Origin of the sequence: Fibrobacter sp. HC4, from assembly GCF_023373925.1 — a bacterium.
GTDB lineage: Bacteria > Fibrobacterota > Fibrobacteria > Fibrobacterales > Fibrobacteraceae > Fibrobacter.
Genome location: NZ_JALCZV010000022.1, coordinates 1 through 57,671 on the forward strand (window position 1 = coordinate 1; position 57,671 = coordinate 57,671).

The window sequence follows — 57,671 nt, forward strand, 5'->3', positions numbered from 1 at the left end:
TTCCAGAGTATTGGACAAAGGCTTGGCTTTGTGAGCGCCGGAGACGAATACCGCGCCCTTGAACGCAAGGTTCGCAGGATGGAGTCGGCAAGCAAGGCAAAAGATGCGAAACTGGCTGCGAGTGAAGCTAAACTGGCCGACCAAGCCAATGCTCTTGCTGAGAAGGACAATGCTCTCGCTGAGAAGGATGCACTGATTGCTGCTCTTCAGGCGAAGCTGGCCGAAAAAAGCAAATAGCTGCTGCGATCATTTCGCATAACGTTAGGACCCCTCGCGGGTCCTTTTTTTGTTTGCGTCTCCCCCGCGCCCCTCCGGTGTCATCCCCGACTTGTTCGGGAATCTCCTTTTTCTCCAAACGAAGCTACTGCGGCTTACAAAGGCTTTTTCGCACACTCAAAAGTCCTGCAAAGCCTTCCCAAAAGATTGGCTCAGCCCTCGAACTCCTTGCTGCGTTCACGAACCATTCACGATGCTCCGATTTCGCTGATTTTGTAGCCTTGCGATAACATTATTAAGTGTCTTTAGTAAATTTTTTATAATATGTAATAGGCTTTAATCGTAATTTTTTGACTTCTATTTTTGGCTGCGGTTGTATAGGGACTTCCTAAGACTGGGGTTCAATATGAAGAAGTTTGCAATAGCTGTAGCTGCTATTTTACTCTGCGCTGTAGGCGCCACTGCCGTGAATACTTGCACGCCGGGGACTCCGAAGGTGTACGGCTCCCTTACCATAGACACCATGACCGTTGATTTTGGTAATGACGTTGGCAAGTATGTTCGGTGTGTTGCCTATTTTGACGATAAGAGCCCGAATCGTGATTCTACGATTAGTGTTCCTGATACGGAATATGTGGAACATATTATCTATCATCGTGATTTCAGTGGCAATACATATGGAACGGTAATGTTCCCCTTTGAATCCACTCTTTTTGGTGGTGATGGACTTCAGCTTTTTGGCGCGAACGTTTACAAGTTTGTAATGCTGAAACGTTATTGTCCACAATGCGTTGTGCAGGCTGTTGTCGATGAAGTAAAAAGAGCTGATACCTTGGAAGCCAATACCCCCTACATTGTAAAGGTTGGTGGTGTTGATGGGGCTAGTCAAATTGAATTTCGACAGACCTATGAAAATTTCCTGAAGGTTCCAAGCTATCCGTTGAGCACCAAGGGTGGAAATAACGGGGTCGTCGTGTCCGAAGACGAAGATTCCAAGGGCTGGAAATTCGTTGGCACTTACAGCTACAAAAAATGGGTGGCTGGCGATAAGGATCTCGGCCGCGTGTATGGCTATGCCGCCGAAAAGCGTGAAGCCACGGATGGCAAGAAAAAAGTTTCTGTTGGCGACTTTGTGAAGGGCTCTGCCGGCGCATTTATCCGCCCCATGCGAGCTTACTTCTGCAACAACTGCGCAACTGGCAAGTTCGTCGGTATGAAGGCTGCTGCAAAGCCGGAGGAAACAGCCTCCCTGGATGAGGAACTTCCCGAAAAGATTGAAATTGTCATTCGCGGAAGCGATGGCGACTTGACCCCCATTGGCGTGATGAATACCCGCACTGGAGAAATCTCGACGGATGATAATCTCTGGTTCGACATGAAGGGCCGCAAGCTGAACAAGAAGCCTACCGCCAAGGGAACTTACTACAACAAAGGCCAGAAGGTCGTCATCAAGTAGGGGAGAACCATGAAGAAAGAATATGTAGCCCCGAAGATGGATGTTCTGGAAGTTTGCGTAAATGCCGCACTGCTGCAAGGCTCCGGTACCGAAGGCGGCCCCGACGCTACCGAATACGATGGCGAATTCGGTTTTGACTACAATCCCGAAATGAACAAGAAAGCCTAATTGTTAAAATTTGCAGTAGAAATGCTCGGCCAGGTGGCCGGGCATTTTTCGTCCTGTAAAGTGGTTTCTTTTTTCCGAAATTTTTATTTATCTTCAAGGGTATGACATTCCTGCTTGTGGTCATATATGTCGCCTTTATCGGCTTGGGTCTCCCGGATACGATTCTGGGGGCGGCATGGCCCTTGATGCAGACTGATCTGGCGGCCCCTCTTTCTGCGGCGGGAATCCTTTCGATTATCGTGAGTGTCGGGACGATAATTTCCAGCCTGATTACGCCTACGTTGATGCGCAGGCTTGGTACGGGCAAGCTGGTGGCGATTAGCATTTGCTGTACTGCAGTGGCTACGGCTGGATACGGCCTTGCGACCGCTTTCTGGATGATGTGCGTCTGTGCCATACCCATGGGCCTTGGCGCCGGAGCCATCGACGTTGCCCTCAATAACTTTGCGGCAATCTATTTGGAATCAAAGCACACCAACTGGCTGCACGCCAGCTGGGGCGTCGGGGCCTGCCTGGGGCCTGCAATCCTGTCGGCTTCCGTTTTTGTGGGGGCGGGGTGGCGAGGTGCCTATGAACTGAATGCAGTCTTGCTCGGAGCCATCGTGGTGATGATGCTGGGGGCTCTCCCGTTGTGGAAACGTGTCGAAAAACCGAGGCCAAGTAGCGAGAGTGGGCGAGGCAACGGTTCCGAAAATCGTGGTGGCAAGACCTCCGCTCCGGTGGAAAATGACATATCCTTGCGGGCGGCACTTCTTGTGCCTGGAATGAAACTCTCTTTCTTGACTTTCTTTTTCTATTCTGCCCTGGAAATTTCCACTAGCCTTTGGTGTGGAACTTATTTGGTTGCCCGCGGCTTTGCTCCGGAGATTGGTGCTTTGGCGGTTTCTCTGATGTTTGCTAGCGTCATGGTTGGGCGTGTCGCCAGCGGATTCTTTGCCATCAAGTTTACGGATATGCGCCTGGTGCATGCGGGTATAGCCATTGTGATTGTTGGCTGTTTTACTTTGATCCTTCCGTTGCCGTTATGGTTCACGCCTCTTTGCATTTGTTTGCTTGGTTTGGGCTGTGCCCCTGTTTATCCATCCTTAATTCACGCGACTCCGGCCCGTTTTGGGGAAAATCTTTCGGGGCGAGCCATTAGTATACAAATGGCGGGCTCTTATGTGGGGTCCATTATAATGCCTCCTACTTTTGGATTGATTGCGGCTCATTTTTCTGTGATTCTCTGGCCTGTTGCATTGGCGATATTTGTGGCGTGCCTTTTGGTTTGCGTCTGTCTCTTGGATTACGTGACCCGCAAAAAACTGAATAATGCATTCGCTGCCGAACGCATCATGGACGTACTGCATCAGGTGTCTGCAATGAATGCTGCCCGCAACAGGATACGCCGCCGCCGTCGCAAGGATCGCCGAAAGGCTAGACAAATTCAGCTGCGTAAAGCCAGAAAAAATCAGTGACTTTGATGATTGATAACTAGGTTAAGGGAATCTTAGTTGTTAGATTTAAGGGTGGAGGCTATGATGAATAAAATTTTATCTCTCGCTGTCTTAGGTTTCGTCGGAATTGCAAGTGCTTTTAACTGCATCGATGCCGTAAGATTGGTGAATATTACAGAACAGATGTTGTTCTCTCTAGATGAATCCGTTCGTCTCGATAGTAATAAATCCGTGAATCGAGATGGTGTTTCAGGAACGACCTATATTTTTTTGTGGAACGGACCTTACCTTGAATCTTACAGTGGAATAAGAATTCTTTCTGATGGATCGTCTGCAATGGGTTCGGTTGTTCCTTTTTATGTAGAAAAAGAAAGTGAGCTGAAGAAAACAGGCTTTGAAATCCTTTTGTCAAAGGAGCTGAATGACGATACCACGGTTGTTAATCATACTCGATATACCGATGGAAAAAGTTTCGTAAATAGCAGAGGCTTGTTTTTCGGTGAAAATCTTGTCATTGAATTTTTACCGGATGAATCTGCGAGTTCTCTTTTCGATCGTGAGGAATTGATTACAAGGAACGATACCTTGTTCACCAGGAAATGGACAAAAAATAGTTCTGGAGATTTGTACGTTCAGACAGAGTTTATTCTTGCTGTCGATAAAAATGATTCTACCTTGTGTAATCAATGGGTTGTTTTGGCTACGGGAGATACCGTACAGGATCGTAAAGGCGAATTTAAAAAAATAGAAAATGGCTATTCTCTTTTTTTGACTGACGTTGACGAAAATAGCAAGGCCCTTCAACAGTATTTCTTTACTGTGTTGAAGGATGATAGTTCTGTAGAAAATCCAGATACTTCTGCAGCCGAAATCCCCGATACCACAGAGGTTGAACTGCCTAAGGATTCCGTTGTTACGCCTGTGGATTCAGTAGAAACTTCGAAGGATACAACGCTGGCGCTTGCGAAGCGGATGAAAGCTGAGCCTGTGTTTAAATCTCGAGACCACTACATCGACCTGAAGGGTCGTCGTTTCTCAAAGCAAAAGAAAGAACTGCCTTACCGCGTTTTATTCTAGTTTTCTAAATTTTTAATCATGGCAAAGAAGAAAAAGTTTTTTAAGTCCCCGGCGCTGGCTCAGGCCAACCGCAGCAAAGAAGATCGCCTTCGCGATACCTTGACTCAGATCGTTAGCGGTGAAAGCCGCCTGTTGAACCGCCCCGATGACTTGTACGAAACCATCGGCAAGGGTATTGACGATATCGAGGATTGCAAGGATCCCAAGGTTCAGCTGGAACTTTTGGCTTGGACCTTGCGTACCGATTTCGTCTCCTTCAAGGTAGATGACGAAGAAAAGGAATATTGGGACAGCCTGTTCTACGACGCAGGTACGTTCTTTGTGGAAATTGCCAAGCAGTACGAAGACAAGGATTACGTGGCCGACCTGATTCACGACCTGGCCGTGCGGCATGTGGGCGGTGAAGGCCGTTCCGTGGTGTTCCTGAGCCTTGAAGAGGTGATGCCGCTGGAAAGGGCAAGCAAGCTTTTGAATGAACTTGTGGCGGAAGAAGCTCAGTTCGCCGACGAAAACCGCGAAGACGTTCTGGACGCCATTTGCGATATGGCAGACGCTATCAACGATTCTGCAAACTATGCCAAGGCCGCCCTGCTGAAGGATCCGGACAAGAGCAACGCTACCATCATCGACATTGCAAACGCCTACTTCATGGCTGGCGACCTGGTGCTTGCCAAGCAGTGGATGAACGATGTGAAGAATCCCGGCAACGAAGACGAAGAAGCTTACCTTGATTTGCAGGCAGCCATCGCCGACAAGGAAGGCCGCAAGTCGGATTGCCTGAAGATTGCCCGCCAGCTTTACGAAACCTATCCGAGAATCATGAACCTGGGTCGCCTGGCCGCATTGCTTTCGGATTCCGAAGCGGATCAGCTGTTTACCGAACACGAAAAGTTCCGTTGCGGTTCTTCAGCCAATATGGAATTCATGCAGCTTCTGGCAGGCATGAAGCGTTATAAGCAGTTGGCCGGTTATGTAGACAAGTTTGAAGAAGACTTGGCTGGCATGGATGCCGAAGAGCTGAACGAAATAGCCGATGCCGCCGAAAAGGATGGCGAAAAGGATCTGGCCAAGCACATCCGTGACTGGATCGTAGAAGAGCCCGAAGAAGCCGAAGCCTTCGACGACAAGGACTAGGTTCGACTCCGCTCACCTACCGAGGTTTGATTCCGCTAGTCATTGAGCGAAGCCGAAATGTCATCCCGGGCTTGTCCCGGGATCTCCTTTACTCCAACAGCATTTCCTGTGGAATTGCGCCTTCTATTACCAGGAGGCGTCTTTTCATATCTAGGCCCAGCCCGAAACCTACCAAGGCTCCGCCTTTCCCGATAACGCGATGGCAGGGGAGGATCAGCGGAATCGGATTCTGGTGCAGCGCCTGCCCGACGGCTCGCATGGCCTTTGGACTCCCCACGATTTCTGCGATTTCCTTGTAGGTGCGGGATTCACCGTAGGGGATTTCCTTGAGGGCGTTCCAGACTTTTGTCTGAAATTCCGTGCCGTATAATTTATATGGTATGCTGAACTCTTTCCGCTTACCCGCCAAGAATTCGTTGAGCTGCTGAACCGCCTTGCGATAGGCTCTGCTCACCACTGGCGACAGGTTCGCTTCGATGTCTGCAACGGCGTAAGTGCAGGCCTGAACCTGGCTTGGCTTTGCGTTGTCAGAATTGTAGCGCAGGCTGCAAAGTTTAGACTTCTCGAATACAAAAGTCCATTCGCCCCATAAGTTTCGGTGGCGTATGGTTGTGTATTTTTCGTCTGAAAAGTCCATATCCTGAATATACAAGATTATTTTTTATGTGGATGAAAAAAGGCAGTGCTTTTTCCTTTAAAAAGGATTTTTAACCGCCTTTTTGTTATGTTGTATGTGAATTTTCCTGCAAAACGCACTTGATGTTGAAGAAAATCTCCTTCTTTTTGAAAAAATAGAAGCGAAAATCCTCTTTTTTATGCCTTTTACACGGATAAACTAAAAGAAAGGCGGTGGATTGACCCTAAAAAAGGTATTTCCACCGCCTTTTTTGCTGCGAACTCAGCGAACCACTATCTCAACGGGTATTCCTTGAATTCCTTTACGCCGAATTCCTGACGCAGGTAGTCCCAGCGGACCAGGCGGTTCTTCCAGTAGTACTTGCGGTACAGACGGCGAGCCACGCGGCTTGTCAGTTCGTAGGGAATGGTGTGATGGTCGTCGGCCACACTTTCCATGGAAATGCGGAAATCCAGTTCGCCGTTCACCACGTCTACGGTTTCACCGACTTGCACGTCGGGAATGTGGCTCACGTCCACCATGGTGGCATCCATGCAGACTCGACCCAGGATGGGGCAGAGCTGTCCGCGGATAAAGACGAATCCCTTGTTGTATTCACCGCGAAGGTAGCCGTCGCCGTAACCGATGGCGATGGTGGCGATGCGGGTGGGCTGCTGTGCCATCCAGTATCCGCCGTAGCTTACGGTTTCGCCGGGCTTCACATCGTGAATGTGACGGATAGTAGACTTGATCTTCATGACAGGCTTGATGGGCCAGGGGGAAGGGGCGGCTCCCATGGGATTGTAACCGTACAGGGCGAGGCCGGGACGGACCATGTCGAAATGACTTTCGGGATGGGTCAGTGTGCCTGCAGAACTGGAGCAGTGACAAATTTCGGGACGGAGGCCTTCGGCTTCCAGCACATCTACCAAGCGGGCAAATCTCTGGATCTGGATTTCGGTCTTGGGGTTGCCCGGCATGTCGGCGGTGGCCAGATGAGTGAACATGCCTTCGAACTTGAGGTTCTTGAGGCTGAGGGCGGCACGTACGTTGTTGAAGTCTTCGGCGTCGAAACCGTAGCGGTTCATGCCGGTGTCAATTTTCAGGTGGGCCTTGCAGGTGCAATCGTTTTCGCGGAGGAACTGGTCGAAGGCCATGGCGGTACGGATGTCCGTAATGACGGCGGTCAGCTGGAATTCTACGAAGTAGGCGAAGTCTGCGGGGGTGCAGGGGCCAAGAACCAGGATGGGCAAGTCCATGCCGTACTGGCGCAGGACCATACCTTCGCTGATGTGGGCTACGCCGAGGTAGTCTGCTCCGCCGAACTTGGCGGCAAAGGAACAGGCCAGGCTGCCGTGACCGTAGGAGTCTGCCTTGACGGGCAGGAGAATCTTGGTGTTGGCAGGAATCTGGCTACGGATAAACTGAATATTGTTACAAAGGGCGTCGAGGTTGATTTCAATCCAATTGGGGCGCGCGATTCTATTAAGATCGGGAGAATTCTGTAAAAGCTTCATGATGCAAAAAAATATAAGAAAACTCTAATTTGGAATAGAACAGGTTGCCGTATTTTTTGTAAAAATGGACCGCTAAAATGATGGGGTGAATCCGCCTCTAGCCCTTATGCCATATGGCATTGGCGGTTCGACTGATTTTTTACAGAAAATCCCATAAAGATTTGTTTACCGATGCCGACGTTCCCGCCTGATTTTTTCTTTGTACATTCAAGATGTTCGAGATGAATTTCGTTCATTCCCCGAAGTAAGGAGCGGTGGTAGAACGGAGTTGAGAACAAGCTAACTTAACGTTTTCGTATTCCCGTTTCATATAAAGTTTGAGTGTTGGACATTGCCTTGCAATGTCGTTCTCTGCTTTACCCCCTCATAAAAAAGACTCTCCCCAAAAGAGCCGTTTCTAAGGTATTTCTCCCATAAATCACCAAACTCTTTCCGAAAGGAAAGGAGGATAAAATCATGAAAAACGTAAACGAAAAGAAGAAAGTAAAATTGGATCCGCTGGTAGCTGCGCTGATGCCGGATTCCGACAAGAAGATGGGTGCCATTGCAAGTGGTTCTCTTCTGGTGGCGCTTGCCCTTTGCTTTTGGGCGGCGGCATTCGAACAGCTTGTTCCCGAAGTGGCCTTTGTGGATTCGGTGAACGAGAACATCAGGGCTACCATGCAGATCCTAGACCGAAAAGAAGAAAAGAAGGAGGAACGTCCCAAAAGAAAGATGGAACAGGTCTATCGCAGGAGAGCGGGTGGCGGCGGCCCCCGTCGTGGTACGGGTAGACCTAATGCGGTCCAGGAACGTAGTGTTCTAAAAATGCTAACGGCGCAGACCCATAGCGCAAGCGCCGGGGCCTACGATCTGATGACGCAGAAGTTCGCCAAGGATATCGACAAGGTGCTTAAGCACAGCAGCGGCCTTCAGCTCTCCGGAAAACATCGAATCGGTGAACGTGCCGGTAAGGTGGACGGGGGCTTTAATCAGGGCTATGCTGCTGGCGGTAGCGGTGGCGTGGGAGATGCTCTCAGCAGTCTTATTGGAGGCTCTGCCGGAGCGCTTTCCTCAAGGGCTAGGGGACCTATGAAAATTCCGTCGCCTACGGATATTGAGTGGGGTTCCGATCATTCGGTCCGTTCGTCTTCTGATGTGATGAAGGTGATTAGGACTCGAACGCCTGGGCTTCGCCATATCTACAACAAGTACCTCAAGAAAAAACCGGGATTCCAGGGCAAGGTGACTTTGCGGTTTACCATTGCTCCGGGCGGTGAAGTCATTAGCAACGCCATTGTCGGGTCGACAACCGGCTACGCGGAATTCGATAGTGAAATCAGGAATGCCGTGAGCCGTTGGACCTTCAGTAAGATCAAGGCGGGCAATACCACCGTGACAATCCCCTTCACGTTCTCTGAATAGTATAACACCCTAAACCCCGATAGCCCCCAAGGCTGTCGGACATTTTTATATTTAGGTATGAGTTTTGAGTCATGAGCTATGAGTTAATAAGTTAGGCGCCTTCGGCGCGATTATAAAGACTCGTATCTCACGGCTCATCACTCACTACTCACCGCTCATCTCTCACGGCTCATCACTCACTGCTCATTATGAAAGATCCTCGCATTACCAAGCTTGCTGAAAATTTGATTAATAACGCCATTGCTCTTAAGGCTGGCGAAAACATTCTCATCGAAACCACCGACACTCCCGATGAACTGACGACGGAGTTGATCAAGGCTGTTTCCAAGGCTGGTGGCAATGCCTTTGTGCATAACTACAATGGCCGTGTCCGTCGCGAAATGATCAAGTCCGCTTCTGTGGAGCAGATGAAGCTGGCGGCGGATCTGGCCATGGAAGAAATGCAGAAGATGCAGTGCTACATTTCTATCCGTGCTGCAGAAAACGCCATGGAAAACTGCGACGTTCCTGGCCCGCAGATGAGGAACTATCGAATCATCAACCAGGCTGTTCTGGACTATCGTGTGAACAAGACCCGCTGGTGCGTACTTCGTTGGCCCAACCCCTCTATGGCACAGGCCGCCAAGATGAGCACCGAAGCTTTCGAGGACTTCTACTTTGAAGCTTGCCTGGCCGATTACCCCCGCATGGCCAAGGCCGCCCAGAATCTGGTGGACCTGATGAACCGTACCGACAAGGTGCGCCTGGTTTCCAAGGGAACGGATTTGACCTTCAGCATCAAGGGAATTCCTGCCGTTCCTTGCTGCGGCAACATGAACATCCCCGATGGCGAAGTCTATACCGCCCCGGTCCGCAACAGCGTCAATGGCGTAATCCAGTACAATACTCCGTCCCTCTATGACGGCAAGCAGTTCGGCAATGTGCGCCTGGAATTCAAGGACGGTGCCATTGTGGCAGCTTCTTGCGAAACCGGCGATAACAATGCTCTGGTGGCCCTGTTCAATACCGATGAAGGCGCCCGCTATGTGGGTGAATTTGCCATCGGCTTTAACCCCTACGTGAACAGCGCCATGTGCGATATTCTCTTTGACGAAAAGATTGCAGGCTCCATTCACTTTACCCCGGGCCGTTGCTACGAAGACGCTCCCAACGGTAACGTTTCTGCCATCCACTGGGACCTGGTCCTTATCATGCGCCCGGAATACGGCGGTGGCGAAATCTGGTTCGACGACGTTCTGATCCGCAAGGACGGCAAGTTCGTCATCGACGAACTGAAATGCCTGAATCCCGAAGAACTCGCTTAATTTTGTCCATAACCTGCGCATTACTGCGTTGCTCGCCCCCTTACGACGAAAAAGTCCCCGCATCTGTTGATGGGCGGGGATTTTTTTTGTTGCTTTAGAACGGCTTTTGAGTCCTGTATATTATTTGTTTTGCTGTTGGACGACTATTTTTCCTTCGACCAAGAATGTCAAAATTTTTTTGAGATATGGTGAAATCTATATCAAAGGTTTCTTCGGTGGTGATGTCTTGGCTCTGGCCGTAGGGAGCTTGTTTTTGCAATGATGTGTAGCAGTCGATTTCTACATACCACCAGCCAATGTTGCCATAGCTGAAGGAGCCGCTCCACAGCCAGGAATTCCCGCAATCGCCACCACGAGTGGGGTTGCATTTATAACAGGTGCCGTTGTACGCGAAACAGGCGGATGTCGGGTTGCTTGGAATTTCATCCAACGGGAAACCGGGGCATGCTCCGATTCTATTTTTATCAATTCGGTCTCCCGTATTGCAATCAACTTCACGCCACCACCATGAATCCGATGCATTGTCGTTTACCCAGCCATTGAACTCGTTTGCTCGGGCGGGATTCAGGGAATAGCAAGAGCCCTCTTCCATGTTTTGTAGACCCGAATTGAAAATTTGATCGGGGTTGCTGACGATACCGTCAAAAACGTTTGTGGCCAAGGATGAAGAAGATTCTGTCTTGCTGGAACTAGACTGCTGATCCTCTATGCTTGAACTTGAAGCTGTTACCGATGAACTTGTTGGATTTATGCTAGGAGAGATTTTTCTCTGATGTTCTTCGATGATATACTCGCAGAAATCGTATGCGTTTGAAAGTGTCCTCGGACTTAAAGTTGAAAGATGGCCTCTGCCGATGTAATCGTAGTCGTAGTATACATACATTGTCGGGAATGTCTTAATCGATTCATCCCCGAGTTCAATAGCCATTTTTCGTGTGAAATTAGCTGGGATTCGACGTAATGTTTTTTCTGTAAATTCCAGATCCTTGTCGAAATAAATTACGTCAGAAGTGTGTTCTGTACAGCCGCTTTCATCCAAGGCTCCTCTGAAACATGTATAGTATGGCTGTTCAAGGTAGGCTCCATTCTGACCGCAACTTTCTTTATCGTTGTAGCATCGGTAAAAAATATGGTCGTAATTGTCGTAATACTGTACTGCTGCAAATTTAGCCCTTATGCCCAAGGATGTTTCATTGTTTTCGTGCCAACAATAAATTTCAACTGCTCCGCCGTCTAAGTCCAGGGTAGGAATGCCATTCATTTCGGGTCTTGTTGTGCTGACGTAGCGAGACACTTCGCCTCCCTCAGAAAAACATTCGTTTGCGTAGTGGTCGTGCATTAGCGTTTCAATAAGCGATATCGCATTTTCCTTGCTAAGTCCACCTTCTTCTATATAAGGTGACAATTTTTCACAATATTCTACGGCAGAAGAAATCGACAAAAAATAGTTAGATAAAGTAAAATTTTATTCATTTAATTGCACATTCCCTTCTTTAAACACTCTTTCATCATCTTTCTAAACAATATTTCTGGGTCGGGTTTATGTGGTGACTGGTTTCCTTTTATTTGGTCAAGAGAATCATTGTATTTTTTTACTTCTGTGACGTACAATCTAAAGGAATCTTTTTCCATCTTTTTTTTCACTTTTAATTCGACCAGAGAATCCAATTTTTTTTCGTCCGTTTCAATAAGGAATTCTTCCGTTAATAGTTTCGCTTCATCAACTTTTGCTTTTTCAATCAGACGTTTTTCCTGTTGTTGCTTCTGCGATTTTTCTCCATTCTCCGTACATCCGGCCATCGTTGTGGTCGCTACGGCAAATACCAAAATTATTTTTGCAAGTTTACTTGCCATATTTAAACCTCTTTTACCTAATATAACCAATCAGGAATTTTATCGGATAGGGTTGTTTAGATAAAGTAATTCTTTTTAACGGTAAAAAAAACGGCCCGGCTTGAACCGGGTCGTTTTTCAATTGCATTTTGTCGCGGAACCTGACCGCGCACTCGCCTTTACAGGAGTTCTGCAATCTGGACAGCGTTCAGTGCAGCACCCTTACGGATCTGGTCGCCGGTGAGCCACAGAGTGTTGCCGCAATCGTCAGCGAGATCCTTACGGATACGGCCGACATAAACGTCGTCGTGACCGGCGCTTTCCAGCGGCATGGGGTAGACGTAGTTCTGCGGATCGTCCTTCAGGAATACGCCCGGAGCGTTCTTGAGGGCTGCGCGGATTTCTTCGACGGAAACCGGCTTTTCGGTTTCGAACCACACGGATTCGGAATGAGAACGGAGAGAGCTAACGCGTACGCAAGTTGCACTGGTGCGAACATCGGAGTGCATGATCTTACGGGTTTCGTTGAACATCTTCATTTCTTCCTTGGTGTAGTCATTTTCGGTCATCTTGTCGATCTGCGGAATGACGTTGTAAGCCAGCTGGAAGGGGAACTTCTTGATGTGGGTGGTAGAACCGGTTTCAATGATGTCCTTGTACTGCTGCTGGAGTTCTTCCATAGCAACTGCACCTGCACCGCTTGCGCTCTGGTAAGAGGAAACGCGGATCTTCTTGATGTGGGAAATCTTTTCGATGGGGTTCAGAACCACAACCATCATGATGGTGGTGCAGTTGGGGTTTGCGATAATGCCGCAGCCACCGTTTTCGGCCTTGTGCAGCGGAATGTCGCAAGCGTTCACTTCGGGAACGACCAGAGGAACGTTGTCCATCATACGGAAGTAGCTGGTGTTGTCGACGACGACTGCGCCATTTTCTACAGCAATGGGTGCAAATTCCTTAGAAACTGCAGCGCCTGCGGAAGAGAGAACCAGGTCGACACCCTTGAATGCATCGGCGCAGGTCAGTTCGACCTTCAGCTTTTCACCCTTGAAGGTGAATTCCTTACCGACGCTACGTTCGGAAGCGAGAAGCTTGAGGTTCTGGAGAGGGAAGTTGCGCTGTTCCAAGATGGAAAGCAGTTCCTGGCCAACGGCACCGGTGGCGCCCATAATAGCTACGTTACGAATCATTGTTGATCCTGTTGTTCTATTGGTTGTGGTTTATTGTTTGATTTCAAATTTTCGATATCGTTCCGGAAGCGGTCCAGATAGACGTTCATCTGGGCAATCTGGCTTCGAGTCTGCCTGTATTGCACAAGCTGTTCCTCGGGGTTATCCTGGAGCGTATAGTTGTAAAGGGAATAAGCGGCCAGACGGGCGCTTTCACTTGCCTGAATCAGTTCGGAGTGAGCTTCGCTGGACTCGTGGGGGTGGAACAGTCCCAGAACCTTCTTGTTCAGGGCAACGGCATTGTTGTTGATGGCCAATGCCTGTTGGCTACGAATCTCGCGTTCGCTTTCGCTGATGTTGGCAGGGATAGGTTCAAAGACGTCGATGGAGTTCGAGATGTCCAGCATGCGTCGAATGACGGATTCTGCCTCGTCTACATAGCTCTCGAGACGGCTGTTGGCGAATTCCCTGTCAGAAGAAGCGGGGGCGCCGTTTTTAGATGCGGCGTTCTGCTTTGCCTTGTACTGAACAGCCTTGCCTCCGTCGCCATTTTCGAAGGAGGCGATGTAGTCCTGGTAGCGGGCGTTCTGTTCGGCCAGTTCCCTCGGGTTGTAGTCCGAAGTGGGAATGAACGTGGGGCGGTCCCAATAGGCGATTCCCAGGAAGCCGGCCAGCATAAATACGGCAAGGAAGATGTTTCCGCTCATGGTGGCTCGGTCTTCGCTACGGATGGCGTAGATGATAGACAGGATTACCATGCTGGCGAAAGTCAACAGCAGGCCGCCGTCGCAGTTGTAGGTGATGTAGGTGTTCTTGGCGAAGTAGAACACGCAGTCCATGGCTACAATCAAAATAGACAGAAGGACTCCCAGAATCTTCTGACTGCGGGTATAGGCTGCTGCTGACTGGAGAATCGCCGTAAAGGTGATTCCCAGCGGAAGCACGAGCATTAATGCAATGTCTGCGACTTGATGGTTCATCTAGTTAGAACGGCAGGTCTTCGTCTGCGCCTTCGGCCATGGGAGCGTCGTAGGCGGGAGCGGAACTCTGCTGGTTGAAACTGTTACCCTGATTGAAACTACTGCCCTGGTTGAAGGAGCCGCCGCCGAAATTGCCGCCGTTCTGGTTGCGGGGAGTCAGGAGCTGGAAGGTATCCAGGCTGACTTCGGTGGCGTAGCGCTTCTGGCCGGAAGTCTGGTCGGTCCAGCTGCGGTTGGTGAGAGAACCTTCGACATAGAGGGTCATGCCCTTGTGGACGCCCAGCTGTTCCATGGTTTCGGCAACTTTGCCCCAGCCGACGATGTTGTGCCAGTCGGTCTGTTCCTTCTGTTCGCCGTTGTTGTCGCGGTAGCGGCGGGAAGTTGCCAGGGAGAAAGACACGCGCTTACGGCCAGTGGGACCTGCGCTAATGACGGGATCCTTGCCGATGTTACCAATGAGCATCACTTTATTGAGATAAGCCATAATTAATCCTATTTTTATTTTTTTGTTTCTACGGGAGCAAAGATAAAAAAAACGAATGTCATTAAACTGTCAATTTGAAAAACCAGAGCATTTTGCAAACAATATGCGACATTTTTTGCTCAAATAACTATCTTAAAGCAGCAAGTTTAAAGGCTAAAGGTACGAGGCTGGATATTAGATATGAGTTGTCAGATACGAAATCTTATAATCGCGCCGAAGGCACCAAAGTTAGGTATGAGGTATCAGGTATGAGGGCGGAGCCTGTGGCTCCTTTCAGCTAAATAATCGCGCCGAAGGCGCCATATTTTAACTCATAACTCTTCACTCTTCACTCTTCACTCTTCACTCTTCACTATTAACTATTAACTACTAACTACTAACTAACCATGGTTACTCTCGCTCTTTCCAATTTCGAAAAGTCTTTCCCTGCCGCCCTCCGTGGCAAGCGCCTTGGCGCAGTCCTCCATCCCGCATCTGTTTGCGCTGATCTGAGCTACACTCTGGATCTTTTGAAGTCCTATGATGGCAAGCTGTTTAAGTTGTCTGCGTTGTTCGGCCCCCAGCATGGTATCAAGGGCCACACCCAGGACAACATGATTGAATGGGAAGGCTACACCGACCCGGAACTTGGAATTCCTGTTTACAGCCTTTATGGCGAACATCGCGAACCCACCCCGGAAATGCTTTCTCACGTGGACGCCCTCCTGGTAGACTTGCAGGATGTGGGCGCCCGTTACTACACCTTCATCTGGACTCTTTACCTGTGCATGAAGGCTTGCGAAAAGCTGGGTATTCCCGTTGTGGTCGTGGATCGCCCGAACCCCATTAATTGCGTAGATGAAGAAGGTCCGGTTCTAGACCTGAACTACACCAGCTTTGTGGGCCTCCACAGCATCCGTACCCGCCACGCCAAGACTATCGGCGAATTGGCTGAACAGTTCAAGGCTGAATGTTTCCCCAAGTGCGAACTTTACGTGATGCACATGGAAGGTTACGATAAGAAGATGTGGTACGACCAGACTGGTCTCCCGTGGATTCTTCCCAGCCCCAACATGCCGACCCTGGATACCGCAATCGTCTATCCGGGTATGTGCCTCTTTGAAGCCACCAACGTGAGCGAAGGCCGCGGAACTACTCGCCCCTTCGAAATCTTTGGCGCGCCCTTCATCGATGCGGTTAAACTTTGCAAGTACATGAACGGTCTGAAGCTGCCGGGTGTGTACTTCCGCGAAAACTACTTCCAGCCTACCTTCCACAAGGGCGCTGGCCAGATTTGCGGTGGTGCCCAGATTCACGTTCTGGATCGCGACAAGTTCCGCAGTTTCGACATGGCAATTAAACTTCTGCAGTACATCTTCAACGAATATCCCAAGGATTTCGCCTGGAAGCAGCCGCCTTACGAATACGAATTCCACAAGCTGCCCATCGACATCTTGCTGGGCAATGGAACCTTCCGTAAGGAATTTATCGAGTCTTCTATCTAATTATTAAAGTTAGACTTGTGCGAAAGCGTCCGCTGTGGCGGGCGCTTTTGCTTTATGCTTATTACCCATAAAAAATGGTGATTCTTGTTGAAATTCTTATAATACAATTTTATATTATGAACTTCGTTGGGTATGGTATTGAAGGAGAGGTGTCATGTTTCAGGAACGTCTGGACGAATTCCTGCGTAAGCAGGATACATTGGAAAATGTATTCTTTTGGGTGACTTTGGGCCTTGTAGGCCTGGCGTCGTTCATGTCTGCAGTTTCCTCTGTTGTTGAAAAGCTGCCGGGATCGACAGTTACTTTTTGCTTTTTCTGCTTCTTGTGTGTTGTCCTCCTGGGGGTTCTCGCCAAGATAACTCAGAAAATCTCGTTTTGCTATGTGGCGCTGTGCCTTTTGATGTGCGGCATTATCCTGCCTCTTCAGTTTTTCATGTATGGCGCTCTGAACAGCAGTATCATCATCTATTTCTTTGGCTCGGTGTTCCTCTGTGCGCTTCACGAAAAGAGGGCGACCCGTTATATGTTAATCGCCTTTGCCATTGTGTCGGGCGAAGCTTCTTTTGTGGTGTCCTGGCTGCATCCGGAGTGGGTGACCAACATCGATGCCGAAACCACGTTTATCGATTATTGCGCCACTTATCTGGTGCTGTCCATTTGCCTTGGTGCGACGACTTCGTATTTGCTGAAACTTTATGCCTTGAACCAGAAAGACAAGGACGAACTTCTGGAGAAACTGCGGTATCTGGCCGAAAAGGATCCGCTGACCGATTTGTACAACCGTCGCCATTTTATTGACTACCTGTCGAAAACGGTATGGCATGATCGCAAGGATGGCTATTACGTGTTCATGTACGACATCGATAACTTCAAGGAGATTAACGATACTTACGGCCATCCTTTTGGTGATATGGTGTTGCGCGGTGTTGCGACTATTGGGCGCAGCGTCGAGGATGCCAGCAAGGGGGAATGCGCTGTTCGTTATGGTGGCGAGGAGTTTATCCAGCTGATCCGCGCCAGTTCCATGGAAATGGCCTTTGCCAAGGCGGAATATATCCGCACCCAGGTCCGTGGAATTGCCTATGCCGACAAGCCCGAGATGGTAATATCCATCAGCGGCGGTTTGGTCTGTTGCGGCGATGGAGCCTTTGAAAGTCAGAATAAGATTTTGAGTGGGGTAGACGCCTTGTTGTACAAGGCTAAAGCTAACGGAAAAAATCAGATCTGCAAGGAATAAAAGTCTTGCTTTAAATATGAAAAAAGTCCGAGTCTAGAGACCCGGACTTTTTGTATTGTTCTTTGCGAATTGACCCGATTGATGAAAAGAATACCACTGGTTATAACTATCATCGTAAAGCTTTGCCGCAGGCAGAGACTCCTATTACCTTGAATGTTCCGTGGAGTGAATTCAAACAAGCTAAGGATGGTGATGGCAATATTTGGGGTGTTGAAAAGTCCATTGACTATGTCGTGAAACAGTCTGCGTCGATTCAGGTGTTTTTCGGTGGTGATGCTGGCCAAACTGCTGATTTTAACATCATGCAGCTTGGTGCCTACGGCAATTGCCAGTAACTATTTCTGTGTTACTGAAATCGAGAATGCGTAATTCTCTATGATATAGCAAAGGGGCATGGCTTTGGCCATGCCCTTTCTTGTATTGTGAAATTCGTTTTGTTTGTATTGTTCTGTTTGATTTTGCGGCTTTTGCTTTTAAAATTGGGCTGATGAATGAAAAACGTTATTTTTGTGAATTTTGCCTTGATGGTGGCGTTGTGGAAGATGAAGGGGTAAAACCTAAAACGTTCTGTGTACAGCCTTGATCTGCTTGATATATTCCGCTCTAACTTCGTTTGTTTTTGCAAACTTACTCCATTGGCTGACTGCGCTTTGCACGTCGGCCAATATTTTTTTGTAGCGGCCTTGCTTAAGGCCAGCAAACTTTGCCACGGCCTTGAAATCGTCAGTGGTGAAATAGTCACGCTTGCCGTTGAAGGTGAGCTGATGGGTACCGGTCCAGAGACCGCCCGGATTGTAGGCGTAAGTCATGTCGAATGCGGGGGCCAGGCTCCATTCGCCCCGCTTGTTCATCAGAAATCCGATGTTCTTTGCGTGATCGTCCTGGTTGCGGGCACAAATGTTAAAAACTGCCCTGCGGAAAAATTCTTCGAGGGCATCGTAACCGAGGCCTAGCTGCTTGATTACGGTAATTGCCTGCTCGTAGCTGTAGGCACCTGCAGCATTGAAGTCGTAGTGGGCGAGTGCGCAGAGGGACTGGTAATGCAACTTCTTGCCACCGGCGAGGCGGTCAAAGCGTCTTGTCATAAAGTGCCTGTGTCCTGCTTTTTCCAATAGACGACATTCCGACATCTGGATGCCTGCTGCCAGCGCCATCTGGTAGTAGGTGTATTCGATAGGGCCGTAGCCTTGGAAATCAGCCTTTTCCTTGTCGCTGTTGTTCTGCACATCGTCCAGCTTCAGAAGCCAATAGGAAAAGTTTTCGCCATTGGCGACTTGCCCGGAACGGATTTCGCCGGTGGTTTCGTCCAGGGCGATAAGCACCTTTGCCCTTGCGCCGCCTGCGGATGTGCCTACGCGAAGAATCTGCTCGAAGGTCTGCTGCTGCTTTTTTGTTCTGATGGTGGGCGTTTTGCTTGCGGCTCCTTTGCCGATGCTAGCCCTGAAATTCTTTCGGCTGTCTAAAATGCTTGCGGCGAAGTTTCGGAGGTTTTCTACATCCAGAATGTCGTTCTCGCTTGCGGCGGGACCTTCGACTGGATAAAATTCCAGGGCGCCCATGCCGCGGTTGCCTGTATAGCAGAGACGCTCCAGGGCTGTAAAAGACTCGGGATTCCTCCCTTGCTTTATAAGCCAGGAATCGATGAGCCTGTTGCCGAACTTGTCGGGAATGGAGTCGGCGAAAAGTCCTGGCAGACCTTTAAACGTGTTAGATAAAAGCGGAAATGTGTAAATTTGACGGTTTACGGGCATAGTAATGGGCGAGGGCTCGACGCCGGCCCCGACAAATGCGGGTGCGTATTCAAAATGCGCCACAGATTCGCCTTCCTGCATGGAAAGCGCCCCGATGGTTGTTCCCCAAAGCTTGACTTCGACGGCGATCATGAATCCTCCCAAATGGACTTACTTGTCTTCGTCCCAAACCCATTTGGACTTAGGTTCGGCGGCGATACTTGTTTCAGAAAAATCATTTGGACTGTCGAAAGAACTTGCCTGCCCCTGTGTATTGTTTCTTGGTTTGGAGGCACGCTTGCGCTTGTTCTTTTGCTGGTTCTTGGACTGCATCAGAAGTTCCATGGGGCTTGGGCCAAGCTCAGGAACAATGCTGATAAACTGGTTCAAAAGCCCCAGTGCGCGCAGAATTTTTACCATGTTCAGAAGTTGGGTGGATTGCCCTTTTTCGATGTGCTCCACGGTGCTTTTGCTGACGCCCGCCCTGTTAGCGAGCTCCGCCTGTGTCCAGTTGTTGTTGAGCCTGTAGCCTGCAATGCGTTTGCCAAATTCAACAAGGACTGCTTCGTCAGAAAAGGGTGTGTACTTGACCATGGTTTATTCCTCCATGGGGTAATATACAAATTTTATTTCGAAATGATGTATTTTTATTTAAAATTTACGAATAAATACTAAATATTTATTATAAATCAGTAAAAATAAAGAATTAAATTTTGTGATACTAAATCACGATTTTTGTGTAACTACAAAAAAAACGCCCGAGTCTAGTGACCCGAGCATTTTTAATTCGCTCTTTTGCCTTTAAGGCACGGAGTGCCGACCTCTAAGCGAAGCGACCTCTTGCCTCAAAGCACCTATACGATACTTGGAACTTTAGTTCCGTAGTAGAGTTATCCACCTTGTGGAGCAGGTGCGCCCTACTACTTGAGAAAGTTCATGTACGGAAGCTTGGAAGCCAGTTCCTGCACCTTGTCGGCGTTAGCCTGGAGGGCGGAGCGAGCGTTCCAGGAACCGTCCAGGAACTGACCGCGAGGACCATCAGCCAGAGTGAGGGCGATGGTTTCGTCACCCAGCTTCAGGGTGCGAGCGTCGGTGCTGGTTTCCAGTTCCTTGGAAGGATTAGCTTCGATCCATGCGAGAATCTTGTCTGCTGTAGCGTGGTCAACCTTGAAGCAGGGAACGCCAAGAGCAACGCAGTTGCCGAAGAAGATTTCGGAATAGCTTTCAGCGATGATGGCCTTGATGCCCCAGCGCTTCAGAGCCTGAGGAGCGTGTTCACGGCTGGAACCGCAACCGAAGTTCTGGTTGGAAACCAGGATGGTGCCGTTCTTGTAGGCCGGGTCACGGAAGGGGTGAACCTTGCCCTGGGCTTCCAGGCCGGCGATATCGTCAGCGAAAGCGTTTGCGCCGAGACCTTCGAAAGTCACGCACTTGAGGAAGCGAGCCGGAATGATACGGTCGGTATCGATGTCGTTACCGCGAACAGGAACGCCGGAACCTTTAACGATGTCAATAGAATTCATTTTTAAATCTCCTTGTTCCAATTACTTGATGTACTTGCGGACGTCGGTGACCTTGCCTTCGATAGCGGCAGCGGCGACCATGGCGGGGCTCATCAAAATGGTACGGCCGGTGGGAGAACCCTGGCGGCCCTTGAAGTTACGGTTGCTGGAAGAAGCGCTAACCTGACGGCCCTTTAGCTTATCCGGATTCATAGCGAGGCAGAGAGAGCAGCCAGCTTCGCGCCATTCTGCACCTGCTTCCTTAAAGATCTTGTCGAGGCCGAGAGCTTCTGCTTCAACCTTGATCTTCATGGAGCCCGGAACAACCCACATCTTGACGGTGTCGGCAACCTTGTGGCCCTTGATGATTTCAGCAGCAGCCTGAAGGTCGGACAAACGACCGTTGGTGCAGGAACCCACGAATGCGATGTCGATGGGGGTGCCGATCATCTTGCCACCTTCTTCCCAGCCCATGTATTCATAAGCTTCGGAGATGACCTTCTTTTCGGAGCCTTCGAATTCTGCGATCTTCGGCATGTTGTCGTTGAGCTGGATTGCCTGTGCCGGAGTGATACCCCAGGTCACCATGGATTCCAGGTTGTCGCAGTTGATTTCGATTTCGTCGTCGAACTGAGCGTCGGCGTCGGTAGCCACGGACTTCCAGTAGGCAACAGCTTCATCCCACTTGTCTGCCTTGGGAGCGTAGGGCTTGCCCTTCAGGAATTCAAAAGTTTTTTCGTCGGGGTTGCAGTAGCCAACGCGTGCGCCGCCTTCGATAGCCATGTTACAGATGGTCATACGGCCTTCCATGCTCATAGCTTCGATAACCGGGCCTGCAAATTCGTAAGCGTAGCCAACGCCACCGTTCACGCCAAGCTTTGCGATGTAGGCGAGGGCAACATCCTTAGCGGTAACGCCCGGCTTCAGCTTACCAGTGAAGTTGATGCGACGGGTCTTGAGGGGGCTCATGGCCAAAGTCTGGGTAGCGAGAACGTCGGCAACCTGGCTGGTGCCGATACCGAATGCGATAGCACCGAAAGCACCGTGGGTGGCAGTATGGGAGTCACCGCAAGCGACGGTCATACCCGGCTGGGTCACGCCTTCTTCCGGGCCAACGATGTGGATCACGCCCTGTTCGCAGGTCTTGGGGCCAAAGAACTTGATGCCGTTGGATTCGGTGTTCTTTTCAATATGGGAGAACATTTCTTCGGAAATGCCGTCCTGGAGGGGACGGTTACGTTCCGGGAAAGTGGTGGGAATAATGTGGTCAACGGTAGCGAAGGTGCGTTCCGGGAACAGGACCTTGGTACCTTCTTCACGAAGGGAAGCGAAAGCCTGGGGGCTGGTCACTTCGTGGCAGAGGTGGAGACCGATGAAAAGCTGGCACTGGCCGCTCTCGAGCTTAGCAACAGTGTGGCTTTCGAAAATTTTCTGGTATAATGATTTTCCCATAGTGTGTCTCGTTTGTTTGCGGGTCCGTACATAACGGACTCAATAAAATTTGCGGTGTAAATCTAGAAAAAATGCCCCGGTTTTTAAACCAGGGCGTTTGAATCAAACCTTATTTATTGATTGGCCAAGGGGCGATTAGTACTGTTCCAGCTGAGTTTCAAACTGATACTTGCCCTTGTAGTAGGCCAGCATTTCGCTGGTGCTGGTGAAAGCGCCTGCGCGGATGGCGTTACGGACTTCGGGATCGTTACGGGACATTTCTACGATCTTTGCATCCACATCCTTGAAGAACAGGACGTTTGCGGCCATGGCCACGTGGTTCTGGTTGAAGTTCAAATTGTAGCGGCGTTCCAGAGTCTGGAACAGTTCAGACTGGCAGGCGTTTTCTGGAGGATTGCGCTTGGCGACGGGCATGTAGCACTTGTTGATGTATTCCTGCTTCAGGGATACGATCATGTTGTCAATAGCGGGAATGCTGTGGTCAGAGTCGTGGGAAGCCAGTTCTGCCTTGGGGGTGACGATGCCGGAGCATGCGGTGAGTAGGGCGGCGGTAATGGTCAAGAAAGCCAAAACACTAAACTTCATTTTTATTTCCTTTTTTACCCGTTGTTTTTTACCAATCCCTAATTCCGCGTGCAAAGTTATTTATTTGTGGATATCTTGGCGAGATGGCAAATGTAATTTTTAGATTACACAATGCCTAAAAAGCATAAGAAAAAGTTTTTTTGAGCATATTTTCGTTTCGCTTGTGTTAAAAATCACACAGAAAAAAACGATGTAGAGTGTTGTGTTTTTTACAACGGCTGGCGGGCTGGATTCCGCTAAAATAAAGGGCTAGGGACTGTTTGGCTTAAAGAGATAGAACCACTTGATAGGGTCGATTACCTTGTAGCGGACGTTGCCGATGCGCTTGTCTCCGTTCCTGTCGATAAGGCCTGTGACAACATGGGCGTGAGGGCCTGTAGTGTGTCCCGTGATACCTACGGTTGCGATGGGATCGCCTGCCATAACTTCCTGGCCGTCTAGGTAAAGGAGCTTGTCGCAGTGCATGAACAGGATGACGTCCTTTTCGCGTACAAGGCCGATGATGACGCCGCCTCTTTCGTCTTTGCTGGTCCAGGCCTTTGCTGCGAACGGTGCCAGGATTCGGGCGCCCTGGCGGCTGGCCAGGTCAATGCCGTTGTGCTGGCGCTGGTTGGCGCTCGGCTTTGCGTGGTAAAATTCAGTAAGGTAGCTGATGCTGTCAGAGACGATGGAGGTCCAGTACTTCCAGGCGGCACCGATGGAGTCTGTGGCTGTTTGGCCCAGGTAGTCGGGGCGGGAATACTTGATTGTTGTTCCGGCGGGAGGGATGTGGAACCCGTTCTTTTCCCAGGATTTGCCGTCGTAACCGTTTTCGTCTAGGGTGACGTTGACGTATTGACGGATCATGCGTTCGTTTGTAATGGTGGCGTTGAATCGTCCGATGGCGTAACGGGCGATTCGTTGCATGGTTTCCTTGCCGTCGAAAACGTATTCGAAGGACGGTGCCACAGACAGGTGGTCTCGCTCCTGGGTCCTGTTGCGGATGTTCGAAACTCCGGGTTCCAGGTGGCTGAAGAAGAAGAACGGAATTGTAATTGCCAGTAGCAGGAACAGCGGGAAGAATCGCTTGAAGACTTTGGAAATACCGTCTAGGGGATTCTTTCTGAGAATCTCCAGCTTGTGCAGGTTCTCGATGATCTTGACGAAGCCGGCTGGATTTGTCTGCCAGTTGCTTTTACGGACTTCGCCGAACAGGGATACGCTGCGCTTTACTGCCTTTGCTGCACCGGGGAAACGACGGCGGCTTGGAACAAACTTGTGTAACCAGAGCAGAGGTATTTTCTGCAGGCTAGGTGCGTCTTCCAGATAAATTGCCGCCGCGTCGCTGTTGGGTTCGTCGTTGTCGGCGATGATGAGACCGCGGGCGATAAGCGCCAGGTAGCGGGCCTGTACCTCGGTAACTTCTTGCGGAAGGATGCCGATGACCTGGGGCGTTGTTTTCTTGATTTCTTGCAGCAGGTGGTAAAGTTCGCGGAACTGGTCGTCGTTTTCGGGAAGGCTCCTTTTGAGTACGGTGTCGTTAAAAGGATGTTTGCCCGAAAAATCCATAAGCACAAAAGAAGCCCCGGCGTTGAGCGCCAGAGCCAGATTTTGTAGGCTTTCCAGAGGAATAGCCGACTTTTGGGTGTCGGCTTGTTCACAAGGGAAGGCGAAAAGGGTCAGACCGCCTTGACGGTACAGGTTGTCTAGAACCTTACGCTGCATAAAAGCTTTTGATTAAGCCTTTGCGGTGCCGCGGGGGTAGGTGAAACCTGCAGGAGGAGCTGCAACGAACTTGTCCACCTGGAGGAAGAGTTCTTCGGCGGTGGAGGAGGGGTTGAAGTAGATTTCCTGGTTGCGGTTCTGGGTACGGCCCTTGAGGGGCTCGCTACGGCGAGAACGGCTAACGACGCCCAGGGGAAGGACTTCCAGCAGGGGCAACAGACCGAAGTAGCGGAACAGGCTGAAATTCTTCTGCCAGGTGGTACGTTCGGCGAGAACTGCGAAAGTGCCGTCAAAGATGGACTTGGTCTGGAGCAGTTCGTCGGAAGTCATGGTGACCAGTTCGTGATTGGTGGGGAAGTTGTTCACGAAGTTGACCATGTCACCCTTGAGGTAATTTGCGTCGCAGAGGAATACGAATTTCATTATATACACCTTTTTATTATTGTTAATTCTGTATGCAAGATAATTTTTTGTTGGAAACTTGTCATAGAAAAAGGGCCTCAAAAAGGGGGTCCTGGGCAACTCGGACGTAAAAAAGTTTCAATTTTACGAAAAATTTACAATTAGACGTTCTGACTGGGTGAACCCATTACAGGAAAGACTATCCCGTCTCTCTTATTTTATGAAAAAAACTTTTTTTTTAATTACTTTGGTATCTTGTTGATTATCAACGACTTACGAAAGATTGTCTTTTTTGTCAAGTGTTAAAAGTTCCATTTTGGGCTTAAAAACGTCAGTTTTTTGTAAAAATGTGTTTGAAAACACTATATTTGGGCGGTATAACTCGCTTTACCGCTAGCGTGTTTATGGTTTTTGTGAAAACAAAAGTGAACGAATGCATAGTGGATGGAATTTATGGGAGATCATAAATGAAACGAAAAAACTGGTCTGTAGCAGCTCTGCTTGCTTCAACCGGACTACTGGCCTCGGTCGGCGTAATTGCTCAAGAAGCTGGTTCTGGTAATGCAGCCGCTGTCGAAAATAACGCTCCTTCCGTGATGGGTATTCCTGGTGAATCCATTAACGAAGGTGGCAAATTTGCACCGATTAAGTTGGATAGCTACGTATCCGACGATATGGATAAGCCGAACCAGCTGAAGTGGTCCGTCTCCGGCAACAAGAAGCTGAAGGTGTCCATTTCTCCGGAACGCGTGGCAACCATCGAAACACCCGATCAGTACTGGAACGGCAACGAAGACATTACCTTCGCCGCTACCGATACTAAGGGCGCAATCGGTTCTGAAACTGTAAACTTCAATGTTGAATCCGTGAACAATCCTCCGGTGGTGGCTCAGATTCCTGACCAGACCATCGACGAAGGTAAGCAGTTCACCAAGATCAAGCTTGATGACTTCGTTACTGACCCCGACCATCCGAAGAATCAGATGCTTTGGGAATTCGATATCCAGCCCAATGGCAAGGATCAGGCCGATGGCGACCTGAACGTGGAAATCGACCCGAACCGCGTTGCCACTGTGGTGATCCCGGACCCCAACTGGTATGGTTCCGCAAAGATCAAGTTCACTGCAACTGATGGTGAATACGCCAGCGATTCCAAGACCGCTGTGTTCACTGTGAAGCCCATTAACGATGCTCCGGTCATGCAGAAGATTCCTGACCAGACCATCGATGAAAAGAATGAATTCGAATCCATCAGCCTCACTGATTTCGTGAGCGACGTTGATGACGATGTCGCCAAGCTGAAGTGGACTGTCGAAGGTGGTAAGGACCTGAAGGTCGAAATCGACAAGTACGGTACCGCCAACGTCAAGATCCCGAATGAATTCTGGAACGGCTCTGAAACCTTTATCTTCAAGGCAACCGACGCTGCCGGTGCTTCCGCTAGCGCTAAGGTAACCTTCACCGTTAAGTCCATTAACGATGCTCCTGAATTTGTTCAAGATGTTCCTGAACAGACCATCGATGAAAAGCAGGAATTCAAGCCCATCGAACTGGACAAGCTGATCAAGGATCCGGACCACTCTTTCGAACAACTTAAGTGGACCATTTCTGGTACTAAGGACCTGAAGGTTGTTCTGAATGGCAAGACCGCTACTATCAAGATTCCGAACAAACTCTGGAACGGTAGCGAATCCATCAAGTTCAAGGCTTGCGACCCCGAAGGCGCATGCGCTGAATCCGAAAATACCTTCACCGTTAACTCTGTGAACGACGTTCCTGTTCTGGTCAAGGCTATCCCCAACCAGACCATCGACGAAAAGAAGCTGTTCGCCAAGATCAAACTTGACGAATTCGTGAAGGATGCCGACCACAAGAATTCCGAACTGTCCTGGGAAGCTGATGTTAAGCATCAGGGCAAGGAACCGGAATCTGGTACCCTCAGCGTGAACATCGATGATTCTCGCGTGGCTTCCATCGAAATCCCGGATACCTACTGGAACGGTACTGCAGTGGTGACCTTCACCTGCACCGACCCGGATGGCGCTTCTGTCAAGCAGGATGTGACTTTGTCTGTGAAGTCCATCAACGACCTGCCTGTATTCAAGAAGATTCCTGACCAGACTATCGAAGAAAAGAACGAATTCTCTTCTATCGTTCTGGACGAATATCTGTCTGACGCTGACCACGATATTTCCAAGCTCAAGGTTGAAATTACCGGCAACAAGGATATCAAGGTCAACCTGAATAACAAGACTCGCGAAGTTTCTTTCAAGACCCCCAGCGAACTCTGGAACGGTTCTGAAACTCTGACCTTCTCTGCAACCGACCCCGAAGGTGGCGTTGCTAAGACTCAGATGAAGCTCACCGTGAAGTCCATCAACGATCCTCCTGTCATGAAGGATATCCCGGAACAGACCATCAAGGAAAAGGAACAGTTCAAGGTTGTTGAACTGGATAAGTATGTTGATGATCTGGACCACTCCAAGGATAAGCTGAAGTGGACCATCACCGGTAACCGCGAACTTAAGGTTGCTGTTGACGGTAACCGCGTTATGAAGGTAACTCCTCCGTCTCCGCAGTGGAACGGTTCCGAAACTCTCACCATCAAGGTGACTGACCCGGAAGGCGCTACCGATGAACGCTCTGTGGCTTACACTGTTGAATCCGTGAACGACGTTCCCGAATTCGTAAAGCAGATTGCTCCGCAGACCATCAAGGAAAAGGGCCAGTTCACTCCGGTCAAGCTGGGTGAAATGGTTCGTGACCTGGACCACAAGCTTAGCGACCTGACCTTCTCTGTTGATGTCAAGTCTACTATCAAGGGCAAGGAACCTGGCCTCACTGTTGAAATCGACGCTCAGCAGGTTGCCAAGATCGTTATCCCCAACAAGCTCTGGAACGGTGCCGATGAAATCTCCTTCACCGCCACTGACCCGGAAGGCGCAAAGGCTACCTCTAAGGCCGTCTTTACCGTTCAGTCTGTAAATGATGTGCCGGTTCTCAAGAAGATTCCGGACCAGATGATCGACGAAAAGATGGAATTCGCTTCTATCAACCTGGCTGAACTCGCTTCTGATGCTGACCATGCCTTTGGCCAGTTGAAGTGGGATGTTGCCGGTGCCAAGGCACTTAAGGTTAATATCGACAAGTCCGGTATCGCTACTGTTAAGGCTCCGTCTCCGCTGTGGAACGGTTCCGAAAAGCTGACCTTCACCGTTACTGACCCGGAAGGTGCTTCTGCCAAGAGCGACGCTGTGTTCACCGTGAAGTCCATCAACGATCCTCCTGTCATGAAGGATATTGCTGGCCAGACCATCAAGGAAAAGGGTGAATTCAAGACCATCGAACTGGATAAGTTCGTTGAAGACCTTGACCACGATAAGTCTAAGCTGAAGTGGACTGTTTCCGGCAACAAGGACCTGAAGGTTGCTATTGACGCAAAGCATGTGGCTACCATTACCACTCCCAACAAGTACTGGAATGGTTCCGAAGCTATCACCTTCACCGTTACTGACCCTGAAGGTGCCGCTGACAAGCGTACCGTCAACTTCACTGTTGAATCTGTAAATGACCTGCCCGTATTCACCAAGCCCATTAAGGATCAGACCATTCCTGAAAAGCGTGAATTCGCAATCATTAACCTGAACGATATCGTAAACGATCCGGACCACAAGGCCGATCAGCTCACCTGGTCCTTCGATGTCAAGCCCAAGGCCAAGGGTGCTACCCCGGCTCTGAAGGTGTCTGTTGATGGCCAGCGTATGGCTAAGATCGTTATTCCGGACAAGTACTGGAATGGTGCCGAAGAAATCACCTTCAAGGTGGAAGACCCGGATGGCGGCAAGGCTACCTGCACCGCTCTGTTCACCGTTCAGTCTGTGAACGACGCTCCGACTATCGGTCAGATCAAGGATCAGACCATCGACGAAAAGCAGCAGTTTGCTGACTTCGACCTGGCTGCAATCGTTAAGGATCCGGACCACGCATTCGACAAGCTCAAGATTGATGTTGCCGGTGCTAAGGACCTCAAGGTTACTGTTGGCAAGGACGGCAAGGTTTCTGTGAAGACTCCGAACGTTCTGTGGAACGGTTCCGAAAAGCTGACCTTCACCGTTACTGACCCGGAAGGTGCATCTGCCAAGGCTACGGCTGCATTTACCGTGAAGTCCATTAACGATGCTCCGGTCATGAAGGATATTGCTGACCAGACTATCAAGGAAAAGGGCTCCTTCAAGTCCTTCAACCTGGATAACTATGTTGAAGATCTTGACCACCCGAAGAACAAGCTGAAGTGGAAGATCGAAGGTGCTAAGGAACTGAAGGTTGCTATGGATGCAAGCCACAACGTTTCTATCACCCAGCCCAACCCGTTCTGGCACGGTTCTGAAAAGATCAAGTTCTCTGTCGTTGACCCTGAAGGTGCTGCAGATAGCCGTGAAGTGACCTTCACCGTTGAATCTGTAAACGACGCTCCTGTCTTTGTTAAGGAACTGAAGGATCAGTCCATTGACGAAAAGAAGCAGTTCCAGACCATCAAGCTGGACGACCTGGTTAACGATCCTGACCACAAGAAGGCTGATCTGAAGTGGTCCTTCGACGTGAAGCCGGTTAAGGCTGGTGCTCCTGCTGCCAAGGGCAAGAAGGCTGCAAAGGCTGAAGAAGCTCCTGCAGGTGAAACCCTGTCCGTTAAGGTGGACAAGGGCGAAGGTGGCGCTCGCGTTGCTACCGTCGTTATCCCCAATAAGTACTGGAATGGTGCTGCAGACATTACCTTCTCCGTTACTGACCCTGAAGGCGCAAAGGCTGTAAAGACCGCTCGCTACGAAGTTCGTTCTATTAACGATCCTCCGAAGATTTCTGAAAAGGCCCCGAAGGGTGAAACCATTAAGGAAAATGGTGTATTCAAGACCATCGACCTTTCTACTCTCGCTTCTGACCCGGATCACAAGACCACTCAGCTGAAGTGGAGCGTGTCTGGCAATAAGGGTCTGAAGGTTGACCTCCGTAAGGACAATACCGCTATTGTTTCTGTTCCCAATGACCAGTGGAACGGCAAGGAAACTATCGCATTCACCGTTACCGACCCTGAAGGTGCATCTGCAACTCATAAGATGATCTTCGAAGTGACCCGCGTGAACGACGCTCCGGTCTTCGTCAAGAAGATTGCCGACCAGAAGATCAAGGAAAAGCAGCAGTTCGCCCAGATCAAGCTTGACGAATACGTTAAGGATCCGGACAACAAGCCCAGCGAACTGAAGTGGACCGTTTCTGGCAACAAGAAGCTGAAGGCTGAAATCAATGGTAGCCGCATTCTTACCGTTAGCGCTCCGGATCCGTATTTCTGGTGCAAGCCTGAAATGCTGGTTATCCAGGTCACTGACCCGGATGGTGCAACTACCTCTACTACCGCTACCTTCGAAATCACTTCTGTGAACGATGCTCCTGTCATGAAGGACATCCCGGCTCAGAAGATCAAGGAAAAGGGCCAGTTCAAGGAAATCGATCTTAACAAGTTCGTTAAGGATCCGGACCACAAGCTGGAAGACCTGACTTGGACCGTTAAGGTTGCCAAGGTTGGCGCTGCTGCTCCTGCTCCTGCCAAGAAGCCGGCTAAGAAGCCTGCTAAGAAGGGCAAGAAGGGTGCTAAGGTTGAAGAAGAACCGGAAGCACCGGCACCGGAACCGGTTGACGAATTCCAGGTGGAAATCGACAACAAGAACATTGCTCGTATCAAGATTGCTGATAAGTACTGGAATGGTGAACGTAACGTGACCTTCACTGTTACTGACCCTGAAGGTGCTAAGGACTCCAAGACCGTTAACTTCCTGGTTGAATCTGTGAACGATGCTCCGGCTATCGCTCCGATCCCGACCCAGACCATCAAGGAAAAGGAATCCTTCCAGCCCATCGACCTGACCAAGTTCGTTTCTGATCCTGACCATAAGATTGAACAGCTGAAGTTCGAACTGGCTCCGACCCGCGCTCTCAAGGCTTCTATCAATGCCAAGAAGCAGCTGATTGTTTCTACTCCGGATAAGTACTGGAACGGTACCGAAAAGATCAAGCTCGACGTCTTTGACCCGGAAGGTGCAAAGGCTACCCAGCAGCTGACCTTCGAAGTGACCCCGGTTAACGATCCTCCGGTAATCAGCAAGGTTGCTGGTCAGAAGATCAAGGAAAAGGAAAAGTTCCAGGTTGTTGACCTGTCCAAGTCTGCAACTGACCCGGATAACAAGCCCAATGAACTCCACTGGTCTGTTTCTGGCAACAAGGAACTGAAGGTTGATATCAAGGGTAACCGTGCTAACGTCATTACCCCGAACCCCAACTGGTTCGGTAAGGAAACCCTGACCTTCACCGTTAAGGATATCGCAGGTGCCTCTGCTTCTACTAAGGCTACCTTCGAAGTGACCCCGGTGAACGATCCTCCTGTTCTGAAGCCTGTTCAGCCCTTCGTCATCGAAGAAAAGAAGCAGTTTGCTCCCTTCGACTTCAGCAAGGTTGTAAGCGATCCGGATAACAAGCTGGAAGAACTGGTTTGGACTCTGGATAACGAAACTCCGGCTTCCAAGGCTGCCAAGAATGCTCCGGCAAAGAAGGGCAAGAAGGCCAAGGGTGCTGCTGTTGAAGCTGTTAAGCATGACCTGATCTTCAACATTGACGACAAGGGTGTGCTGACTGTTGAAATTCCGGACAAGTACTGGAACGGTACCGAAACTGTGAATGTGAACGTCTTTGACCCGGCTGGCGAAAAGGCTACCATTCCTGTGAAGTTCACCGTGAAGCCCGTAAACGATCCTCCTGTTGTGAAGGAAATTCCTGGCCAGGAAACTCTGGAAGGTAAGTCCTTCAAGGCTATCAAGCTGGATAACTACGTTACCGACCCCGACCACAAGGTTCATGAAATCAAGTGGAAGGTTACCGGTGCCAAGAACCTGGCTGTTGAAATTTCTGGTGGTCGCGAAGCTGTGATCCGCCCGAAGAAGCAGGATTGGTTCGGCGAAGAAACCCTCGTCTTTACCGCTCAGGATCCGGCTGGTGGCATGGACAAGACTGTTGCCAAGTTCGTTGTTAAGCATGTGAATGCTGCTCCGATCATGCGCGACATTCCTGACTTCACCATCAAGGAAAATGACAACAAGGGCGTTGTGGGTAAGATCAAGCTTGACCAGTATGCCCGCGATAAGGACCATCGCTTCGACGAACTGAAGTGGACCTTCACTGGCAACAAGTTCCTGACTGTCAAGTATGACAAGAACGCTAAGACCGCTATTGTTGCTATGCCGCACGAACACTGGAAGGGCAAGCCGGAACGCATTACCTTCACCGTCACTGACCCTGAAGGCGCAAAAGCTAGCAAGTCCGCTCTGTTCACCGTGATCCCCGTGAACAACGCTCCGGAAGCAAGCAACCAGACTTACATGACCCAGGAAGGCGATGAACTTAAGGTTTCCGCTTCTGAAGGTCTGATGTCCGGTGTGAATGACCCCGATGGCGAAAAGCCGGTGTCTGTTCAGATTGTCCAGAAGCCGCGCAATGGTAAGATCAACCTGAATGAAAAGGATGGTTCCTTCACCTATATGCCGAACAAGGGCTTCTCCGGTCTCGATGAATTCACCTTCAAGGTGAAGGATCCGGGTGGACTCTACTCCAAGGTCGCAACTGCTGAAATTAACGTAAGTTTCAAGATGCAGGACCTCCGCGGCGGCAAGAAGGCCGAAGCAAAGAAGGAAGAACCCAAGGAAGACAAGCCTGCCAAGGGTAAGAAGAAGGGCAAGAAGAAGTAATTCTTGAACGATCTTCTATTCCAATAAAAGTTTGACTTTTAGAGCCCTGTGACGCAAGTCGCAGGGCTTTTTTGCATTTCCCATAATAAATCAATAGTTGTACCCTTATGCTCCGTTGTAATGACCTCAAGGGTTATTGGGGTTCGCAAGTCTTTTAGGATACTTTCGTTGTTTGTGGGGTTTATATTATGGCTGGTTTTGAAAATTCCGGTGTTTGGAATTTTCTGATTTAGGGCTCTGCCCAAGGGATGTTTATGGTTAAAGGGTTGTTTGGGGCCACTGGCCTCGTGTTGGGTCTGTCTGTTTTTGCCGGCGCAAAAGCTGCAGATGGATTTAATTGGAGTGCTGTCAGCATGGGCGGTGGCGGATTCGTTAGTGCCATTGTCGCTTCTCCGCTGGAAAAGGGCCTTTTTTACGCTCGTACGGACGTGGGCGGTGCCTATCGCTGGGATGAATCCGGTGCCCGCTGGGTTTCGCTCATGGACTGGGTCGATGTGACTGAACGAGGCCTTCTGGGGGTGGAAGCCATTGCCGTTGACCCTCAGGAAGAGGGCGTGGTCTATATGATGACCGGTACCAGCTACTGGAATAATGGCCGTAGTGCGTTCTTGCGCAGTAAGGATCGCGGTAATTCCTGGGAATTGCTCTACACTTGGGACGAAGATGGTACCAAGGGAGCTAAGGTTACCAGCTTTGGTGCCCACGGAAACGGCATGGGTCGCGGAAATGGGGAAGCCTTGGCTGTGGATCCCAACGATTCGAAGATTATGTTCTACGGTTCGAAGAATAAGGGCTTGTGGAAGTCGGCTGATAACGGCTCCAGCTGGAGTCATGTGGATGCCTGGACAACTGCGGCCGGGTCTGATACGACGTGGAATGGTTCCGGTTTTAGCTTTGTTCAGTATGCGCCTGGCAGTTCCAAGAATCTTTATGCCGGTTTTTTGCGTGAGGGTTCTACCAAGAACAAGACTTTTGAAAATGTGTTTGCTTCGACGGATGGCGGTGCTTCGTGGAAGGCTTTGCCGATTCCTGATAGCTTGCGTACTACGAAGGGTGGCGGCGTTGTCCGTCTGATGCCTCAGCGTGCCGTGATTACCAAGGATGGAAGTTCCATGGTGGTGACTTTTGCCGATGGTGCCGGCCCTCATTCCATGGGTTGGGACGAAGGCTGGGGCCCGATCTGGGATGGCTTTGGTCGCGGAGCCGTACTGAAGTGCAATTTGAAGACGGGCGCCTGGACTGACGTTTCTCCTGCAGATTATCTGGATGGGGAAGGGGAGGCCAAGTATGATATGACCGACTACTCCAAGACGGATGAGTACGAATATATTGCTCCTTATGGCGGCATCACCATTAACCCTAACGATGATAAGGAAATGGTGGTGACCACGGAAGGTTACAATGGACCGCAGTTCTGGTACAAGAAGGGCGAAGACGGAAAGGATGTGTGGAGCGACCGCTGGGGTTCCAATATTTTCCATACCACAGATGGTGGCGAAACATGGATTGCCTCTTTCCGTTACTATTGGATGGAAGGTGGAGTTTATCCGACAACGCAGCAGATGGATGCTAACGGGATCGGCTGGATGCACGACGGTTCCATTCACTGGGCGGGTAGCGTGGCCATGGATCCCTTTGACCATAATCGCGTTTTCGTGACTTCTGGAAATGGAATTTTCAGGACGGACAATCTAACTGATTATACGGTGACGAAGGCGGAAAACTCCTGGGAAGAAGATCAGATTGCCATGAATCAGGTTTGGCATTTTAGTGCCCATGGCGTTGAAGAAACCGTGCCTTTCGAGGTGGTGAGCATTCCTGGCGGCCCCATGATTTCCATTATTGGCGACTACGACGGATTCCGTCATGATGATATTACCAAGTTCCCGCAGTTCCGTCATATGACGGACGTGAGCGGAACGGCGGTTCCTCTGGGAACTACCCAGGGGCTTGCCTATGCGGCGAAGTCCGGTACTTTGGTGAAGGTGGCCAATGCCCGTAAGTATGAGGGCAAGTATAGCGATGTTCCTATTGAACCTCTGCAGTTCTCTAGCGATTCCGGAAAGACTTGGACTGTGGGTACTTACTGCAAGCTTGACGAAAAGATTGCCAACGGCACCGCCGCTATTTCAACTGACGGCGAAGTGGCCTTGTTTGTTCCCATGGAAGGTAGTACCAGCGTTTACCGCTACAGCAATGCGGCCTACACGGAAGTGACGGGTATCGATAACGGTTCCTTTGTGGTGGGCGATCCTGAAAATGCGGATGTATTCTATGCTTACAACAAGACGGAAGGCCTGTTCTACAAGAGTTCCGACAAGGGTGTTAGTTTTAGCGCTGTTGGAAAACCCGGTGTGAGCGTCTTTAAGAAGTTCCGTGCGATTCCTGGTTATGAGGGCGACTTGTGGCTGCCCATTGCTGAACAGGATCCGTCTACTGGTGTGGGCGTTGGCGGCAGTCTGCAGCACTCCACTGACGGGGGCAAGACTTGGTCTGCGGTGAAGGGCGTTGGCTATTGCGAGGCCGTTGGTTTTGGCGCTCCCAAGACGAAGGGCGGATATCCTGCAATTTATGTGTTTGCCACAATTGACGGCGTTACCGGTGTGTTCGGCTCTGATGACAAGGGCGCTTCCTGGACCCGCGTAAATGATGACGGTCATGAATTTGGCGGTCTTGCCAATGGCGAATTCGTTATGGGCGACATGAATACCTATGGTGTCGTATACATGAGTACTGCAGGCCGTGGCATTGCGGTGCGTGTTCCCGACACCTGGAAGATGGGTTCCTCTGAATCTGATGGTACAATCAAGGTTGGCCCGAGGACTCCGGCGGTTTCTGCTAGCCGTGCGGTTTATGCCCGTGGCAATCTGGAATTGACTCTGAAAAATTCCGGGGCTTCTGTCAGCGTGTTCAATATGCAGGGACAGAAACTGTTTAGCCGATTCTATGGCAGTTCCGTAAGCGTCCCCCTGAAGGAACTGGTGGGTGCCAAGGGCAGTTTCTATGTGCGTGTCGAGAGCGGTAAGCAGGTCTTGTTCAGCAATAAGGTTATTATTGCCCGATAGGGCAAACCTTTTTATAGGTTTGCAGTTCTAATAGCTTATCTGTAAAAAATATACCTGGGTGGCCTAGTGCCACCTTTTTTGTTTTTTTATGGGGAATTTCTGCTCATATTACAGAAAAAATGGGCTTTGTAGGTTTATGTTTTTAAACTTATTTTTCTAAATTTGGCGCACTATGAGTACAACTAAGAATGATTTATGGGTCGGTGTCGACGTCGGTTCTACAACCGTTAAGATTGCCGTCGTTGAACCTGAAACCAACAAGCTTTTACACTACACATACCAGCGCCATAACGCCATGCAGGCCCAGAAGGTCCATGAGGTGCTGCGCGAAGCCCACGGTCTGTTCCCGGGCAAGAACTTTAGAGTCGCTTTCTGCGGCAGTGGCGGTCAGCCCTTTGCCGAGGCAACTCACGCATTTTTCGTACAGGAAGTGGTGGCCAACGCTCTCGCCGTTCGTGCTACTTACCCCGATACCCGTGTCGCTATTGAATTGGGTGGCCAGGACGCCAAGGTGGTGTTCTTTGAAAAGGATCCCACTACTGGCAAGCTGATTGCCAGCGACATGCGTATGAACGGTGTCTGCGCCGGCGGTACCGGTGCGTTCATCGACCAGGTGGCAGAACTCCTCCGTGTGAAGACCGAGGCCTTTGAAGGTTACGCCAAGCGCGGTCAGAAGGTTTATGAAATCTCCGGCCGTTGCGGTGTGTTCGCCAAGACCGACATTCAGCCCATGCTGAACAACGGTATCGCCAAGGAAGATATCGCCCTTTCCAGCTTCCATGCCATTGCCAAGCAGACCATCGGTGGTCTTGCCCAGGGTATGGAAATCAAGCCGCCCGTCATTTTCGAAGGTGGTCCCCTTACCTTTAACCCGACCCTTGTCCGCGCCTTCAAGGAACGTCTGGGAATCACGGATGAACAGGCTATCGTGCCTGAACATTCCGAAGTACTCGTAGCTATGGGCGCTGCTCTCTCCCTGGGCTCCATGTTTGCTGACCAGGAATGCTTTTACCGCGAAGAAGGCTCTCTGGACTCCCTGGTCCACTTTAACGAAGCCCGTCAGGCCGAACATAAGGCCAAGGCTGCCGCCGACCTCTTCTTCAAGAACGACCTGGAATACCAGCAGTTCCTGGAAGATCACAAGATGGCGAGCAACGTGTACCCGCAGCCCGCTTCCGGTTCTACCATCAATTGCTACCTGGGTATCGACGCCGGTTCCACCACCACCAAGTTCGTTCTTATCGATGAACAGGACAACGTGATCGATGGCTTCTACGCCAGCAACAACGGCGAACCGCTCCAGGTGCTCAAGGATGCCATGAACGAACTGACCGACCGTTACGAAGAATACGGTTGTAAGTTGAACATCCTGGGTGTGGGTACTACCGGTTATGGTGAACAGCTCTTCGCTAAGGCCGTTCATGCCGACTACCACACTGTGGAAACCGTGGCTCATGCAAACGCTGCCCAGCGTATCTGCCCCGACGTGTCCTTCATCTTGGATATCGGTGGTCAGGACATGAAGGCAATCTCTGTTCAGGACGGTGTGGTTACCGGTATTATCCTGAACGAAGCCTGCTCTTCGGGTTGCGGTTCCTTCATCGAAACTTATGCACGTTCCCTGGGCATTCCCATGGAAAAGATTGCAGAACTGGCTTTCAATGCCAAGAGCCCGTCTCAGCTGGGTTCTCGCTGCACCGTGTTCATGAACAGCTCCATCATTACCGAACAGCGTGATGGTAAGCAGCCTGAAGACATTATCGCCGGTATCTGCCGCTCCATTATTAACAACGTTTTCACCAAGGTGATCCGTATCCGCAACCTGAATACCCTGGGTAAGAAGGTGGTGGTGCAGGGCGGTACCTTCAAGAACAATGCAGTGCTCCGCGCCTTTGAACAGTACACGGGCCTGAAGCCCATCCGTCCGGAACGTCCGGGTGAAATGGGTGCAATCGGTATTGCTCTTCTCACCAAGAAGTTCATGGAAGAAAAGCGCAAGGAAAATCCGGAACTGAAGTCCAGCTTCATCGGCCTCGAAGCCATGAAGACTTTCAGCTGGCACAACCAGCCGGGTCAGCTTTGCCAGTACTGCACCAACCATTGCTCCAGAACCATCGTTACCTTTAGCGACGGTCAGAACTTCGTTACCGGCAACCGCTGCGAACGTGGTGAAGTGACTGCAGACCCCAACGATCCGAAGACCAAGGCTCTCATCGCCGAAATCAACAAGAAGATGATGGCCGTGCCCGATATGATCAAGCGTACCAACCAGCTGCTGGTGAAGGACTATGCTCCGGCCAAGTTGGTGGAACCGCAGTTGAAGGCTGATGGTACTCAGAAGACCATCGGTATTCCTCGCGCTCTTGAATTCTGGGCAAGTCTGCCTTTCTGGAAGGCTTTCTTTACCAGCCTGGGTTACACGGTTGTTGTAAGCCGTAGCTCTGACTACAAGATGTTCGAAGCTGGCTTGCACAGCGTGCCTTCCGATACGGTCTGCTTCCCGGCAAAGCTTGTTCACGGTCATGTGCTCAGCCTTATCGAAAAGAAGGTTGACCGTATCTTCTTCCCCATGATGGTGGCTGTTCCCAGTGACCACACCAAGTTTGACGCCACTTCTGTTTGCCCGGTGGTGCAGGCTTACCCCAACATCATCAAGAACACCGACGAACCTGAAAAGAACTATGGCGTTCCCATGGATCAGCCGATCTTCCACTGGTTCAATTCCAAGCTCCGTCGCTCTCAGACCATCGACTGGTTCCATGAAAACTGGAAACTGGACAAGAAGCTGATTTCCAAGGCTGTGGATGAAGGTGAAAAGGCTCTGAACGACTACAAGACTACTTTGCTTGAAGAAGGTCAGAAGATCCTTGATGACGTTCGCGCCAAGAATACTTTTGCCGTGGTGATTGCCGGTCGTCCGTACCATGTGGACCCGCTGATCAACCACAACATTGCCTCTCACTTTACCGCCATGGGCATTCCGGTTCTTACAACCGAATCTCTCCCTGGCGTGTATGACCAGGATGTGCCGAACCACACCCGCGTCGAAATCAAGAATACCTTCCACCTGCGTATGCTTGGCGCTACCATGATCGCTGCCAAGGATCCTAATGTGGAACTGGCTCAGATCGTTAGCTTCGGTTGCGGTCATGACTCCATCTTGACCGACGAAATGTCCCGTATGCTCCATCTGGATTCCAACAAGGAAATGCTGATGTTGAAGCTTGACGAAGGTGACGCCCGTGGTCCTGTTGGCATTCGTATCAAGAGCTTTATCGAAACGGTGAAGGCTCGCCGTGCTGCAAATCTGCCCGACAAGCCCGCTTCCAACGAACCGCTGTTCCATACTCCGTTCGTTGCCGAAGATAAGACTCGCCGTCGCATCTTGACTCCGAACCTGTCTCCTGCATTTACCGTTCTTGCCAGCGAATACATGAAGGCTAACGGCTTCATTGCCGAATACCTGCCCGTGGCCGACAAGAAGGCTGTGGAACTGGGTAAGAAGTACGTGCATAACGATATTTGCTTCCCCTGTCAGGTGAACATCGGTGAAGGTTTGAAGTGGCTGGTGGAACACCCCGAAGTAAAGCCGTCCAACGTTTCTATGTGTTTGGCCAAGAACTGCGAAAACTGCCGTGCCGTGCAGTACGCTGTGCTTGCCCGTAAGGCTTTGGATGAAGCTGGCTTCGAAGATGTTAGCATCATTACCACCGGTGACGACGTGAAGGGTATGCATCCGGGCTTTAAGACCGGTCTTGACTTTAGACTCCATATGCTGTGGGGCCTGGTGACCATGGACGCTATTGAAACCATGTACCGCGCTATTCGCCCCTACGAAGTGAACGCTGGCGACACCCAGAAGGTTTACGACGTCTGGATGCCTCGCATCATGGAAATTGGCGGTCACCTGAAGAAGACTGAACTGCCGCACCCCACCAAGATGCTGGCTGAATTCACCAAGTGTATCGATGCCTTCAACGGTATTGAAATCACCGAAGACCGTAAGAAGGGTATCCGTAAGCCTCGCGTTGCCGTGCTGGGTGAAATTCTCATGAACTACCACCCCAGCGCCAATGGCTTCGTAGAAAACTACCTGATGAACAACGGCATGGAAGTTTACCTGCCGGGCATGACCGACTTCTTCCGCGTGGACGAAGCCGTGCGTGCCGAAAAGCTGAAGCGTGGTTTCTCTGCAAACCCCATTAGCGACCGCATTGTGGGTGGCATTACCGCAAAGGCCTACACACGTGCCCTGGAAACTGTTCGCAAGATCATGAAGGAACACTTCAGCCTTTACGAACATCATGCAGACTGCTACGAGTTGATGGATTACGTCCGCGACATTATCGACCCCACCTACAATACGGGTGAAGGTTGGTTGATTCCGGGCGAAATCATCTACAACTCTCAGCATGGCATTAATAGCCACATTGTGCTGCAGCCCTTCGCCTGCTTGGCTAACCACATTTCCGGTCGCGGCCTGACCAAGGCTGTTAAGGAACGTTGCCCCCATATTCAGGTTCTGTCTCTGGACTACGACCCGGATACCAGCTTCGCAAACATCGAAAACCGTTTGCAGATGCTGATCATCAACGCTCGCGAACTGGAAAAGGCTAATAAAGCGTAGAGGATAAAGGTTAAAGGTTAAAGGGGCTTCGCCTCTACGCTTTATGCTTTCCGCTTTCCGCAAAAAGGACGTCGGTTTTGAGGCCGGCGTCCCTTTTGTTTTTTGAAAAAAATTCTAAATTTGGCGCCATGCTGAATGTTTCTAATGTAAGTCTTCAATATGGTAGCCGCGTTCTCTTCAAGGAAGTGAATCTTTCCTTCAAGCGCGGCAACTGCTATGGTGTGATCGGTGCAAATGGCGCCGGCAAGTCCACCTTCCTCAAGATCCTTTCCGGTGAACTGGAACCCAATACCGGTGACGTGACCAAGGACCCGGGCGAACGAATCGCCGTCCTTAAGCAGGATCACTTCGCCTACGAACAGAACACTGTTCTTGAAACTGTGATGATGGGTTTCCCGGAACTTTATGAACTGGGCAAGAAGCGTGACGAACTGTATGCTCTTCCGGAAATGACCGAAGAACAGGGCATGCAGGCCATGGAAATTGAAACCCGTTTCGGTGAAATCGGCGGTTACGAAGCTGACTCCAATGCTGCAGTGCTCCTGAAGGGTCTGGGCATTCCCGAAGAATTCCACTACAGCCTTATGGCCGATCTGGATGGCGGTCAGAAGATTCGCGTGCTCCTGGCACAGGCTCTTTTTGGCAACCCCGACATTCTTCTGCTTGACGAACCTACCAACCACTTGGATCTGGATACCGTCGCCTGGTTGGAAGATTACCTGGAACGTTTCGAAAATATCGTGATCGTGGTGAGCCATGACCGTCACTTCCTGAATGCGGTTTGCACTCATACTTGCGATATTGACTACGGCAAGATTAACATCTACGGTGGTAACTACGAATTCTGGTATGCAGCTAGCCAGCTGGCCCAGAAGCAGCGTAAGGACCAGAACCGCCGCGCCGAAGAAAAGATTGAAGAATTGAAGGCCTTTATCCGCCGCTTCGCTTCCAACGCCGCAAAGGCCAAGCAGGCTACTTCCCGTAAGAAACTGTTGGATAAGATGACCGTCGAAGAAATGCCGGCTTCTAGCCGTAAGTTCCCCTGGGTCAACTTCAAGATGGACCGCGAACCGGGCAAGATCGTGCTGGAAGTGAATAACGCTTCTATCGATGGCGGTGATGGCATCGTTTGCAACGGTGTGAACTTCAAGCTGAACAACGGCGACAAGGTTGCCCTGGTTGGCGAATATGACACCCTGAAGACCGCCTTCTTCCAGCTCATTGCCGAAGAAACCAAGGCTGCCGACGGCGTGCTCAAGTGGGGTAGCACCATTAGCTACAACTACTTCCCCAAGAACAACGACGCTTACTTTGCCAGCGAACTTTCTCTGGTGGATTGGCTGCGCCAGTACAGTAAGGAACAGGACGAATCCTTTATCCGCGGATTCCTGGGCCGTATGCTCTTCACCGGCGAAGAAGCCCTGAAGTGCTGTAACGTTCTTTCCGGTGGTGAAAAGGTTCGCTGCATGCTTTCCAAGATGATGCTCTCCAACGCAAACTGCTTGCTGCTGGACGAACCTACCGCTCACTTGGACTTGGAAGCCATTACCGCTCTCAACAACGGCCTGACCGCTTTCCAGGGCCCGGTGATCTTCTGCTCTCAGGACCACGAATTCGTGCAGACTGTGGCAAACCGCGTGCTTGAACTGACTCCCAATGGCGTTGTTGACCGCTCCATCACCTTCGATGAATGGTATGAATCGAAGTCTAAGGGCAACAAGAAGAAGTAAGTCCTGATTTTGTGGGGACTGCAGGTCGGTCCCGCAAACTTTAAAGAAAAATCCTCGGTTTTAAACCGAGGATTTTTTCGCTATAGGAAACGTTTTTCGCTGTAGGTGCAGCGCGACTTCCAATTACTGTACGTCGATCTGTACCTTGAAGTTTGCCTTGCCCTTGTGGTTAACCAGCTGGGAACGGGGAGCGGTTGTGACCGTGACGTTCTTCTTGGTAACGCCGGACTGCTGCTGAAGGGGCTTCAGCAGTTCTGCGTTGCGCTTGGCAGCCATGTCCAGCAGTTCCTTTTCGAGAGCCTTGCGGTCCAGATTGGCGGCGTTGGCGGCAACGTAGGCGGTGTAGGCTTCGTCCTTGTCGTCGATGGCGATGATAGCCTTTTCGTCCAGCTCGTTCAGGACGGTCTTGCCCTGAGTAGACTTGTAGAACTCGGTTTTAAGTTTGCGGGTCTTGTAGGCTTCCACCGTCTTCTTCATATTGAAGGACTGCACAAAGTTCATCTTCAACTTGGGATCCTTGGCCAGGGCAGAAACCATCTTGATTGCCTTGGCGTACTGTTCGCTTTCCATGTGGTTGTTCAGCGGGTCGATAACGATTTCGTCGTTCTTGCCCAGGTCGAAACCGATGGCGCTTGCACCGGATGCGGCGACGTTACCCACAATCTTCAGGGGAGAAAGGGCCACCTTGATCAGCAGGTTCATCACGGTCTTCCAGACAATCTTGAGGTAAGAGAATTCGGGATCCTGCATGTTGCCCTGCACGGGAACGTCAAACTGAATCTTGTCGTCCTTGTCCTTGAGAATGTACAGACCCACCTTCATGGGGACGGTGAATTCCGGGTCGCTGCCTTCTACCTTGTCGCCAACGTCGATGTTGTAGATGTCGATTGTGTTTTTGCTATCCAGGTTGAACTTGTTGATCTTGTTGTCGCTGGCGAAAGCCATGGTGCCAGAAATGATGGGGTAGCCGGTGTAGTGGAGGCTGTAGGGGCTGAAGTGCTTCAGGGCCAGATTCTTGATGCTGACATAGGCATCCATAGTGCTCAGGTCGGAGAGGGCTCCCTTGTACTTTACAGAAACGGTGCCGCCTTCGGGGAAGTTGGCGTTTACGTTAACGGTGCAGGGGGTGTCAAAGTTGATGTTGGAACCGGAAACGCTGATGCCGCTAACCTTATAGTTGAAGGGCGTCTTGATGGTAAGATCGTTTGCGGAGACGGACGTGTTCTTGACTTGCAACCTGTTCAGTACGAATTTCAGAGGCTTTGCTGGGGCGGCCTTGGCTGTTTCGGGAGCGGCTGCGACAGCGGAATCAGACTTGGAAGAGTCTACAGGTGCTTCGGTAACGACGGCTGCGGCCAGGGCGCTGTCAACTGCGCTGGTGTCCTCGGCTGCACCCTTGGGATTTAGAAGTATGTCGATGTTGGTCTTGCCGCCCTTCAGCAGGTCCAGATGGGCGAATGCGCCATCGACCACTACTGAATCTACGACAAAGTCCATTTCGTTCAGGTTAGCCTTCTTGATGCCGACCTGTACGCTGTTCACGCCGATGGTCTTTTCGGATGTTTCGGTAAGGACGATATTGTTAAGGCCTACGGTACCTGCAACATTGCTAGAAAGAACGTCATTCACATTGCCTGCAACATTCAGGTTGACGTCCAGGGAGCCGCTAAAGTCCTTATAGTTGATGAAGTCCTTCAGGTAGGGCTTGCCGCAGGCCAGTTCAAACTGCTTCAGGGCGACTGCTACATTGAAGTCCTGAGTTTTCATGTTAAAGAGAACTTTCACGGTCAGATCGCCGCCATCTGCAAACTTCAGGTTTACGCCAATGTCGGTGTCCTTGTTGTTGAAGTAGACGGCGGGAATATCTACAGAGAAATCCTGGAGGTGAATTTTTGAACCGACCTTGCGATCCTGATAGATGATGTTGCCCTTTTCCAGGACGATGTTCTGGATGGCGACATCAAATCCTCCGGTCATTTCGACGGGGTCAATGTTTATGGCCTTGATAGAATCGCCTGCGGCGGAGTCTGCAGTTGCATCAGCGGTTGCCGATGGGGTGGCTGCGGAATCTGTGGCGACGCTGTCCTGCTCACTTGCGGCGAACTTATCCAGGATGTCGCTGAAGTTGAAGCGGTCGCCGTCTTGTACTACCTGGGTGTAAAGGCCTTTCAAATAGATTTCGCTGACGTTGATTTCTTTGGACAGCAGGCGAGTGGGATTCACGTTGACGCGGAACTTTTCAAATCCCACGAAAGGTGTTGCGCCGTCCTGTTCGAAAATGGCGAAATCGTCTACGGTAACTGTGAAGGTGAACGGATTGAAGTCTACGTCGGCAATCTTCATTTTGCGGCCGATGAGTTCTTCGGAATGCTCGACTACATAGTCTTTTGCGATACCGGGGGCGATTTTGAGGGCGGCGATCACGAGAACGATCAATACCGCCAGGACAATGAGGGCAATGTAACGTTTCTTCATATTTCAAATAATAAAAAAAGTGTCCGGAAATTGCACGTTAATTATCGTGTACACGCATTTATAATGCTAGTCTTCGCCGTTGATTATCTGCAGAAATTCCTGACCGTATTTTTGCAACTTTATGGCGCCGATTCCGGGGATGTTGGCCATGTCGGTGAGGCTGGCCGGGCGTTCCTGAACCATACCCAGCAAAACCTTGTCGCTGAAGATGACGTAGGGCGGTACGTTGGCGGCGTCGGCAAGATTGCGGCGATGGATTCGCAGGGCCTCGAAAAGTACGGCGTCGCTTCCTTCCAGATTGTCCTTGGCGCTGAGGCGTACAGAAACTTTTTGCGGTTGCGAGCTTCTCTGGTTTGCGATTTTTTCTCGCTTGTCTTCTGTAATCAGGGCCAATTGAATTTCTTTTTCGCCGAAGAGCACCTGCTTCCCGAATTCGGTAATGCGCAAGGTCTTCTTGTCGGTGTAGCTCATGGTAAGGCAACCTAGATGAATCATCTGCTGGATGTAGGATTGCCATTTGTCGGCGGGGGTGGCTGCCCCTACGCCAAAGGTCTTGATTTTGTCGTAACCCTTTTCGATGATTTCTGCCCGATGGGACCCCCGCAGGATGTCGATAATCATGTTGGCGTTCTCTTGTTCGCGGGTGCGGAAGATGGCACTGAGGGCTTTTTGAGCCAGGATGGTTCCGTTAAAACGGCGTGGTGGGTGGTTGCAAATATCGCAGTTGCCGCAGTCCTGTTCCATGACTTCGCCGAAATAGCCTAGTAGGATTCGCCGGCGGCAAACCAGGCTGGTGGCGTAATGCTGGATTCGCTCCAACTTTTCTAGTTGCAGGTGCCGTTGCTGTGGGTCGCTGCAATCCTGGGCGAACTTGGCCAGCTGAACGATGTCGCTGTCGGAATAGAACAGCAGGGTGTCGGCCGGGAGGCCGTCGCGGCCGGCGCGTCCGATTTCCTGATAGAATCCCTCCATGTTTTTGGGCGTGTTGTAATGGATGACGAATCGGATGTTGGATTTGTCGATGCCCATGCCGAAGGCGATGGTGGCGCAGATGACCTTGGTGCGGTCGTAGATGAAGTCCTCTTGAATTCTTGCGCGTTCATCGGCGGTCATGCCGGCGTGGTAGGCGTCTGCCATGATGTGCCTTTTGCGGAGTTCGTCGGCAACAGTTTCGGTAGACTTGCGGGAAAGGCAGTATACAATTCCGCTTTCACCCTTTCTTTCTTTTATAAAGTCTGCGATTTCGTCCAGCTTACTCAATTTTTTATAGTTAAGACGAACGTCTAGGGACAAGTTCTTTCTGTCAAAACTATCCAGGATCAGATTTTCTTCGGGAATGCGAAGCTGCTGTAAAATATCTTCTCGGGTAATGGCGTCGGCCGTGGCCGTCAGGGCGAGAATGGGAATGCCGGGGAAGTTTTCGCGGAGCTTAAAAAGCTGGGTGTATTCGGGGCGGAAATCGTGGCCCCACTGAGAAATGCAATGGGCTTCGTCGATTGCGAACAGCGAAACGCGACCGCGGGGGAGCAGGTTCTCTACTTCAAAAACCAGACGTTCGGGGGAGATGTACAGCAGTTTAAGTTCACCGCGGCAAAAGGCGCTGCGGATCTCGGAAGCTTCTTCAGTTGAAAGGCCGCTGTTCAGTGCCGCTGCGGGGATGCCGTTTTCGCGGAGACTGTCCACTTGATCCTTCATGAGGGCGATCAGAGGCGAAACCACCACGGCGCAACCATCGAAAACCAGGGCCGGAATCTGGTAGCAGATTGACTTGCCTCCACCGGTTGGCATTAGGGCCAAGGTGTCCTTGCGTTCAAGAACCTGTCTGATGACTTCGACCTGCTTGGGTCTAAAGCTGTCGTAACCGAAATATTCCTTAAGCTTCTGCTGTGCTGTATTAAAAAGAAGACTTGCCTGCTGATCACTCATGCAGGTAAATATAATATTTGGTGTACAAATGTGCAAGAATCTTATTCGTCACGCCAGAAGGTGAAGGCCTTGCCTTCGATCTTCTTGCTGCGGTAAGTGCAGTTATCGATTCTACGGTAGTATTCCTCGAAGTCGATTCCTTCTTCGCCGTTTAGGAATGTTGCGCCCAGGCTAACAGAAATATTTAGGTTGTTCACCTTTTCGAAAGTAATCCTGCTGATAGATTCAAAGAATCTGCTGATAATCTGGATTCCCTGTTCCTCGTTAGAAACTCCGCTCACGAAGAAAATGTATTCATCTCCGCCGAGACGCAATAGAATGTCTTCTTCGCGGAAAGTTTCCTTCATGGCATTGGCGACAGCGATAATAACTTCGTCGCCCATTTGGTGACCGTAGTTGTCGTTGATGTGCTTGAATTTATCTACATCGAATAGGGCCAACATACCGATTCGGTTTTCGTTGATGGCTGTCTTTATCTTGTCAATACCGGCCTGGCGGTTCAGCAGTCCGGTCATGGCGTCGGTTTCGGCTTTGGCAATCAACGTTGTTTCGATCTTTTTCTGTTCGCTGATATTTTCGACGGCGTAAATAACCTGGCTTGGCTTAACTTCGGTGTTTACGGGACCAATGGCGATAAAGCGGGCTCGGCACCAACCAAAATTCTTGCCCATGAATTCCTGGGTGATGGTGCGCTTGCCTCTGAGCCTGTCGGGTAGTGTTTTGGTGTTTACGAAATCCAGAATGCGGTCCAGGTATTCGGGAGCTGTGGTTGCCGTCATGGCCAGCGTTATTTGTCTGCTGAAATTTTCGTTGAAACTGTCTACGCTAGAATCAATAAAGTTGTTTGTTCTAATTGAGAAGAACGTGTCCGAGTCCAGGTTGATCTGGTGCATGGAAACGTAAATGTCCGAAATGGATCTGAGGTTGTGGGTAAGCTGATCCTTGGTGCTGAACTGGGATACGCGATTTTCAAAAAGCATTCGTTGGCATTTGTCGCGGACGTTGAATATGCCGACAATCATGCCGATGCCGCTATAGACGATGCAGTTGACGATTTCTGTTCCAACAATTTCGGCCGGCTTGACGGAACCGCAATAATAGAGGAAGATGAAATCGGCGATAATAGTGATAATTACGATGTGGATTGGTCGCATGACAAACAGCAGCGGCGAAACCACGTACATGGCCAATAGGGAGGTGGAGGGTTCGTCGCAGGATATCACAAGCGATGAAAACAGGCCGAAGCATAGGAGCATGGGGTAGAAGATGTGACACAAGATTCCGACAACGGTGTGATTTTTCTTTCCGACAGCAAATGCTATGGCGAGACTTACAATGGAGAACATGGCGAACCCTGCGTAGATGGGGGCCTTTTCCAACATGGCGGGGAGTCGGGTTGCAAAGGCGGCTATGCAGGTGAACGAAAAAAAGAAAGTCGATATGGCTGAATATACCAGCAGCGCTCTATGGTTATGATTGGTTTCCTTGTCTCGGATAGTATACAGATCCGAGTTGGTGAGGCTGGCTCTTATCAAATAATCAATGATATACTTAATCATAATTGCTCAAAATGTAAGACCATTTAATTTTAGTAAAAAGATAAATATCCACGTTTTCTATCTTTGATGTTGATGAAAAAATTGAACGTTTTGATCCTTGCCGCGGGTCTTGGAACCCGTTTGCGCCCGTTGACCAGCGATGTGCCGAAACCCTTGGTTCCGGTAGTTGATGCTTCTATATTGGAGCAGCAGGCGGTTAAAGCTAACGGTATTGGAAACGTAAGACTTCACGCCAATGCGCACTATCTGGCCGAACAGGTGGTTGCCGAGGGTAAACGCCTTGGTTTTGAAAAGGTGTGGGTGGAGCCCGAGATTCTTGGAACTGCAGGCCCCTTAAAGCGAATCTATAACGAAGGATACCGTGGGGGCTTGCTGATCATGAACGGCGATGCCTACTGCAGTTTTGACCTGAAGGCCTTTGTGGAAAATGCCAAGCGCACTTTTGCCTCCGCTCAGGACGGCTCTGCCCCTGGTGTGGCCCTGCTGGCTGTGGATTTCCCCAAGGTGAATACCTTCCGTGTGAATAAGGATGGACGTCTGGTAGGAATCGCTGGCCGTTTTGGTTCCGAAGAGGGTGCCGCCGCAACGTTCTCCGGAGTATCCTATTACAGCGACGAGGCTTTGGCCCGAATTGCAGACGGTGAATTTGACATCCGTGAATTCTGGAAGCAGGAAATTGCTGCAGGACGTCCACCTTTTGTGGACATGAGTCAGATGAATGCTACCTGGATTGACATGGGTTCTCCTGAAGGTCTGATGGCCGCTTGCCGTGCCCGCCTTGATGAACTTGGAGTGGATAGCTGGACTGACGAACGCGTTGCTGTGACCCGCGATTCTATCGTGTTTGCAGGAGCCACAGTGGGTGAGGGCGAAACTGTAGAAAATGAAATCCGCGGTAAGGGATTTAGCTGGAAGATTTAGATTTGTGTTGGAATGGTTGAATTGGCTGCGCGTCATTCTGAGCGTAGCGAAGAATCCATAGAAGAATTTGAATGATGAAGGATTGAAATGAGAAAGTTTAGAGTAGTGCTTGTTGAACCGGAACATCCTCACAACGTTGGCTTCGTAGCCCGCGCCATGCATTGCTACGCCCTGGATGAACTGTACATCGTTTACCCCAAGCGTAACAAGGTGATTGAAAATTCCTACCACACGGCAGCCAACAGCCATGACATTCTGGACAAGGCAACCATCGTTCATACCTTCCGCGAAGCTATTGGGGATTGCTCCTGTGCAGTCGCTTTCAGCCGTCGCATTTTCGGTAGTGCTATTAAGCATTGCATGGTTCCCGATCTGTCGGGCATGCTTCCTGATGATGGAACCATCGCTCTGGTGTTCGGTCGTGAATCCTGCGGCCTGGCTCTTGAAGAAGTGAACGCTTGCACCTACCAGTGCGAAATTCCCGTACCGGGCTTGATGAGCTTGAACTTGGGTCAGGCTGTTTCTATTTCTTTGTATGAACTGTGCCGTTCTGGTGCCTTGGCAAACGGTGAAGGCCGCGCCAAGCGTGGTTCCAAGGGAGCCTGCGAAACTCAGCCCGCAACCATCGACCAGATTAACGGATTCAAGAAGTTCCTGGACCGCTATCTCACCGGTCAGTATCATGATCAGGCCTGGCGCGACAACTTCCTGAACACTCTGCTCCAGAGACTGCACCCCACCCGCAACGAACTTTCGGCCCTGTTCGGTTTGCTCCGTAATGTAGCCGGTAAGCCCGCTCGCCTGGAACAGGCCGAAGACCGCGCTGCAAAAGCCGCTGCCGCAAAGGCCGCCGCCGAAGCTGAAGAAACTAAGGCTGCTGCCGAAGAAGGAAAGGCCGGGTAATAACGCCGAACATTAAGAAATTTGAAAAATAGGTTACTAAATGGAGGTTTTGAGCCCTTTTAGTAACCTTGGTTTTAAATAAAGTAATGTTTTTGGGGCGAAATTTCTGTTCTAGAGGTTACTAAATTGCTGTAAATAATGCGTTTAGTAACCTTGTCAAGAAAAAGAATTTGAAAAAAGCACGATCTTTTTGAAAATAAAGTAATAAATGGGTTACTAAATGGGTTGTTGACTTGGAAATAGTAACCCCAAAACGCAAAAAAGGCTTCTAATGGCAATGAAAATCACCATCCAATATCTTGATGATTCCATTCCTCGTCTGGAATATGTGGGCGGTAAGTCCGACTGGATCGACTTGAGCGCCGCGGAAACCGTTACCCTGAAGAAGGGGGAGTTTCGCCTGATTCATTTGGGGGTGGCTATGAAATTGCCCGAGGGGTATGAAGCCCATCTGGCCCCCCGCAGCTCCACCTTCAAGAACTTCAAGATTCTGCAGACCAATTCTGTTGGCGTGGTGGACTCCAGCTACTGCGGCAAGGGTGACTGGTGGAAAATGCCGGTCTATGCCACCGAAGACGTGACCATTGAGAAGGGCTCCCGCATCGCCCAATTCCGCATCATGGAAATTCAGCCTAAGCTGGAATTTGAAGAAGGCGTGCTGGCGGACAAGGACCGCGGGGGCTTCGGCAGCACTGGCGTGAAATAATAACAGCACCGGCTCAAATAAACTCTGCGATTGGATAAAAAAAGATCTCGTCTTGTGTGACGAGATTTTTTGTGTTTTTTACTTCTTTAAATTTCCGTTTTCGTCCCAGACTTTGCAACTTTCTTTATCAACTTGTAGGTCTGAAATTTTGCATTCAACAGCCTTTCTACCATTATCTCTGTAGATGGCCATCGTGCCGTTTTGTCTAACAACACTTTCGTCGTCGTTCAAAAGGGTACCGTGGTACTCTTCTTTAAGTTTTCCGTCTTCATAATATGAGTATTCATATTCCTTTTCGACGTCCATGTCGTATTCAAAACCATTCTGCAGACGACGTCTTAGTTTTGTGACGCGGCCGCCCACATACCAGAGATTGTAAAATGCATTCAACTCGTTGCGTAAGGTTTCGTCTTTTTCGCCACCGTAGTTGATATGCACCATATGAAGCTTGGAATCGTCCGTCTTGGATTTCATAAAAATGTCCATAACGTAGCCGTTCACCAGATTGAGTTCCATATTTTCTTCAAGCTGTTTAACGCCGAAATTATCAATGAGTCCTTGAAGAAGAGCTCTTGTGTCGTAGGGAATCTTTTTGAAGATGTTTCCCATGCCCAGGTTTGTTCCGGGAACATTGTACGTTGTGTCAAGACCGACATTCCGTTTTGCGTCACTGATGAATTCGCTGGCAAATGGGGTGCTCTCAAGACGGTTCATCTTATAAAAGAAACTCATGCATCCCGAAAGTGCGCATGACAACAGAACTGTGGCCGCTAGAAAATTTTCTTCATTTGAATCTCCTTTTTATTCCAAAAACACGTAGGTAAAGATAGACCATGTTTATTGAAGCAGTTGGGTTTGGTTGTTTTTTTTTAAACAAAAATTATCAAACAAGTTGCGTGCAAAGTTCCTGAAAAATTCGTGTATAAAGGAGGTTCTAAACAAAATATGGGCGTATTGACAAAAGCAATATGCAAAGGTATATTATACATGAATATAAAATTCAGTGAACATGCAAAACAACGAATGCATGAACGAGGCATAACCGAAGAACAGATGATCCATTTCTTTGTGACGAATGAAGGCCTGCTAGGATTGAAATTGAGTGACAAAGATGAATCGAATCTTTTGGCGGATGCCTTGATTGACGGAAAGAAGTATCGCCTAGTTTATAATGCAGTAGAGGATATTCTTGTAACGGTATTTCCGTTGAAGTAGAGGTTTTATGAAGAAAAGTAAATCGAAAAAAAGTGCTTTGGATTTTGAGAAGGAATACGAAACTTTTGGGGATAATGCGGGAACGAAACTGGACTGCGGCTCTGTTGCAGAAGCTTGTGCCGAAATCAAGAAACGCATGATTTCCATGCGGGTGGAAACGGTCGTCATTGAAAAATTGAAGGTGAAGGCCAATAGGGTAGGGATCCCATATCAGACCCTGGCGGCAAGTGTCCTGAAACGCTACGCGGAAGGTAATTTGGATATCGAACCCGCTTGATGACTGCAGGTGTGGCGGGATCTCGGTGAAAACTGGAAATAACCCCAAAAATGACTAAAATACTGCTTTACGAAAAATGTAAAACGAAAAGTGTAAAAATGTCTGTTTTTACATAAAATGTAAAGAAAGTGGTCGAAAATGGTGTTTTCTATCCAAAAATTGACAAAAAACTTGTGGTTTTGTTTTTCACTCTTTGTTATTTTTCAAGCGCAAAAATTAAAATAAACGATAAAAAAGCCTCTCTATAAGGACTTATTATGGCAAAAATCGCTATTCTCGGTTATGGTAACTTGGGCCGCGGCATCGAATGCGCTGTCAAGAAGACCAAGGACATGGAACTTGTTGCTGTGTTCACTCGTCGTGATCCGGCTACTGTCAAGATTCAGACCCCGAACATTCCCGTTCTCAACGTTTCTGAAATCGAAAAGTGGGCCGACAAGATCGACATGCTGGTGATCTGCGGTGGTAGCGCTACTGACCTTCCCAAGATGACTCCGGAAATGGCTGCAAAGTTCAACGTGATCGATACTTTCGACACCCATGCAAACATCCCCACTCACTTCGCCAACGTTGACGCCGCTGCTAAGGCTGCCGGCAAGATCGCTATGATCTCCGTGGGTTGGGATCCGGGTATGTTCTCCCTGAACCGCGTCTATGCAAACGCAATCCTCCCGGATGGCAAGGACTACACCTTCTGGGGCAAGGGCGTTTCTCAGGGTCACTCTGACGCTGTCCGCCGCATCAAGGGCGTGAAGAATGCTAAGCAGTACACCTGCCCGGTTCCCGAAGCTCTGGATGCTGTCCGCAGCGGTTCTATGCCTGAACTGACCACCCGTCAGAAGCACACTCGTCTCTGCTATGTGGTTCTCGAAGAAGGTGCAGATGCAGCCTACGTCGAAAACGAAATCAAGACCATGAAGAACTACTTCGATGAATACGACACCACCGTAAACTTCATCAGCGAAGAAGAATTCAATGCAAACCACAGCGGTCTCGCTCACGGTGGTTTCGTGATCCGTACTGGCAAGACCGGCATGAACAACGAACACACCCACGTGATTGAATACAGCCTGAAGCTGGACTCCAATCCGGAATTCACCACTGCAGCTGTTATCGCATTTGCCCGCGCAGCTCTCCGCATGAAGGCTGAAGGCAAGACCGGTTGCTTCACTGTTCTCGATGTTCCTCCTGCATACTTGAGCGAACAGAGCGGCGAAGAACTCCGCGCTCACTTGCTGTAGTTCGAAAAACGCTCGGCACCTCCTTTAATGACCGCGCGGGTCTAGCGACCCCAATAGGTCATGCTGACGGAGGTCGGCATCTTATTTTGCGAAAAAGACCTGGGTTTTAGCCCGGGTCTTTTTGCTTATGCATTTGCATATGGTGTTCGCTTTTATTTTTCCGGGAAGACTCTTAGGTAGGGGTCTTCCATGGCGGTAACCGGGATGGTGATTGCCTGGTCGTTTTCGTCTACGATAATGGCAACGCCGGTAAGGTAGTTGATCCAGTAGTCGTAACGGCTTTCTTCATTTTCGTGTTTGTGGAATCGCAGGTCGATGGTATTTCGTTCGCTAACCGAAATGATGAACGGAATCAGGAACTGGTCATGGGAAATGGCGATGGTGATGTCGGGCATCTTGCTGTAGGTGAAGTTGTCCTTGATGAATTCCTGGATGCGGTCGTCTACGTCGTAGAATCCGGCCTGACATTCTCTTGAGACGTCCTCCTCGTAAGCAAAGTAGGAATAGGCGGACCAGCTCCAGCTATGCTGATTCTTGCAGGCGTTAGCCTGGGATTCATCCTTGATGAAATAGCTGTCCAGCAGGTCGGTTCTCTGTTCGTGATCGTCTGCGGAGGTGGCGGTAAAGGGGATGGAACTTTCTGAAAATTCCTGGCCTTTTCCTTCTGCGATTTTCAGCACGGTTTCCATAGTCCGGTAGACCTTGGTATGCATAAAGTAAATGGGGCCAAGGGGTGCCAGTCTTTCGCCCAGTGTAACGGATTGTTCACGGCCGTTATCGTTTAGACGTCCCTCCGTACCCGTGCTGCTCTTATTGCGCTCGGCATGCCTTATGACGTAGGCCACCTTCTCGTTTTCCATGACGCAGTTTACCACATCGGTCAACTGGTGGAATTGGTCCCTTGTGGCGCGGATGTTTTCGCATTCCGTGCTCATCTGTTTGCTTGAACTAGATGGGATTACCTCGATAGGTTCGTTAAACTGGTATGAACTAGAGGAACTTTCTGGGGCAGGTTCGTCGAATAGGAAATAGCTGGAAGAGGATGGTTCTTGTTCGGGCTGATAAGGCTCGCTATATTGGGAAGAACTGGATACCTGCGCGCTGGAAGGTAAACTTTGCAGGAAGTCTTTGAAAAAAGGCTTTTGTGACGAGTCTGTCTGGTTGACTTCTAGGGAATCCTCGGTGAGGGAATCGTCTGAGACGATATTCGGATTGTAATACGAAAGTTCGTCGTCACAGGCGGCGAGTAAAAGGCATACGGCAAAAACCGATGCTATATAACAAGCATTTTTTTTCATTCAAGAACCCTTTGCTAACACCGTTCATAAAATTAGTATGAGTTCTTGGAAAAAGTTTTAGTTTTCCTGAAAATTTATAGATAAAATGGGGGCGTTTAGCCGTTCGGGAATAAAAGTTTCACCTGTTCCGGCAAATCGGGGGTGGGTTTGCCGTTTTTCAGGAAGCAATGTTCCGAAGTTCCTGTGGCGCACAGTTTGCCCTCTACGCTCAGCTTGTAGGTGAACTTGAAGTGGTATTTGCCCTTGCGTTCCAGGGTGGTGTCGATATCCACGGTCTCGCCGAAGTGGGTGGAGTTGCGGTACCTGACTGTCAGTTCCAAAACCGGGCAGGCGTACCCTTGTGCTTCAATTTCAACATAGCTGGAACCTAGGGACTTGAAAAATTCCAGTCGGGCCTGTTCAAACCAGATTGGGTAAACGGCGTGGTGTACGATGCCCATCTGATCGGTTTCGGAATAGCGGACTTCTATGTGGCTAGTGTGTTTGTGACTGCAAAGTTCCATAATCTTTTTTACCTGTCAGATTGCCTGCGTTTAAAAGGCCTGGCGTACGTTAAAAGAAATTCCCAGGTGGTCGAAGTCTACCCATGAAAAGTCGGCTCGGGCGAATAATCCTTCGCTTAGGTTCAGCCCCAGCAGTGCGCCTGCGCCCAGGGACTTGTGCCATTTGTTCCGCCAAAGGTCGCTGAAGTAATCGCCTGCCTTACCGCTTTCAAAAAATAGGTGGGCTCCCACGCGGTAGGCGAAGTACTTTCGAATTTCGGACTGGGAAATAATGGCCTGGTTGCCGTTGAAGTAACGGCTTTCTACTCCGCGGAATCGCTTGACCCCGTCGGGGCCGGCCAGCATGTCGAAGGGAACGTCTCCGTTGGTGCGCTGCCAGAGTAATCCCTGGGCGAAGGTGGCTCCCCAGAGTAACTTGGTGTAACCGCGCAAATCAATGGATTCAACATCAAAGGTGTAGTCTCCCAGCTTGTCGCTGTAGAATTGCTGCTTCCATTGGGCTAGGAATCCGTGCTTTGTCCAGTTGATGTTGTATCGGGAGTCGTAGCTGATGGTGTAGCCTATGCCGTTGCGCCATCCAGAATGGGTGTCTGGTAATTCTAGACCGCTTTGGTTTTCGTTGAAGTCAATTTGAGAGTCTTCAAAATGGAATACAACGCCGTACTTGATTCCCCTGGGCATGCCGATGGAAGATTCCCAGGTGGATTCTAGATAAAATAGTTCGCGGTCGTAGTTGGTGAATATGTCAATGTCGGGGTTGTTCCCTGCGCCGAAATAGCTGGCGAACCAGTCCTGATAACGTAAGATGGTCCAGACGCTGATTTTGTCGTGGAACAGGTAGAAGATGGGCTCGATGTTGACCTGGATCTGGTCGCGGGTGGTGCGGAACATCGTAAGTCCGATTTCGTGAACCTTGTCGCCCCCTTCATTGGGTCTTAGAAACAGAAGGAACATGGCTCCATACTGTAGTTTCGTTTCTTCGGTGTAGCCCAGTACCGGTACCAATGAAAATCGCTGGAAGTCGTCTTGCACATCCTGGGCGTGGGCCAAGGAGAACATACAGAATATGGCGAAAATCTTTGTGACAAATTTCATTGCGCCCAAATATAGAATGTATGCCAAGATGTTGAAAATTTTTTTCTACATTTGACCTCCGTTGATGCAGACAGAAATGAAATTACCGCAAAATTTGACGGCGGCAAACAGCAAGGAATTGCTGCGCTCGTGTAGAAGGGCGCTCCGACAGGGAGCTCTTCGTCTTGATGGTTCTGAAAAGACCTTCATGGACTATAGCGGTGATGCCTTTTTTGCCCTGCTGGCCGAGGTTTCTGCCAAGACTGGAAACCGTCTGGAGCTGCTCCATTTTAACGATGACATTAAGCAGCATCTGTCTGACCTGCGTAAGTTTACCATTCCCGAAAAAGACCGTCGCGAAACTACGAATATTTTCGAGGCCTTGGGTGGAGTGGGTTTTGACTTCATCAAGGAAGTGGTGCAGGTGTTCATCTTGTTGAACATGTGCATTTACTGGACCTTCCTGGGACCTTTCGACAAGGGCAAGCTTCGTTTTGGCGGCGTGGCCAAGCAGATGTTCCGCTTGGGTAGCGAGGCTACCGGAATCTGCTTCTTGATGGTGGCGCTGGTCTGCTTGACCATGGCCTTGCAGAGTTCCGTGATGCTCAATACCATCGGTGCCGGTTCTTATTTGGCCTCGGGTCTTGGATTCCTGATTTTTGCTGAAATTGGTCCGCTGTTGACCACCATCATTCTTGCAGGCCGTTCTGGTTCCTCGATTGCGGCTGAAATTGCCAACATGTCTGTTTGCGAAGAAGTGAAGGCTATCAAGACCATGGCTATTTCACCGGTGCAGTATCTGGTGGTTCCGAGATTTTTGGCCATGAGCGTTTGCACTCCTATCTTGAATTTCTGCGCTTCCATTTTCGGATGTTTCGCCGGCTTCCTGATTGGCTATTTCTGCTGCGACATTACCTTTACCAACTACCTCCAGGGTATCCGCGAAGGGATCGACCCCATGGTGTTTGCGAAGAGCTCCATTAAGGCTCTTGCTTTTGGTTGGCTTGTTACTCTTATTTCCTGTAATAAAGGTTTGAATGCCAAGGGCGGCGCCGAAGCCGTCGGCCTAGCGACAACCTCTAGCGTGGTGACTTCCATTGCCAGCATTGTTATTGCAGATACACTTTTTGCCTTCATTTTCTACTAGGGAGCAGTTATGGACGAAATTCTCAAAGTGGATCATCTGAAGGCGGGGTACGGTGGACGTACTATCCTCCACGACATTACCTTCGGTGTGCGCAAGGGCGAAATCCGTATGATTCTCGGTAGTTCGGGATGCGGTAAGTCTACCTTGTTAAATAACATCCTTAAGCTGTACAAGGCCCAGAGCGGAACCATTACCTATTTCGGTAAGACCTTCGGGGCCCAGGATGGGCTGGATGCCGAAACCCGTATGCGTACCGGCGTGCTGTTCCAGAGTGGCGCTCTGCTTTCGGACTTGACTGTAGCCGAAAACGCCATGCTTCCCCTGAAA

Annotated in this window: 43 protein-coding genes and 1 pseudogene (1 of these 44 running past the window's edge); 23 read left to right on the plus strand and 21 right to left on the minus strand. The window is 50.0% G+C overall.

Going from position 1 to position 57,671, the window contains the following annotated elements; all coding sequences use genetic code 11:
• The 6 genes and pseudogenes from MMG03_RS13055 to MMG03_RS13080 form a co-directional block, all read left to right on the plus strand.
• Nucleotides 1–237, plus strand: a pseudogene (locus MMG03_RS13055) (hypothetical protein); the annotation flags it as partial.
• Nucleotides 238–622: 385 nt separating this feature from the next.
• Entirely contained in the window at nt 623–1,672 is a 1,050-nt protein-coding gene (locus tag MMG03_RS13060) for a hypothetical protein (RefSeq protein WP_088666483.1), read from the plus strand.
• 9 nt (nt 1,673–1,681) lie between these two features.
• Nucleotides 1,682–1,840, plus strand: coding sequence for a hypothetical protein (locus tag MMG03_RS13065; RefSeq protein ID WP_158236590.1), 159 nt, complete (start codon nt 1,682–1,684; stop codon nt 1,838–1,840).
• A 101-nt stretch (nt 1,841–1,941) separates the two neighbouring features.
• A complete protein-coding gene (locus MMG03_RS13070) occupies nt 1,942–3,297 on the plus strand; it encodes a sugar MFS transporter (RefSeq protein WP_249506474.1) in 1,356 nt (451 codons plus the stop codon).
• A 60-nt stretch (nt 3,298–3,357) separates the two neighbouring features.
• On the plus strand, nt 3,358–4,353 hold the full coding sequence (locus MMG03_RS13075; protein WP_249506475.1) for a hypothetical protein: 996 nt from the start codon (nt 3,358–3,360) through the stop codon (nt 4,351–4,353).
• Nucleotides 4,354–4,371: 18 nt separating this feature from the next.
• Nucleotides 4,372–5,487, plus strand: coding sequence for a hypothetical protein (locus MMG03_RS13080; protein WP_073236514.1), 1,116 nt, complete (start codon nt 4,372–4,374; stop codon nt 5,485–5,487).
• Between the two features lie 88 nt (nt 5,488–5,575).
• Here MMG03_RS13080 and MMG03_RS13085 read toward each other — a convergent pair whose 3' ends face one another.
• Nucleotides 5,576–6,124: a methylated-DNA--[protein]-cysteine S-methyltransferase gene (locus MMG03_RS13085; protein WP_073286981.1), complete on the minus strand. Its 549-nt coding sequence runs from the start codon at nt 6,122–6,124 to the stop codon at nt 5,576–5,578.
• Between the two features lie 272 nt (nt 6,125–6,396).
• Nucleotides 6,397–7,620 (minus strand): alanine racemase, encoded by a 1,224-nt coding sequence (gene alr / locus MMG03_RS13090; RefSeq protein WP_073286959.1) that lies wholly within the window; start codon nt 7,618–7,620, stop codon nt 6,397–6,399.
• 456 nt (nt 7,621–8,076) lie between these two features.
• On the opposite strand from alr, the gene MMG03_RS13095 reads away from it, so the two are divergent.
• The gene (locus tag MMG03_RS13095) at nt 8,077–9,024 is read left to right on the plus strand and encodes an AgmX/PglI C-terminal domain-containing protein (RefSeq protein WP_088666480.1); all 948 of its coding nucleotides are present in this window, start codon (nt 8,077–8,079) and stop codon (nt 9,022–9,024) included.
• A gap of 188 nt (nt 9,025–9,212) precedes the next feature.
• Entirely contained in the window at nt 9,213–10,328 is a 1,116-nt protein-coding gene (locus MMG03_RS13100) for an aminopeptidase (protein ID WP_088666479.1), read from the plus strand.
• A gap of 94 nt (nt 10,329–10,422) precedes the next feature.
• Here the strand turns inward: MMG03_RS13100 and MMG03_RS13105 are convergent, their stop codons facing one another.
• The 5 genes from MMG03_RS13105 to MMG03_RS13125 all read right to left on the minus strand — a co-directional run bounded on the left by MMG03_RS13105 (nt 10,423) and on the right by MMG03_RS13125 (nt 14,794).
• The gene (locus MMG03_RS13105; RefSeq protein ID WP_249506476.1) at nt 10,423–11,733 is read right to left on the minus strand and encodes a hypothetical protein; all 1,311 of its coding nucleotides are present in this window, start codon (nt 11,731–11,733) and stop codon (nt 10,423–10,425) included.
• A gap of 68 nt (nt 11,734–11,801) precedes the next feature.
• The gene (locus MMG03_RS13110) at nt 11,802–12,182 is read right to left on the minus strand and encodes a hypothetical protein (protein ID WP_088666477.1); all 381 of its coding nucleotides are present in this window, start codon (nt 12,180–12,182) and stop codon (nt 11,802–11,804) included.
• 158 nt (nt 12,183–12,340) lie between these two features.
• Nucleotides 12,341–13,351: an aspartate-semialdehyde dehydrogenase gene (locus MMG03_RS13115; protein ID WP_073160381.1), complete on the minus strand. Its 1,011-nt coding sequence runs from the start codon at nt 13,349–13,351 to the stop codon at nt 12,341–12,343.
• On the minus strand, nt 13,348–14,310 hold the full coding sequence (locus MMG03_RS13120) for a hypothetical protein (RefSeq protein WP_249506477.1): 963 nt from the start codon (nt 14,308–14,310) through the stop codon (nt 13,348–13,350). Before MMG03_RS13120 ends, MMG03_RS13115 begins: the two co-directional genes overlap by 4 nt.
• A 4-nt stretch (nt 14,311–14,314) precedes the next feature.
• Nucleotides 14,315–14,794, minus strand: a complete 480-nt coding sequence (locus tag MMG03_RS13125) for a single-stranded DNA-binding protein (protein WP_073160383.1) — start codon at nt 14,792–14,794, stop codon at nt 14,315–14,317.
• A gap of 386 nt (nt 14,795–15,180) precedes the next feature.
• On the opposite strand from MMG03_RS13125, the gene MMG03_RS13130 reads away from it, so the two are divergent.
• The 3 genes from MMG03_RS13130 to MMG03_RS13140 all read left to right on the plus strand — a co-directional run bounded on the left by MMG03_RS13130 (nt 15,181) and on the right by MMG03_RS13140 (nt 17,850).
• Nucleotides 15,181–16,278 carry an exo-beta-N-acetylmuramidase NamZ domain-containing protein gene (locus tag MMG03_RS13130; protein WP_249506478.1) on the plus strand — a complete coding sequence of 366 codons (1,098 nt, stop codon included), beginning with the start codon at nt 15,181–15,183 and terminating at the stop codon, nt 16,276–16,278.
• 154 nt (nt 16,279–16,432) lie between these two features.
• Nucleotides 16,433–17,515, plus strand: coding sequence for a GGDEF domain-containing protein (locus MMG03_RS13135; protein WP_088658746.1), 1,083 nt, complete (start codon nt 16,433–16,435; stop codon nt 17,513–17,515).
• 50 nt (nt 17,516–17,565) lie between these two features.
• Nucleotides 17,566–17,850: a hypothetical protein gene (locus MMG03_RS13140; protein WP_249506479.1), complete on the plus strand. Its 285-nt coding sequence runs from the start codon at nt 17,566–17,568 to the stop codon at nt 17,848–17,850.
• A 222-nt stretch (nt 17,851–18,072) separates the two neighbouring features.
• On the opposite strand, the gene MMG03_RS13145 is transcribed toward MMG03_RS13140, so the two are convergent.
• The 7 genes from MMG03_RS13145 to MMG03_RS13175 form a co-directional block, all read right to left on the minus strand.
• The gene (locus MMG03_RS13145; RefSeq protein ID WP_249506480.1) at nt 18,073–19,398 is read right to left on the minus strand and encodes a type II toxin-antitoxin system HipA family toxin; all 1,326 of its coding nucleotides are present in this window, start codon (nt 19,396–19,398) and stop codon (nt 18,073–18,075) included.
• Between the two features lie 18 nt (nt 19,399–19,416).
• Nucleotides 19,417–19,839, minus strand: a complete 423-nt coding sequence (locus MMG03_RS13150; protein WP_088666475.1) for a helix-turn-helix domain-containing protein — start codon at nt 19,837–19,839, stop codon at nt 19,417–19,419.
• A gap of 326 nt (nt 19,840–20,165) precedes the next feature.
• A complete protein-coding gene (locus MMG03_RS13155; RefSeq protein WP_073160397.1) occupies nt 20,166–20,768 on the minus strand; it encodes a 3-isopropylmalate dehydratase small subunit 2 in 603 nt (200 codons plus the stop codon).
• Between the two features lie 21 nt (nt 20,769–20,789).
• Nucleotides 20,790–22,199: a 3-isopropylmalate dehydratase large subunit gene (gene leuC, locus MMG03_RS13160; RefSeq protein ID WP_249506481.1), complete on the minus strand. Its 1,410-nt coding sequence runs from the start codon at nt 22,197–22,199 to the stop codon at nt 20,790–20,792.
• Nucleotides 22,200–22,334: 135 nt separating this feature from the next.
• Nucleotides 22,335–22,784 carry a hypothetical protein gene (locus MMG03_RS13165; protein ID WP_073160401.1) on the minus strand — a complete coding sequence of 150 codons (450 nt, stop codon included), beginning with the start codon at nt 22,782–22,784 and terminating at the stop codon, nt 22,335–22,337.
• A gap of 249 nt (nt 22,785–23,033) precedes the next feature.
• A complete protein-coding gene (locus MMG03_RS13170) occupies nt 23,034–24,488 on the minus strand; it encodes a M23 family metallopeptidase (protein ID WP_088666474.1) in 1,455 nt (484 codons plus the stop codon).
• 12 nt (nt 24,489–24,500) lie between these two features.
• Nucleotides 24,501–24,911 (minus strand): hypothetical protein, encoded by a 411-nt coding sequence (locus MMG03_RS13175; protein ID WP_073160405.1) that lies wholly within the window; start codon nt 24,909–24,911, stop codon nt 24,501–24,503.
• Between the two features lie 446 nt (nt 24,912–25,357).
• Here MMG03_RS13175 and MMG03_RS13180 point away from each other — a divergent pair, with 446 nt between their 5' ends.
• From MMG03_RS13180 to MMG03_RS13195, 4 genes are all read left to right on the plus strand, one after another.
• Nucleotides 25,358–32,677 carry a tandem-95 repeat protein gene (locus MMG03_RS13180; protein WP_073160407.1) on the plus strand — a complete coding sequence of 2,440 codons (7,320 nt, stop codon included), beginning with the start codon at nt 25,358–25,360 and terminating at the stop codon, nt 32,675–32,677.
• A 254-nt stretch (nt 32,678–32,931) separates the two neighbouring features.
• A complete protein-coding gene (locus MMG03_RS13185; protein ID WP_170932288.1) occupies nt 32,932–35,742 on the plus strand; it encodes a T9SS type A sorting domain-containing protein in 2,811 nt (936 codons plus the stop codon).
• 172 nt (nt 35,743–35,914) lie between these two features.
• Complete coding sequence (locus MMG03_RS13190; protein ID WP_073160411.1) at nt 35,915–40,369, plus strand: acyl-CoA dehydratase activase; 4,455 nt, start codon at nt 35,915–35,917, stop codon at nt 40,367–40,369.
• Between the two features lie 128 nt (nt 40,370–40,497).
• On the plus strand, nt 40,498–42,099 hold the full coding sequence (locus tag MMG03_RS13195) for an ABC-F family ATP-binding cassette domain-containing protein (RefSeq protein ID WP_073160517.1): 1,602 nt from the start codon (nt 40,498–40,500) through the stop codon (nt 42,097–42,099).
• A gap of 123 nt (nt 42,100–42,222) precedes the next feature.
• Here the strand turns inward: MMG03_RS13195 and MMG03_RS13200 are convergent, their stop codons facing one another.
• The 3 genes from MMG03_RS13200 to MMG03_RS13210 form a co-directional block, all read right to left on the minus strand.
• Nucleotides 42,223–44,574: a DUF748 domain-containing protein gene (locus MMG03_RS13200; RefSeq protein ID WP_249506482.1), complete on the minus strand. Its 2,352-nt coding sequence runs from the start codon at nt 44,572–44,574 to the stop codon at nt 42,223–42,225.
• A 66-nt stretch (nt 44,575–44,640) separates the two neighbouring features.
• Nucleotides 44,641–46,500, minus strand: a complete 1,860-nt coding sequence (gene recQ, locus MMG03_RS13205) for a DNA helicase RecQ (RefSeq protein WP_249506483.1) — start codon at nt 46,498–46,500, stop codon at nt 44,641–44,643.
• Nucleotides 46,501–46,541: 41 nt separating this feature from the next.
• Nucleotides 46,542–48,059, minus strand: a complete 1,518-nt coding sequence (locus MMG03_RS13210) for a GGDEF domain-containing protein (RefSeq protein ID WP_073236569.1) — start codon at nt 48,057–48,059, stop codon at nt 46,542–46,544.
• Between the two features lie 72 nt (nt 48,060–48,131).
• Between MMG03_RS13210 and MMG03_RS13215 the strand changes: the two genes are divergently transcribed.
• The 3 genes from MMG03_RS13215 (at nt 48,132) to MMG03_RS13225 (ending at nt 50,589) form a co-directional block, all read left to right on the plus strand.
• Nucleotides 48,132–48,980 (plus strand): sugar phosphate nucleotidyltransferase, encoded by an 849-nt coding sequence (locus tag MMG03_RS13215; RefSeq protein WP_249269339.1) that lies wholly within the window; start codon nt 48,132–48,134, stop codon nt 48,978–48,980.
• Between the two features lie 87 nt (nt 48,981–49,067).
• Nucleotides 49,068–49,883, plus strand: a complete 816-nt coding sequence (locus MMG03_RS13220; protein WP_073160421.1) for an RNA methyltransferase — start codon at nt 49,068–49,070, stop codon at nt 49,881–49,883.
• Nucleotides 49,884–50,160: 277 nt separating this feature from the next.
• The gene (locus MMG03_RS13225) at nt 50,161–50,589 is read left to right on the plus strand and encodes a dCTP deaminase domain-containing protein (RefSeq protein ID WP_101480129.1); all 429 of its coding nucleotides are present in this window, start codon (nt 50,161–50,163) and stop codon (nt 50,587–50,589) included.
• Between the two features lie 78 nt (nt 50,590–50,667).
• Here the strand turns inward: MMG03_RS13225 and MMG03_RS13230 are convergent, their stop codons facing one another.
• Entirely contained in the window at nt 50,668–51,303 is a 636-nt protein-coding gene (locus MMG03_RS13230; protein WP_249506485.1) for a hypothetical protein, read from the minus strand.
• Between the two features lie 231 nt (nt 51,304–51,534).
• Between MMG03_RS13230 and MMG03_RS13235 the strand changes: the two genes are divergently transcribed.
• The 3 genes from MMG03_RS13235 (at nt 51,535) to MMG03_RS13245 (ending at nt 53,322) form a co-directional block, all read left to right on the plus strand.
• Nucleotides 51,535–51,804: a DUF4258 domain-containing protein gene (locus MMG03_RS13235; RefSeq protein WP_249506486.1), complete on the plus strand. Its 270-nt coding sequence runs from the start codon at nt 51,535–51,537 to the stop codon at nt 51,802–51,804.
• 7 nt (nt 51,805–51,811) lie between these two features.
• Complete coding sequence (locus MMG03_RS13240; RefSeq protein ID WP_101478955.1) at nt 51,812–52,081, plus strand: CopG family antitoxin; 270 nt, start codon at nt 51,812–51,814, stop codon at nt 52,079–52,081.
• 257 nt (nt 52,082–52,338) lie between these two features.
• The gene (locus tag MMG03_RS13245; RefSeq protein WP_073236579.1) at nt 52,339–53,322 is read left to right on the plus strand and encodes a diaminopimelate dehydrogenase; all 984 of its coding nucleotides are present in this window, start codon (nt 52,339–52,341) and stop codon (nt 53,320–53,322) included.
• A 152-nt stretch (nt 53,323–53,474) separates the two neighbouring features.
• Here MMG03_RS13245 and MMG03_RS13250 read toward each other — a convergent pair whose 3' ends face one another.
• The 3 genes from MMG03_RS13250 to MMG03_RS13260 all read right to left on the minus strand — a co-directional run bounded on the left by MMG03_RS13250 (nt 53,475) and on the right by MMG03_RS13260 (nt 56,218).
• On the minus strand, nt 53,475–54,620 hold the full coding sequence (locus MMG03_RS13250; protein ID WP_249506487.1) for a histidine phosphatase family protein: 1,146 nt from the start codon (nt 54,618–54,620) through the stop codon (nt 53,475–53,477).
• A 95-nt stretch (nt 54,621–54,715) separates the two neighbouring features.
• Nucleotides 54,716–55,123: a thioesterase family protein gene (locus tag MMG03_RS13255; RefSeq protein WP_073160431.1), complete on the minus strand. Its 408-nt coding sequence runs from the start codon at nt 55,121–55,123 to the stop codon at nt 54,716–54,718.
• 30 nt (nt 55,124–55,153) lie between these two features.
• Nucleotides 55,154–56,218, minus strand: a complete 1,065-nt coding sequence (locus tag MMG03_RS13260; protein WP_073286505.1) for a hypothetical protein — start codon at nt 56,216–56,218, stop codon at nt 55,154–55,156.
• Nucleotides 56,219–56,294: 76 nt separating this feature from the next.
• Here MMG03_RS13260 and MMG03_RS13265 point away from each other — a divergent pair, with 76 nt between their 5' ends.
• Both MMG03_RS13265 and MMG03_RS13270 read left to right on the plus strand, forming a co-directional pair.
• Nucleotides 56,295–57,344, plus strand: coding sequence for an ABC transporter permease (locus MMG03_RS13265; protein WP_249506488.1), 1,050 nt, complete (start codon nt 56,295–56,297; stop codon nt 57,342–57,344).
• Between the two features lie 9 nt (nt 57,345–57,353).
• Nucleotides 57,354–57,671 carry the 5' portion of an ABC transporter ATP-binding protein gene (locus MMG03_RS13270; protein WP_073160435.1) on the plus strand. The gene runs 465 nt beyond the window's last position, so only the first 318 of its 783 coding nucleotides appear in the window; it begins with the start codon at nt 57,354–57,356; the stop codon falls past the right edge of the window.

Excerpts from the sequence above, each read along its gene's own strand:
- MMG03_RS13060 (WP_088666483.1), top strand. The coding sequence starts at position 623 with ATGAAGAAGTTTGCAATAGCTGTAGCTGCTATTTTACTCTGCGCTGTA.
- MMG03_RS13065 (WP_158236590.1), top strand. The coding sequence starts at position 1,682 with ATGAAGAAAGAATATGTAGCCCCGAAGATGGATGTTCTGGAAGTTTGC.
- MMG03_RS13070 (WP_249506474.1), top strand. The coding sequence starts at position 1,942 with ATGACATTCCTGCTTGTGGTCATATATGTCGCCTTTATCGGCTTGGGT.
- MMG03_RS13075 (WP_249506475.1), top strand. The coding sequence starts at position 3,358 with ATGATGAATAAAATTTTATCTCTCGCTGTCTTAGGTTTCGTCGGAATT.
- MMG03_RS13080 (WP_073236514.1), top strand. The coding sequence starts at position 4,372 with ATGGCAAAGAAGAAAAAGTTTTTTAAGTCCCCGGCGCTGGCTCAGGCC.
- MMG03_RS13085 (WP_073286981.1), bottom strand. The coding sequence starts at position 6,124 with ATGGACTTTTCAGACGAAAAATACACAACCATACGCCACCGAAACTTA.
- alr (WP_073286959.1), bottom strand. The coding sequence starts at position 7,620 with ATGAAGCTTTTACAGAATTCTCCCGATCTTAATAGAATCGCGCGCCCC.
- MMG03_RS13095 (WP_088666480.1), top strand. The coding sequence starts at position 8,077 with ATGAAAAACGTAAACGAAAAGAAGAAAGTAAAATTGGATCCGCTGGTA.
- MMG03_RS13100 (WP_088666479.1), top strand. The coding sequence starts at position 9,213 with ATGAAAGATCCTCGCATTACCAAGCTTGCTGAAAATTTGATTAATAAC.
- MMG03_RS13110 (WP_088666477.1), bottom strand. The coding sequence starts at position 12,182 with ATGGCAAGTAAACTTGCAAAAATAATTTTGGTATTTGCCGTAGCGACC.
- MMG03_RS13115 (WP_073160381.1), bottom strand. The coding sequence starts at position 13,351 with ATGATTCGTAACGTAGCTATTATGGGCGCCACCGGTGCCGTTGGCCAG.
- MMG03_RS13120 (WP_249506477.1), bottom strand. The coding sequence starts at position 14,310 with ATGAACCATCAAGTCGCAGACATTGCATTAATGCTCGTGCTTCCGCTG.
- MMG03_RS13125 (WP_073160383.1), bottom strand. The coding sequence starts at position 14,794 with ATGGCTTATCTCAATAAAGTGATGCTCATTGGTAACATCGGCAAGGAT.
- MMG03_RS13130 (WP_249506478.1), top strand. The coding sequence starts at position 15,181 with ATGGTTACTCTCGCTCTTTCCAATTTCGAAAAGTCTTTCCCTGCCGCC.
- MMG03_RS13135 (WP_088658746.1), top strand. The coding sequence starts at position 16,433 with ATGTTTCAGGAACGTCTGGACGAATTCCTGCGTAAGCAGGATACATTG.
- MMG03_RS13145 (WP_249506480.1), bottom strand. The coding sequence starts at position 19,398 with ATGATCGCCGTCGAAGTCAAGCTTTGGGGAACAACCATCGGGGCGCTT.
- MMG03_RS13150 (WP_088666475.1), bottom strand. The coding sequence starts at position 19,839 with ATGGTCAAGTACACACCCTTTTCTGACGAAGCAGTCCTTGTTGAATTT.
- MMG03_RS13155 (WP_073160397.1), bottom strand. The coding sequence starts at position 20,768 with ATGAATTCTATTGACATCGTTAAAGGTTCCGGCGTTCCTGTTCGCGGT.
- leuC (WP_249506481.1), bottom strand. The coding sequence starts at position 22,199 with ATGGGAAAATCATTATACCAGAAAATTTTCGAAAGCCACACTGTTGCT.
- MMG03_RS13165 (WP_073160401.1), bottom strand. The coding sequence starts at position 22,784 with ATGAAGTTTAGTGTTTTGGCTTTCTTGACCATTACCGCCGCCCTACTC.
- MMG03_RS13170 (WP_088666474.1), bottom strand. The coding sequence starts at position 24,488 with ATGCAGCGTAAGGTTCTAGACAACCTGTACCGTCAAGGCGGTCTGACC.
- MMG03_RS13175 (WP_073160405.1), bottom strand. The coding sequence starts at position 24,911 with ATGAAATTCGTATTCCTCTGCGACGCAAATTACCTCAAGGGTGACATG.
- MMG03_RS13180 (WP_073160407.1), top strand. The coding sequence starts at position 25,358 with ATGAAACGAAAAAACTGGTCTGTAGCAGCTCTGCTTGCTTCAACCGGA.
- MMG03_RS13185 (WP_170932288.1), top strand. The coding sequence starts at position 32,932 with ATGGTTAAAGGGTTGTTTGGGGCCACTGGCCTCGTGTTGGGTCTGTCT.
- MMG03_RS13190 (WP_073160411.1), top strand. The coding sequence starts at position 35,915 with ATGAGTACAACTAAGAATGATTTATGGGTCGGTGTCGACGTCGGTTCT.
- MMG03_RS13195 (WP_073160517.1), top strand. The coding sequence starts at position 40,498 with ATGCTGAATGTTTCTAATGTAAGTCTTCAATATGGTAGCCGCGTTCTC.
- MMG03_RS13200 (WP_249506482.1), bottom strand. The coding sequence starts at position 44,574 with ATGAAGAAACGTTACATTGCCCTCATTGTCCTGGCGGTATTGATCGTT.
- recQ (WP_249506483.1), bottom strand. The coding sequence starts at position 46,500 with ATGAGTGATCAGCAGGCAAGTCTTCTTTTTAATACAGCACAGCAGAAG.
- MMG03_RS13210 (WP_073236569.1), bottom strand. The coding sequence starts at position 48,059 with ATGATTAAGTATATCATTGATTATTTGATAAGAGCCAGCCTCACCAAC.
- MMG03_RS13215 (WP_249269339.1), top strand. The coding sequence starts at position 48,132 with ATGAAAAAATTGAACGTTTTGATCCTTGCCGCGGGTCTTGGAACCCGT.
- MMG03_RS13220 (WP_073160421.1), top strand. The coding sequence starts at position 49,068 with ATGAGAAAGTTTAGAGTAGTGCTTGTTGAACCGGAACATCCTCACAAC.
- MMG03_RS13225 (WP_101480129.1), top strand. The coding sequence starts at position 50,161 with ATGAAAATCACCATCCAATATCTTGATGATTCCATTCCTCGTCTGGAA.
- MMG03_RS13230 (WP_249506485.1), bottom strand. The coding sequence starts at position 51,303 with ATGAACCGTCTTGAGAGCACCCCATTTGCCAGCGAATTCATCAGTGAC.
- MMG03_RS13235 (WP_249506486.1), top strand. The coding sequence starts at position 51,535 with ATGGGCGTATTGACAAAAGCAATATGCAAAGGTATATTATACATGAAT.
- MMG03_RS13240 (WP_101478955.1), top strand. The coding sequence starts at position 51,812 with ATGAAGAAAAGTAAATCGAAAAAAAGTGCTTTGGATTTTGAGAAGGAA.
- MMG03_RS13245 (WP_073236579.1), top strand. The coding sequence starts at position 52,339 with ATGGCAAAAATCGCTATTCTCGGTTATGGTAACTTGGGCCGCGGCATC.
- MMG03_RS13250 (WP_249506487.1), bottom strand. The coding sequence starts at position 54,620 with ATGAAAAAAAATGCTTGTTATATAGCATCGGTTTTTGCCGTATGCCTT.
- MMG03_RS13255 (WP_073160431.1), bottom strand. The coding sequence starts at position 55,123 with ATGGAACTTTGCAGTCACAAACACACTAGCCACATAGAAGTCCGCTAT.
- MMG03_RS13260 (WP_073286505.1), bottom strand. The coding sequence starts at position 56,218 with ATGAAATTTGTCACAAAGATTTTCGCCATATTCTGTATGTTCTCCTTG.
- MMG03_RS13265 (WP_249506488.1), top strand. The coding sequence starts at position 56,295 with ATGAAATTACCGCAAAATTTGACGGCGGCAAACAGCAAGGAATTGCTG.